At 24.9% G+C, this 57,671-nt stretch carries 48 protein-coding genes (1 of these 48 running past the window's edge); 38 read left to right on the top strand and 10 right to left on the bottom strand.

Going from position 1 to position 57,671, the window contains the following annotated elements:
• The 6 genes from lon to EV215_RS05020 form a co-directional block, all read left to right on the top strand.
• Positions 1-465, top strand: partial view of an endopeptidase La gene (gene lon / locus EV215_RS05045; RefSeq protein WP_134112914.1) — the 3' end only. 1,845 nt of this gene lie to the left of the window's left edge; the window shows 465 of its 2,310 coding nt (coding positions 1,846-2,310); its start codon lies off the left edge, out of view; it ends in the stop codon at positions 463-465.
• 42 nt (positions 466-507) lie between these two features.
• Positions 508-990: a flavin reductase gene (locus EV215_RS05040; protein WP_134112913.1), complete on the top strand. Its 483-nt coding sequence runs from the start codon at positions 508-510 to the stop codon at positions 988-990.
• A gap of 25 nt (positions 991-1,015) precedes the next feature.
• On the top strand, positions 1,016-1,594 hold the full coding sequence (yihA, locus tag EV215_RS05035) for a ribosome biogenesis GTP-binding protein YihA/YsxC (protein ID WP_134112912.1): 579 nt from the start codon (positions 1,016-1,018) through the stop codon (positions 1,592-1,594).
• A 105-nt stretch (positions 1,595-1,699) separates the two neighbouring features.
• Entirely contained in the window at positions 1,700-4,726 is a 3,027-nt protein-coding gene (locus tag EV215_RS05030) for a DUF3427 domain-containing protein (protein ID WP_134112911.1), read from the top strand.
• 18 nt (positions 4,727-4,744) lie between these two features.
• On the top strand, positions 4,745-5,158 hold the full coding sequence (locus EV215_RS05025; RefSeq protein WP_134112910.1) for an NUDIX domain-containing protein: 414 nt from the start codon (positions 4,745-4,747) through the stop codon (positions 5,156-5,158).
• Entirely contained in the window at positions 5,151-6,203 is a 1,053-nt protein-coding gene (locus EV215_RS05020) for a metallophosphoesterase (RefSeq protein ID WP_134112909.1), read from the top strand. Before EV215_RS05025 ends, EV215_RS05020 begins: the two co-directional genes overlap by 8 nt.
• A 21-nt stretch (positions 6,204-6,224) precedes the next feature.
• Here EV215_RS05020 and EV215_RS05015 read toward each other — a convergent pair whose 3' ends face one another.
• From EV215_RS05015 to EV215_RS04975, 9 genes are all read right to left on the bottom strand, one after another.
• Positions 6,225-7,508, bottom strand: a complete 1,284-nt coding sequence (locus EV215_RS05015; protein WP_134112908.1) for a helix-turn-helix domain-containing protein — start codon at positions 7,506-7,508, stop codon at positions 6,225-6,227.
• 18 nt (positions 7,509-7,526) lie between these two features.
• Entirely contained in the window at positions 7,527-8,117 is a 591-nt protein-coding gene (recR, locus tag EV215_RS05010; RefSeq protein WP_134112907.1) for a recombination mediator RecR, read from the bottom strand.
• Between the two features lie 11 nt (positions 8,118-8,128).
• Positions 8,129-11,293 (bottom strand): ligand-binding sensor domain-containing diguanylate cyclase, encoded by a 3,165-nt coding sequence (locus tag EV215_RS05005; protein WP_166667355.1) that lies wholly within the window; start codon positions 11,291-11,293, stop codon positions 8,129-8,131.
• A gap of 172 nt (positions 11,294-11,465) precedes the next feature.
• The gene (pykF, locus tag EV215_RS05000; protein WP_134112905.1) at positions 11,466-12,881 is read right to left on the bottom strand and encodes a pyruvate kinase PykF; all 1,416 of its coding nucleotides are present in this window, start codon (positions 12,879-12,881) and stop codon (positions 11,466-11,468) included.
• Positions 12,882-12,929: 48 nt separating this feature from the next.
• Positions 12,930-13,892 (bottom strand): 6-phosphofructokinase, encoded by a 963-nt coding sequence (gene pfkA, locus EV215_RS04995; RefSeq protein ID WP_134112904.1) that lies wholly within the window; start codon positions 13,890-13,892, stop codon positions 12,930-12,932.
• 215 nt (positions 13,893-14,107) lie between these two features.
• A complete protein-coding gene (locus EV215_RS04990) occupies positions 14,108-15,052 on the bottom strand; it encodes an acetyl-CoA carboxylase carboxyltransferase subunit alpha (protein WP_134112903.1) in 945 nt (314 codons plus the stop codon).
• Between the two features lie 98 nt (positions 15,053-15,150).
• Positions 15,151-15,999, bottom strand: coding sequence for an acetyl-CoA carboxylase, carboxyltransferase subunit beta (gene accD / locus EV215_RS04985; RefSeq protein WP_134112902.1), 849 nt, complete (start codon positions 15,997-15,999; stop codon positions 15,151-15,153).
• Between the two features lie 346 nt (positions 16,000-16,345).
• On the bottom strand, positions 16,346-17,017 hold the full coding sequence (locus EV215_RS04980; RefSeq protein ID WP_134112901.1) for a response regulator transcription factor: 672 nt from the start codon (positions 17,015-17,017) through the stop codon (positions 16,346-16,348).
• A 12-nt stretch (positions 17,018-17,029) separates the two neighbouring features.
• On the bottom strand, positions 17,030-17,278 hold the full coding sequence (locus EV215_RS04975; RefSeq protein WP_134112900.1) for a hypothetical protein: 249 nt from the start codon (positions 17,276-17,278) through the stop codon (positions 17,030-17,032).
• Between the two features lie 229 nt (positions 17,279-17,507).
• Here EV215_RS04975 and EV215_RS04970 point away from each other — a divergent pair, with 229 nt between their 5' ends.
• The 16 genes from EV215_RS04970 to EV215_RS04895 all read left to right on the top strand — a co-directional run bounded on the left by EV215_RS04970 (position 17,508) and on the right by EV215_RS04895 (position 42,128).
• Positions 17,508-19,826 carry a carbohydrate binding domain-containing protein gene (locus EV215_RS04970; RefSeq protein WP_134112899.1) on the top strand — a complete coding sequence of 773 codons (2,319 nt, stop codon included), beginning with the start codon at positions 17,508-17,510 and terminating at the stop codon, positions 19,824-19,826.
• 83 nt (positions 19,827-19,909) lie between these two features.
• Entirely contained in the window at positions 19,910-21,823 is a 1,914-nt protein-coding gene (locus tag EV215_RS04965; RefSeq protein WP_134112898.1) for a hypothetical protein, read from the top strand.
• Positions 21,824-21,863: 40 nt separating this feature from the next.
• A complete protein-coding gene (locus EV215_RS04960) occupies positions 21,864-22,667 on the top strand; it encodes an Ig-like domain-containing protein (protein WP_134112897.1) in 804 nt (267 codons plus the stop codon).
• A gap of 128 nt (positions 22,668-22,795) precedes the next feature.
• Positions 22,796-23,605 carry a glycoside hydrolase family 16 protein gene (locus tag EV215_RS04955; RefSeq protein WP_134112896.1) on the top strand — a complete coding sequence of 270 codons (810 nt, stop codon included), beginning with the start codon at positions 22,796-22,798 and terminating at the stop codon, positions 23,603-23,605.
• Positions 23,606-23,742: 137 nt separating this feature from the next.
• The gene (locus EV215_RS04950) at positions 23,743-24,699 is read left to right on the top strand and encodes an ABC transporter permease (RefSeq protein ID WP_208320345.1); all 957 of its coding nucleotides are present in this window, start codon (positions 23,743-23,745) and stop codon (positions 24,697-24,699) included.
• Between the two features lie 15 nt (positions 24,700-24,714).
• Complete coding sequence (locus tag EV215_RS04945) at positions 24,715-25,599, top strand: carbohydrate ABC transporter permease (RefSeq protein ID WP_134112895.1); 885 nt, start codon at positions 24,715-24,717, stop codon at positions 25,597-25,599.
• 42 nt (positions 25,600-25,641) lie between these two features.
• Positions 25,642-27,270 (top strand): extracellular solute-binding protein, encoded by a 1,629-nt coding sequence (locus EV215_RS04940; protein WP_134112894.1) that lies wholly within the window; start codon positions 25,642-25,644, stop codon positions 27,268-27,270.
• Between the two features lie 89 nt (positions 27,271-27,359).
• Positions 27,360-28,973: a sensor histidine kinase gene (locus EV215_RS04935; RefSeq protein WP_134112893.1), complete on the top strand. Its 1,614-nt coding sequence runs from the start codon at positions 27,360-27,362 to the stop codon at positions 28,971-28,973.
• 5 nt (positions 28,974-28,978) lie between these two features.
• A complete protein-coding gene (locus EV215_RS04930; RefSeq protein ID WP_134112892.1) occupies positions 28,979-30,388 on the top strand; it encodes a response regulator transcription factor in 1,410 nt (469 codons plus the stop codon).
• Positions 30,369-33,497: a hypothetical protein gene (locus tag EV215_RS04925; RefSeq protein WP_208320344.1), complete on the top strand. Its 3,129-nt coding sequence runs from the start codon at positions 30,369-30,371 to the stop codon at positions 33,495-33,497. Before EV215_RS04930 ends, EV215_RS04925 begins: the two co-directional genes overlap by 20 nt.
• A 9-nt stretch (positions 33,498-33,506) precedes the next feature.
• Positions 33,507-34,859, top strand: a complete 1,353-nt coding sequence (locus EV215_RS04920; RefSeq protein WP_208320343.1) for a glycoside hydrolase family 30 protein — start codon at positions 33,507-33,509, stop codon at positions 34,857-34,859.
• Positions 34,860-34,871: 12 nt separating this feature from the next.
• On the top strand, positions 34,872-35,432 hold the full coding sequence (locus tag EV215_RS04915; protein WP_134112890.1) for a DUF624 domain-containing protein: 561 nt from the start codon (positions 34,872-34,874) through the stop codon (positions 35,430-35,432).
• Between the two features lie 102 nt (positions 35,433-35,534).
• Positions 35,535-38,909: a 1,3-beta-D-glucan phosphorylase, GH149 family gene (locus EV215_RS04910; protein WP_134112889.1), complete on the top strand. Its 3,375-nt coding sequence runs from the start codon at positions 35,535-35,537 to the stop codon at positions 38,907-38,909.
• A 133-nt stretch (positions 38,910-39,042) separates the two neighbouring features.
• Positions 39,043-39,975: an NAD(P)H-dependent flavin oxidoreductase gene (locus EV215_RS04905; RefSeq protein WP_134112888.1), complete on the top strand. Its 933-nt coding sequence runs from the start codon at positions 39,043-39,045 to the stop codon at positions 39,973-39,975.
• A 270-nt stretch (positions 39,976-40,245) separates the two neighbouring features.
• A complete protein-coding gene (locus tag EV215_RS04900; RefSeq protein WP_134112887.1) occupies positions 40,246-41,544 on the top strand; it encodes a 3-isopropylmalate dehydratase large subunit in 1,299 nt (432 codons plus the stop codon).
• A gap of 35 nt (positions 41,545-41,579) precedes the next feature.
• Positions 41,580-42,128: a LeuD/DmdB family oxidoreductase small subunit gene (locus tag EV215_RS04895; RefSeq protein WP_134112886.1), complete on the top strand. Its 549-nt coding sequence runs from the start codon at positions 41,580-41,582 to the stop codon at positions 42,126-42,128.
• A 40-nt stretch (positions 42,129-42,168) separates the two neighbouring features.
• On the opposite strand, the gene EV215_RS04890 is transcribed toward EV215_RS04895, so the two are convergent.
• Positions 42,169-42,762 (bottom strand): biotin transporter BioY, encoded by a 594-nt coding sequence (locus tag EV215_RS04890; RefSeq protein WP_134112885.1) that lies wholly within the window; start codon positions 42,760-42,762, stop codon positions 42,169-42,171.
• Positions 42,763-43,308: 546 nt separating this feature from the next.
• Between EV215_RS04890 and EV215_RS04885 the strand changes: the two genes are divergently transcribed.
• The 16 genes from EV215_RS04885 to hflC all read left to right on the top strand — a co-directional run bounded on the left by EV215_RS04885 (position 43,309) and on the right by hflC (position 57,519).
• Positions 43,309-43,815 (top strand): YceD family protein, encoded by a 507-nt coding sequence (locus tag EV215_RS04885; protein WP_134112884.1) that lies wholly within the window; start codon positions 43,309-43,311, stop codon positions 43,813-43,815.
• Between the two features lie 22 nt (positions 43,816-43,837).
• A complete protein-coding gene (gene rpmF / locus EV215_RS04880) occupies positions 43,838-44,017 on the top strand; it encodes a 50S ribosomal protein L32 (RefSeq protein ID WP_134112883.1) in 180 nt (59 codons plus the stop codon).
• Between the two features lie 62 nt (positions 44,018-44,079).
• Complete coding sequence (plsX, locus tag EV215_RS04875; RefSeq protein ID WP_134113115.1) at positions 44,080-45,105, top strand: phosphate acyltransferase PlsX; 1,026 nt, start codon at positions 44,080-44,082, stop codon at positions 45,103-45,105.
• The gene (locus EV215_RS04870) at positions 45,102-46,097 is read left to right on the top strand and encodes a beta-ketoacyl-ACP synthase III (RefSeq protein ID WP_134112882.1); all 996 of its coding nucleotides are present in this window, start codon (positions 45,102-45,104) and stop codon (positions 46,095-46,097) included. Before plsX ends, EV215_RS04870 begins: the two co-directional genes overlap by 4 nt.
• Positions 46,098-46,162: 65 nt before the next feature.
• The gene (gene fabD, locus EV215_RS04865; RefSeq protein WP_134112881.1) at positions 46,163-47,068 is read left to right on the top strand and encodes an ACP S-malonyltransferase; all 906 of its coding nucleotides are present in this window, start codon (positions 46,163-46,165) and stop codon (positions 47,066-47,068) included.
• Between the two features lie 15 nt (positions 47,069-47,083).
• Positions 47,084-47,839 carry a 3-oxoacyl-[acyl-carrier-protein] reductase gene (gene fabG, locus EV215_RS04860; RefSeq protein WP_134112880.1) on the top strand — a complete coding sequence of 252 codons (756 nt, stop codon included), beginning with the start codon at positions 47,084-47,086 and terminating at the stop codon, positions 47,837-47,839.
• Positions 47,840-47,961: 122 nt separating this feature from the next.
• A complete protein-coding gene (locus tag EV215_RS04855; RefSeq protein ID WP_134112879.1) occupies positions 47,962-48,186 on the top strand; it encodes an acyl carrier protein in 225 nt (74 codons plus the stop codon).
• 91 nt (positions 48,187-48,277) lie between these two features.
• The gene (fabF, locus tag EV215_RS04850; protein ID WP_134112878.1) at positions 48,278-49,519 is read left to right on the top strand and encodes a beta-ketoacyl-ACP synthase II; all 1,242 of its coding nucleotides are present in this window, start codon (positions 48,278-48,280) and stop codon (positions 49,517-49,519) included.
• A 13-nt stretch (positions 49,520-49,532) separates the two neighbouring features.
• Positions 49,533-50,252 carry a ribonuclease III gene (rnc, locus tag EV215_RS04845; protein ID WP_134112877.1) on the top strand — a complete coding sequence of 240 codons (720 nt, stop codon included), beginning with the start codon at positions 49,533-49,535 and terminating at the stop codon, positions 50,250-50,252.
• A complete protein-coding gene (locus EV215_RS04840) occupies positions 50,239-51,282 on the top strand; it encodes an elongator complex protein 3 (RefSeq protein ID WP_134112876.1) in 1,044 nt (347 codons plus the stop codon). The genes rnc and EV215_RS04840 overlap by 14 nt, the downstream gene beginning before the upstream one ends.
• Positions 51,279-52,745, top strand: a complete 1,467-nt coding sequence (locus EV215_RS04835) for an Rne/Rng family ribonuclease (RefSeq protein ID WP_134112875.1) — start codon at positions 51,279-51,281, stop codon at positions 52,743-52,745. The genes EV215_RS04840 and EV215_RS04835 overlap by 4 nt, the downstream gene beginning before the upstream one ends.
• 12 nt (positions 52,746-52,757) lie before the next feature.
• Complete coding sequence (gene coaD, locus EV215_RS04830) at positions 52,758-53,258, top strand: pantetheine-phosphate adenylyltransferase (RefSeq protein WP_134112874.1); 501 nt, start codon at positions 52,758-52,760, stop codon at positions 53,256-53,258.
• A gap of 11 nt (positions 53,259-53,269) precedes the next feature.
• Positions 53,270-54,622: a DNA repair protein RadA gene (gene radA, locus EV215_RS04825; RefSeq protein WP_134112873.1), complete on the top strand. Its 1,353-nt coding sequence runs from the start codon at positions 53,270-53,272 to the stop codon at positions 54,620-54,622.
• A gap of 2 nt (positions 54,623-54,624) precedes the next feature.
• Positions 54,625-55,689: a DNA integrity scanning diadenylate cyclase DisA gene (gene disA, locus EV215_RS04820; RefSeq protein WP_134112872.1), complete on the top strand. Its 1,065-nt coding sequence runs from the start codon at positions 54,625-54,627 to the stop codon at positions 55,687-55,689.
• A gap of 11 nt (positions 55,690-55,700) precedes the next feature.
• The gene (hflK, locus tag EV215_RS04815; RefSeq protein WP_134112871.1) at positions 55,701-56,669 is read left to right on the top strand and encodes an FtsH protease activity modulator HflK; all 969 of its coding nucleotides are present in this window, start codon (positions 55,701-55,703) and stop codon (positions 56,667-56,669) included.
• The gene (gene hflC / locus EV215_RS04810; protein WP_134112870.1) at positions 56,659-57,519 is read left to right on the top strand and encodes a protease modulator HflC; all 861 of its coding nucleotides are present in this window, start codon (positions 56,659-56,661) and stop codon (positions 57,517-57,519) included. Before hflK ends, hflC begins: the two co-directional genes overlap by 11 nt.
• The last annotated feature ends 152 nt before the right edge of the window (positions 57,520-57,671 follow it).

Here is a 57,671-nt window from a genome sequence, read left to right as displayed (position 1 = left end):
AAAGGTAAATTAACTTTAACGGGTAAACTTGGAGACGTAATGAAAGAGTCTGCTCAAGTAGCATATTCATATGTAAGAGCAAAACGACAAGATTATAAAATAGAAGAAAAATTTTATGAAAAATATGATTTACATTTACATTTTCCAGAAGGTGCAGTACCCAAAGATGGACCATCAGCAGGTATTACTATAACTACTGCAATTATTTCAGCACTATCAAATAGACCTGTAAGACAAGATGTAGCTATGACAGGAGAAGTAACTATTACAGGTGATATATTACCAGTGGGTGGAATAAAAGAAAAAATCATAGGAGCTCATAGAATAGGAGTAACAGATGTAATACTTCCTATTGATAATGAGCCAGATACAGAAGAATTACCTAAAGAAATAAAAAAAGATATAACAATTCATTTTGTAAAACATTATGATGAAGTAGAAAAAATAATTTTTGACAATAAATAAGGGTGGCAGTAGTCGCCCTATTTAGGTTAAAAGGGGGATGAAATGAAAAAATTTAATGTATTTGAAAAAATTGGAAAAGATTGGATGTTAATTAGTGCACAAAAAGAAGATAAAATTAATACTATGACTGCATCATGGGGCGGTATGGGAGTTTTATGGAATAAAGAAGTGGTTTATATATTTGTTAGACCTCAAAGATATACAAGAGAGTTTATAGATGCGAGCGAATATTTCACATTGTCATTTTTTGATAAAGAGTATAAAAAAGAGTTGGATTACTTAGGAAAAGTAAGTGGAAGAGAATTAGATAAAATAAAAGAAACATCTCTTATACCAGCAATAGAAGATGGAAAAGTGTATTTTGAACAAGCAAATATGGTAATATATTGTAAAAAAATATATAGACAACATTTAACTCCAGAATCATTTATAGACAAAAAAATAGAAGAATTTTATGAAAATGATTATCATATAATGTATATTGGTGAAATTGTAGAAATTATGGAAAATTATACAGAAGAATAAAAAATAGAAAAATAGGAGAGTAAAAATGGAGATTAAGCACGCTGACTTTGTTATATCGGCTGTAGAAAAAAATGGCTATCCAGAACAGTTAGAATATACAGAGTTTGCATTTGTAGGGAAATCAAATGTAGGAAAGTCATCATTAATAAATAGTGTAACAAATAGAAAAAAATTAGCTAAAACAAGCAAAACACCGGGAAGAACACAGTTAATAAATTATTTTTTAATTAATAAAAAATTTTATTTTGTAGATTTACCTGGATATGGATTTGCAAAAGTACCAAAAGCTGTAAAAGATAATTGGGGAAAAATTATAGGTGATTATTTACAATCAGATAGAAAAAAATTAGTATTTGTTTTATTAGATATAAGAAGAGTTCCTTCAGGAGAAGACTTAGAAATGCTTAGATGGCTAGAACATAATGAAGTAGATTATAAAATAATATTTACAAAAGTTGATAAATTGTCTAATAATGAAAAATTTAAACAATTAAAAGAAATAAAAAAGAAATTAGTATTTGATAATAATGATGTATTATTTTATTCATCATTAAACAATACTGGAAAACAAGAATTATTAGATTTTATTAAAGAAAATTTATAATTTTATAGAGGAATATAAATAAATTCCTCTTTTTTTATATGGGATTTCCTAAAATAAAAAATAATAATATGTGTATATATACAAAAATAAAAAAATGGTGATTTTATGAAAAATATTTATGAAGAATTAAAAATTAGAGATAAAGATTATAAAAATATAAAAAATAAGAAATATTATAAGATAGAAGAGTACAAAGAAAAAATATTAGAGGACATAATAGGAAAGATATATCTAGAAAATGAAAATAATAGTTATGAAGAAGTGATAAAAAAATATAGTAAATATTTAAATGAAAAAATTGAATTCCCATTAAACAAAATTATGTATACGGACAATAATACAAATATTGATGTGACGAATGATTTTGAAATAAAAAATAATTCTCTTATTATAAATAAAAAAACAAAAAATAATAATTTATTAAAAGAATTAAAAAATCAATTAAAAACATGTAATGAATTTTATTTTATAGTTAGTTTTATAAAAATGTCTGGACTTCAATTATTAATTAGTGAATTAAAAGAATTAGAGGTATTAGGGATAAAAGGTAAAATTATTACATCAACATATTTAAATATTACTGAACCAAAGGCATTAAAAAAATTATTAGAATTTAAAAATATAGAAGTAAAACTTTATGATGCAAATTTAGAAAGTTTTCATACAAAAGCATATATTTTTAATAGAAAGAAAAATATGAATAGTGTAATAATAGGATCAGCAAATATATCTCAAATAGCTTTTTTTACTTCAAATGAATGGAATGTAAAGCTTTATGATGCACCATATTTAGATATTTATAATGATGCAATAGAAGAATTTTATAGAATATGGAATAGTGATAAAGTGTATTTGTTAAATAATAACATAATAAAAAAATATGAAGAATTTTATAAAAATAAGTATAAAATAAATAGTTTTAGTATAAAAGAAAAAATAGAAGAAAATAAAATAAAACCAAATATTATGCAAACAAATATTTTAAAAAATTTAAAAGAAACAAGAAAAAAAGGGAATAAAAAAGCAGTAGTTATAGCAGCTACAGGAACAGGAAAAACTTATTTATCTGCATTTGATGTAAAGAATTTTAATCCTAAAAAACTACTTTTTTTGGCACATAGAGAAGAGCTTTTAGATAACGGGATAGATAGTTTTAAAAAAATAATAAAAAATAAAAATTATGGAAAATTAACAATGAATTATAAAGAGTTTGAGAATGAATATTTATTTGCTACAGTACAAACACTATCAAAAGAAATAAATTTAAAAAAATATAAAAAAGAAGAATTTGATTATATAATAATAGATGAATTTCATCATGCGAGTAGTAATTCATATAAAAAAATAATTAAATATTTTAAACCAAAATTTTTGTTAGGTCTCACAGCAACTCCAGAAAGAATGGATGGGAAAGATGTATTAGAAATATGTGATTATAATCTTGTTGGAGAGATAAGATTAAAAGAGGCACTTGAAAAAGAATTACTTGTACCTTTTCATTATTTTGGAATAACAGATAATAGTATAAATTATGAAAAAATAAAAAATAAAAATAATATGTATGATGAAATAGATTTAGTAAAACATTTAAATATAAATAAAAGAGTAGATTTTATTGTTGAAAAATTAAAATTATATTCTTTTGATGGTGATAAATTAAAAGCATTAGGATTTTGTGTAAATAAAGAACATGTAAAATATATGAGTATAGAGTTTAATAAAAAAGGATATAAAACAGAATATTTAATAGCAGATAATAGTATAAAAGAAAGAAAAAATATAATAAAAAAATTGAAAAATGGTGAAATAGAGATAATATTTTGTGTAGATATATTTAATGAAGGGATTGATATACCAGAAATAAATACACTTTTATTTTTGCGTCCAACAGAATCTATGACTATTTTTATACAACAATTAGGAAGAGGTTTAAGGAAGTCGAAAGATAAACATTTTGTTACTATTTTAGATTTTATTGGAAATTATAGAAAAAATTATATATTACCTTATGCAATAGAAAAAAATTTAGTTGGAAATGATACAAATATAATAAAAGATTTGAAAAGAAATTATCTTGATTATACAGAAAATTTTTATATTGAATTAGATAAAATTGCAAGGCAAAATATTTTAGAAAAAATAGAAAAATTAAAAATAAAAGATGAAATTATAAAAACACTTTATTTTGAAATGAAAAATATTATTAAAAATACTGATGAATTAAGAGAAATAGAATTTATAGATTTTTTATTTTATCAGCAATTAAAATTAGAAGATATTATTACAAAATATAAAAGTTATTTAAAATTTAAAAAAATAATAGGTGATATATCTGAAGTCGAAAGAAAAATATTAAATAATAAAGAATTGTTTTATTTGTTTAATTATTTTGAAAAAAGAGTGCCTATAAAGTATCCACAAGTAGTATATATAGTAAAAGAATTACTAAATAAAAAAGAATTGAGTATAAAAAAATTAGAAAATGATATCTCAAAACAATTTAAAAAAAATAAAATAGAATATATAGAAAGAGCGATTGAAGAGCTTTTAGAGGATGATATTATAGAGCCATTTCATAATTTTTATAGATTAAAAAATGTGTATATAATAGATAATAATATTAGAGATTATTTCATAAAATTTTTAGAATTTTTAGTTGTATATTATCAAAAATATTTTGATAATAAAGATCTTATATTATATAAAGAATATAGTAGATTAGAGTTACAGTATCTATTTTTATCAAATGTACCTAGAGGAAGTTGGAGAGCAGGTTATGCTATAAGTAATAAAGAAATTTGTTTATTTATTACTATAAATAAATCACAAGACATTCCTGTACATTTAAAATATGATAATTATTTTCAAAATCAAGATATTATACAATGGATAAGTCAAAATAAAACATCACATGACTCAAAAATCGGAAATATTTTTGTAAACCATAAAAAATTAGGATACAATGTACATATATTTATTAGAAAATATGAAAAGATTAATGGAATAATAAAAAAATTTGTTTATTTAGGAAAAGCAGAGTACTATAATAGTAATGGTAATAAACCTATGTATATTAGATGGAAACTAAATAATAAAATACCTAATAATAAATATTTAGAATTAATTTTATAATTTTTAAAGAGGTGAAAAATGAAAAGAAAAACAGCAAGAGCTATAATATTTATAGATGATAAATTATGCCTTATAAAAAGAATAAAAAATGAAAATGAATATTATGTATTTCCTGGTGGTGGAATAAAGAAAAAAGAAAAAGGAAAACAAGCAGTAATAAGAGAAGTAAAAGAAGAATTAGGTATAGATGTAAGAGTAATTAAGAAGATGTATAAATATAAATTTGGTGAAACTAAGGAAAAATATTATTTATGTGAGTATATTGATGGAGAGTATGGAAGTGGTAATGCAAAAGAATTTAATAACTATTTTAAAGGTAAATATATTGTAACGATGATTGATAAAAAGTATATTCCAAGTTATTTAATATATCCAAAAGAAATAAAAGAGAAAATAATTAAAGATTTTTTAGGAGAAAATAAAATTGGATAATAAAAATATAAGAAAAACTTGGATTATTAGAAAAATGGTAGAATTTACTTTGTATTATATACTTGTATTTTTTATTTATTTTGAATTAAATTATCTAAATATTAAATTTAAGGAAATATTTCTGATATTATCGCCATTTTTTATAATAGGAAATATAATAGATAAAACTCATAATAGAGAATTAAGAAAAATATTACTTACTATAGCAGGACATTATACATTTATATTTATTTATTTTGTATGGACACTACCAATAGTTATTATATTTAAGATGAATTTAAAGTATTATTTAATATTTTTTATAATTTATAGTTTATTTTCGTACATTAATAATAAAATAATTAAATTAAAAAAATATAGAGTATTTAGTAAAAAAATAAAAAAAGAATATAAAATACTATTTTTTTCCGATTTACATTTAAGTGAGCTAACAAATAAAAATAAAATAAAAAGAATTATAAAAAAAATAAAAGAAATAGATTTTGATTTTATTTTAATTGGAGGCGATATATTAGATTATGATTATAAACTTATTGATAAAAATATAATTTTTTTATTAAAAGAAACAATTAAAGAGATATCTAAAAAAGTATATACAGTAATAGGAAATCATGATGTTTATGATGAATTAGAAAAATATATAGAATTTTGTAAGTTAATAGATGTAGAGATATTAGCAGATGATAGTTTTGAATATGATGAATTAAGTATTTTAGGAAGAAAAGAAAGACATCTTGGGAGAAAACAATTAAAAGAATTTTATTTAAAAAAAGATAAATATAATATTTGTATAGAGCATAGTCCACTAACAAGAAAAGAAATACTAAATTATAATATAGATTTATATTTAGCTGGGCATACACATGCAGGACAAATATTCCCAATAAATATATTATATAAAATTATTTATAAAAAAATATATGGTTATTTTAAAGAAAGAGAAAAAGAGTTTATAATTTCAAGTGGAATAGGAAATGGGTTTATGAAATATAGAAATATGAATTCGCCAGAAGTTATATTGTTAGAAATAAAAAAATCCAAATAGAAAATATCTATTTGGATTTTTTTATTTAAAGATTTTTAAAAATCTTTCCACTTCGTAAAAATGATTATTTCTATAATAAAAATCTATAAAATCAGCATTTAATACAGCGTGGTTTGCATAATGGATTAGAGAGTCAAAATAAATTTTTTCTAACTCTTTAACCTTTTTAAAATCTTGTCCACCATATAATGAAAGTAAAGATTTAATAACTTTAGCTTTTATAGCAATAGATTCATTACTTAATGATTCGTTACATAGTTTTAATACAAATTCATAGTGACTTATTGCGTCTTTTGCACTATTAACAACTCTATAAATTTCTGCAAAATTCATAATAGAATCTAATACATGAGGATCAGTCAAAGTGTTTTCTTCTTCTATTGTTTTTAATAAAATTTTAGCCTTTCTTAGATAATATTTTAATTTGATATTATCACCAGAATCAATGGCAAGAAGAGCTAATTTACTATTACATATAAGTTTTTGGTTTGTATTACTAAATTTAATTAATAAACCTCTATAAATAGAATTAGCCTCTTTCTTTTTATTAAGATTTATTAAACATTCAGCTCTTAAAATTTCTAATTCAAATTCATCTTCAGGAGCATATATATCTTTTTTTAGTGTTAAGATAAACTCTAAAGCTTTTTCATAGTTTTCTGTTTTCATATACAATAAAATGAAATTAAATAAAACTTTTAGTTTTTCATCAAAATTTAAATAATTTATATGATTAGTAAGTAAAACTTGCAAATCTAAAAATTCAGAATATTCTTCAATAATATTATAAATTCTAGTTAAATTACTAAGGATTTCTGAAAGACTATCATAATCTTTAGTTTGAATAGTGTCATTTATAGTTCTTAAATAATAATTTTTAGCTAAATTATATTCAAAATTATTATAAAAAATTTCTGCTATTTTTTTAAACATCCTAGTTTTATTTCGAGGTGAATATTCATTAAAAAATACCTCTTCAATATCTTTTCTGTAGTTTTCAAACTCTTTTTCAGTTAAATCGTTATTTAGTAATTCTAAATACTTATTACAAAATTCAGTAATTTGTTCTTCTTTTGTTTTTAATAATTCTTCTTTTGTAATTCTTTTATCAATACCTCTTTCTTCAAAAATTAGATTAAAATTTTCAACTATAATATTTAATAAATTTTTACCTAAAGGTTTTGTACCAGTTTCAACCATAGCTAAATAACTTCTAGCAACTTTACCACGTACTAATTCTTCTTGGCTAATTTTATATTTTTTTCTTAAATAAATAACTTTTTCAATAGTTGTCATTATTTTCAATTTTATCACCCTTTTTATTTAAATTTTGATTCGTCCTTCTAAAGCTTTTGAAAGTGTAGCAATATCGGAATATTCAATATTTCCTCCCATAGGAATACCACTAGCTATTTTAGATATGGTTATATCAAAATTTTTAAGTAATTTATTTATATACATAGCAGTAGTTTCACCTTCAAGGTCTGGATTTAGTGCTAAAATAACTTCTTTAATGTCATTTTTAGCAACTCTTTCAATCAATTTTTTTATATTTAAATTATCAATATTTATACCATTTAGAGGAGAAATTTTACCATGTAATACATGATATACGCCATTATAATTTTTAGCTCTTTCCATAGCAATAATATCTTTACTATCTTCTACGACACATATAATACTATGATCTCTTTTTTGATTTTGACAAATATCACATATATCATCTTCACTAAAATTACCGCAAGTACTACATTTTTTTATATTTTTTTTAGCTAAAATAAGTGAATTTGAAAAAATTTCAACTTCTTTTATCTCCATATCAAGTATTGCAAAAGCAAGTCGAGTAGCAGTTTTTTTACCTATCCCAGGAAGTTTATTAAACTGGTCTATTAAGTTTTCTAAAGAATGTATCATTGTTCACCTCGTCAAAATAAATTACATATTTCATTGTATGATTTTACATTATTTCGTCCACTATTTTTAGCTTTGTATAATGCAACATCAGCTTTTTTAATTATATCATCTAACTTTTCTTCATTAACATACATTGCTAACCCAAAACTAGCAGTAAATGATATTTTAGTAGTAGAATTAACTTCTATTTTTAATTGTTCGATTTTATTTTTTAGACGCTCTGCTAAGTTAAAAGCTTCTTTAAAATTTGTTTCGGGAAGAGCTAAAATAAATTCTTCTCCGCCATATCTAGCAAATATGTCAGATTTCCTTATATTATTTTGTATTTCTTTTGAAAATTCTACTAAAACTTTATCACCAATATCGTGACCATAAGTATCGTTTATTTTTTTAAAATAATCTATATCAATTAAAACAATTGCTAGTTTATGAGAATAACGTTTAGTTTGTTCTAATATATGAGACAATATATCAATAAAATATCTTCTATTATAAATATTAGTTAAAGTATCATAGTTTGCAAATTTAGATATATTTCTATATAAAGTAGCATTGTTTATACTAATAATTGCTTGCTTTAGTATTTTTTCAAGTTTTTTTAATATTTTTTGCCCATTTTTATTTTTATATGGAACAATTAAAGCACCACGAAATTTATCAGGTATAAAAAAATCTATATGAAGTCCTTTATATTCTATATAAGATTTATAAAATATTTTATCTCCATTTGTTAATTTCTCAAGAGATAAATTTTTATCAAAAATATCAAGAATAACTTTTTCATCAGATAAAGTGTTATAAAGTTTATCAATAGAATATTTATATACAAATTTAGTACATTTATCATCAAGATTTAACATTAAAGTACTTTCATTCATCTTAAATGTTTCACATAATTTTTTTAAAAAATCGTGTATAACAGTATCTAAATCAAGGGAAGTACTGAGAAGTAATGATAAATTAGATAATTTGTTTTCAATTTTTAATTCTCTAATTTTAATAAAATAATTAATAAAATATATTATTATAAATATTGTAAGTAAAATTATAAATAAAATAAAGTATTTATTATAATAAAATGGATATTTTATAGTTAAATTAATAAATGAACTATTTTTAGATAAAATACCATTATTATCAATATAAGTAATATTTAATTTATATTTACCAGCAGGAAGGTTAGTATATTTTACTTTATTATAATTACCTAAAGATTTCCATGATTTATCATAACCTTCTAACTTTATCATATAATTATAATTTTTGTTTTGTTTATACTCAAGTAAAGCAAAACAAATTTCAAAATTATTATTAGCTTTAGTTATAGTAATATCTTTAGTATAAGTTATGTCAATAGTTTGATTACTATTTAATAAATTTAATTCTCTAAAAATTATTTTTGATTTATTATTTTTGATTATTATATTGATAGGATTAAATTTTATATAGCCATTTTCCCCAGACAAGAATAAAGTATTTTTATAATAAAATAAATGATTATACCTAGTATTTAATAATCCATCTTCAGATGTAAAAGTAAAAAGCTCATCATTAAAGAGACTATATTTTAATAAATTTGTATTATTAATAAGCCATATATTATTATTAAGAAATAAAATATCATTTATTTTTTCACCAATAATTTTTTTAGAAATCAAAAATAACTTATCATCACTTAAATTTAATTTTAATAAACCTGCACTTAATGAAGTGAAGTATATACAATTATTTTTTATATTATATGAAGTAATATCTTTAATAAAATAAGTTTTATTACCAACTTTTAACTTATTGTGTATTTTAAATTTATTTTTTAAAATATCATACTCAACAAATCCGACATTTTTAACTATCATAAATAAAGAATGATTTGATATATTTAAGTTTAAATAGACTCTTTTTCCTGTAAATATAGAATCAATAGGAAAATATTTATCTAAAGGTTTAAATTCGTTAGTAATTAAATTTATTTGGTATAAATTATTTTCAGTAGATAAAAAAAGAGTATTTTTATAAATTTCTAAAGAGAATATTTCTTCATTTAATATTTCTGTTTGAGTAACTAAAAAAGTATTTGGATCAATAAAATATATTTTATTTTTATTATATGCAATAATTTTATTATGAGTAACTTTAAAATCAATAATTTTATCAAATATTATTTCTTCATCGTTTATAAATAAGCCATTATTAGTAGCTATAAAAAGATTATTTTGTTTTAAATAAACTTTATTAACATTTTGATAATTTTGATTAATATCAAAATTATCATTTGAAATATTTTTATAATAAATCCCTTCATTTTTAACAGAAAACCAAAGAATATTATTTTGGGTTTCATAAATATCTTTAATTATTTTATTTGAAAAGAAATAAAGATGATTATTTTTTACATAATAGAGTTTTTTATTACCAGCAAGCCAAGTAACATTATTAGAATCAATATATATTTTATTAAAAGTATCTTCTAAGTATATTTTATTTTTTATATTACCATTAATGTCAGTATAATATAGCTTATTATTAGTATAAAAAACAATATTATTTTTTATAGAATAAATATTTTCAATATTACTAAAATTTTTAATTTTCTTTAATGAATAGTTAGAAGTATTAAAATTATATAATCCTTTATTGGTAGCTAATAATAAAGTTTCATCATTATAAAAAATAAAATCATTAATAGATAAATCATTAAATTTTGAAAAAACAAAATTATTTTTTGTAAAATCAAGTAATATTTTTAACCCCTTATTAGTTGCAACATAAATATTATTATTTTTTATTAGTATTTTTTTTGAATTAAATTCTTCTCTTTGTTTAGGACTAAGAGGGATAGAAAAAAAAATATTTTTAACTATATTGTAAAATACAAGAGTTTTTTTATGGAGCATAATCATAAATTCATTATAATTTACAATACTAGTGATATCATTAATAGGAATTGAATTTTTTTCGAAAATATTCACTTGAAAATTTTTAAAGTTATAGCCATCATAGCTAGATAAACCATTATCAGTTGCAAACCAAATAATAGAATTTGAATCACTAGTTATAGAATTTACATTATTAGAAATTAAACCAGATTTAAAATTAAGTTTTTCAAAATCTTGAATATTTCCATAACTAAAAATTATATTATATATTAATAAAAAAATAAAAAATATTTTTTTCATAGAGGTCTCCATTTATATGTTAAATGATGATAAAAAACTTCAAAATGTTAAAATTAAAATTATATATTATAAATATTTTGATATATTATATTATAATACATTTTTCTTTAAATTTGAATAAAAAAAAGGTGGAATTTCCACCTTTTTAGTTAAAATATATAAAAATTATTAATTATTTTTCTAAAGTTTCTATTTTAATACTATTTGTGGTTCCTTCTTGAGTATTAGCACCAGAAGTAAATACGATAATATCACCATTTGCTAATAAATCACATTTTTTAGCTACTTCTAATCCTTTTTTATAGAAATCTTCAGCTGATGAAATTGAGTCTACAACAAATGGATAAACTCCTCTAGTTAGCATTAATTGTCTAGCTGTTTGTTCGTTTGTAGTTATTGCAAAGATCATTGCAGTTGGGAATGATTTTCTTAAGTTTCTAGCTGTATTTCCTGTTTCAGTTAAAGCAAATATAGCTTTAGCGCCTAGATTTTCAGCAACTTCTACAGCACCTTTAGCAACAGCTTCAGTTAATGTAGTATCAGCTTCGTAGTATAAAGGTCCAAATTTCTCTAATTCTTTATCAGTTCTTTCACAGATTTTAGCCATAGTTTGTACAGCTAATTCAGGGTATTTACCTTTTGCAGATTCTCCAGAAAGCATTACAGCATCTGTACCATCTAATATAGCATTGGCAACGTCTCCAGCTTCTGCTCTTGTAGGTCTAGGATTTCTTATCATAGAATCTAACATTTGAGTAGCTGTAATTACTATTTTACCAGCTTCATTACATTTTTCTATCATCATTTTTTGAGCAAAAGGAACTTCTTCTACAGGAATTTCTACTCCTAAATCTCCTCTAGCTACCATAATTCCATCTGATAATTCTAGGATTTCATCAAAGTTATCTAATCCTTCTTGATTTTCTATTTTAGAAATTATTTTTATATTTTTTCCACCATTTGCATCTAATATTTCTCTTACTTCTTTTACGTCAGAAGCTTTTCTGATAAATGAAGCTGCAACAAAATCTACACCTTGTTCACAACCAAATTTTAAATCAGCTTTATCTTTTTCAGCAAGAGCTGGTAAATTAACTGATACACCTGGTAAGTTAACTCCTTTATTTTCTCCTAATTCTCCAGTATTATTTACAACACATTTTACTTCTGTATCAGTAGTTTCTTTTACAGTTAATCCTATTAAACCATCATCTAATAATATAGTATCTCCAGCTTTTAAATCTTTTGCAAAATCAGCATAAGTAACAGCAACTATATTTTTGTTTCCTACTACAGTTTTATCAGTAGTTATTGTAAATTCTTGACCAGCTTCTAATATAACATCTTCACTATTTTCTAATTTAATAGTTCTGATTTCTGGACCTTTAGTATCTAGTAATACAGCAACGTATTTACCAGTTTCTTTCATTATTTCTCTAATTGTAGTAATTCTAGCACCATGCTCTTCGTAATCACCATGTGAGAAATTTAATCTCATTACGTTCATTCCTGCATTAACTAATTTAGTTAACATTTCTTTTGATTCTGATTTTGGTCCAATAGTACAAACCATTTTTGTTTTTTTCATTAACAAAACCTCCCTAATTAATTCAATCTATTTGTTTCTTTTATAAAATTAATGACCTAAAGTTAAAGCTAACTCATAGTCTTTTATATCAATTTCTTTTTTAGATTCCCATGCATGAGATATAGGATAAGTAACTAATTTATTTGATTCAATTCCTATCATTAAACCACTTTTACCTTCTTCTAATAATTCTACTGAATGAGCGCCCATTTTTGTAGCAATAATTCTATCTAATCCACTAGGAGTTCCACCTCTTTGGATATGACCAAGAACAGTTACTCTCATTTCACTTTTTACTTTTCCTTTTAATTTTTCAGCTATTTCAAAAGCAGAACCTACACCTTCAGCTACTAAAATAACGTCATGTAGTTTACCTTGTTCTCTTCTTTTATTTATTTGCATAGCTAAGTCATCAATAGAAAATTCTTTTTCAGGTATTAATAATCCATCTCCACCACCAGCAAGACATGAATAAAGAGCTAAATCTCCTGCATTTCTTCCCATTACTTCAATTAAATAAGTTCTTTCATGAGAAGTAGCAGTATCTCTAATTTTTGATATAGCATCTAAAATTATATTTAAAGTAGTATCAAACCCTATTGTATAATCAGTACCTGCAATATCATTATCGATAGTACCAGGAATACCAATTACTTTTATTCCATGTTCTTTGTATAATAAATCAGCTCCATGGAAAGAACCATCTCCACCAATAACTACTAATCCTTCAATTTCTCTTTTTTTAAGATTTTTTACAGCTTCAGCTCTTACTTCTGGATTTTTAAATTCAGGCAATCTAGCAGTTAAAAGAAAAGTTCCTCCACGGTCAATAATTCCACCTAAATCTTTTGGAGTAAGTTCAAAAATTTCATCATTTAACATTCCAGCATATCCTCTTTTAATGCCATATACTGTAATTCCTTTTGACATTGCATATTTAGCAACTGCTCTAATAGCAGTATTCATACCAGGGGCATCTCCACCACTAGTTAATATAGCTATATTTTTCAATTAAACCATTCTCCTTTCTCAAGACTATAAATATTGATAGACTTTTAATTTAAAATATACATATTCCGTTTCATTATATACCAAAAAACAACATTTTACAATGTTTTTTTTAAACATAACTAACAAAAGTGTGCTATTTAAGGATAGATTTACAAATCAAAAAAAAATAAAATTATACTTAACAAAAAAGTTGCGTAAAACGCAACCTTAGAGAGTTATATTAGATTATATTTACCAATATTTTTTAATTTTTTATATCTAATTTCTTTTAAAAGTGATATTTCAAAAGATTTTAATTCTTCTAAAGTAGAAAGAATTTTTTCTTTTATATTATTTGCAGTATATTCAGGATTTCTATGAGCTCCCCCAAGAGGTTCAGAAATTATATCATCAATTATACCAAATTCTAGTAAATGTTTTGCATCTAATTTTAAATATTCAGCAGCATCACATGCTTTTGAGGCATCTCTAAATAGTATAGAAGCACATCCTTCAGGAGAAATAACAGAATAATAACTATTTTCTAACATAAAAATTTTATCGGTAACACCTATACCTAAAGCTCCACCACTTCCACCTTCTCCTATAACTATAGAAATTGTAGGAATACTAAGTCCAGCCATTTCCATAAGATTTCTAGCTATTGCTTCTCCTTGGCCTCTTTCTTCTGCTTCAAGTCCTGGATATGCACCAGCAGTATCAATAAAACTAATAACAGGTAAATTAAATCTTTCGGCTAATTTCATAAGTCTAAGAGCTTTTCTATATCCTTCAGGATTTGGGGAACCGAAATTTCTAAAGATTTTATCATCTAAAGTTCTACCTTTTTCATGACCGATTATAACAACTTTCTCATTACCGATTTTTCCTAATCCTCCAATAATAGATTTATCATCTTTAAATAATCTATCACCATGTAATTCAACAAAATCTTCTATAATTAAATCAATATAATCTAAAGTATAGGGTCTATTTTGATGTCTTGCAATTTGAGTTTTTTGCCATGGAGTTATTTCTTCATATAGAGATTTCATTTTATCAGCTTTAAGTTCTTCTAATTTATCAATTTGTTCTTTTAAATCTATTCCTTTTTCTTCGGAAAATTTTTTAAGTTCTTCTATTTTTAATTCTAAATCTTTAATATCTTTTTCAAAATCCATTTTTATCCTCCGATAATTTTATATTAATCAAACTTTTATTAAGTTTTTATTTATGTTATATTTTAGTACGAGGCTTTATCAATTTTTTTTATAAAGTACTAAATAAGGATATTTAATACTTTATAAATTGTATCTTTTAATTCTTCACGTTTAGCTATTATATCAATCATCCCATGTTCTAATAAAAATTCACTAGTCTGAAATCCTTCTGGTAATTTTTGTTTTATAGTTTGTTCTATAACACGTGGACCTGCAAATCCAATTAAAGCTTTTGGTTCAGAGATTATAATATCACCAAGCATAGCAAATGAAGCAGTAACACCACCAGTAGTAGGATTTACGGGTATTGATATAAATGGAAGTTTATTTTCTCTTAGTTTTTCAAGTGCTGCCGAAGTTTTAGCCATTTGCATAAGTGAAAAAATTCCCTCTTGCATTCTAGCGCCTCCAGAGGTAGCGACTATAATAACAGGTATTTTTAATTCGATTCCTCTTTCAATAGCACGAGTAATTTTTTCTCCTACAACACTCCCCATACTACCGCCCATAAAATTAAAATCCATAGCAGCGATACTTACATCAATATTATTTAATTTTCCAACGCCAGAAATAACAGCATCATTAAGGGAGCTTTTGTTTTTAGCTCTTTCTTTTTTTTCTTCATAACCAGGAAAATTAAGAGGGTTTTCTGATATTATATTAGCGTCATATTCTTTAAAAGTATTTTTATCAATTAATAAAGAAATCCTTTCTGTTGCACTCATATTAAAATAAAAATCACATTTTGGACATTTTTTATAATTATTTTCGATATCTTTTCTATATAAAATTTCACCACATGAATCACATTTTACCCATAAATTATTTGTAGAAAGCGGTTTTATAGTTTTTCCATCAGTTTCACTTTTTACAGTTGCATATTTTTTTTTACTTGAAAAAATTCCCAAGGCGAATCCTCTCCTTTATAAAATATTTTAAAATATTATATAACATATGTAATTTTATTTCAAGAGTAATAATAATATAAAAAAAACAATTGAAATAAAATGTGTAATAAGTTAAAGATATATCTAAGATGGACAAAGGGGTTAGTCTATTAATACATATGCTTCTGAAGATAAAAATTTTTAAAAGCATATGTATTTTTTGAAAAAAATAAAAAAACAATTAAAACAAACTGTGTAACAAGTTAGTAATAAGTTAAAGATATAATTAAGATGGACAAAGGGGTTAGTCTATTAATATATAGTGCTCCTGAAGATAGAAATCTTCAGGAGCATATGTATTTTTTGGCTAAATTTTTATAAGTTTATATCCAAAACCATAAATAGTCTCTATCTTATCTTTTATATATGGGACTTTATCTTTTAATCTTTTTATTGTAACATCAACTCTTCTATAATTATCAACTATTTCTTCAGGCCATATATTTTCAAAAATTTTTTTTCTAGACAGATTTATATTTTTGTTTAATATTAAAAATTCTAAAAGTGAAAAGTACGGATCATTTAAAAAAAAGTTATTATCTTCAATCAATATTTCGTTAGTATCAGATTTTAATATTAAATTACCATACTGTAAATTTGAAGTAGATTTTTTTATTCGTTTTGCTAAAATTTTAACTTTTTCATTTAATATTTTTAAACGAAAAGGTTTTTTTAAATAATCATCAACACCTAAATTATATCCCATTTCTTCATAAAAATCTTGTTTTTTAGCTGTTAATGCAAAAATATAAGGAATACCATAATTATCAGCATCATTTCGTATTTCTCTAATTAAATCAAAACCATTTTTTGAATGACCTAAATCTATATCCATTATAATAAGATCTATTTCATTTGAACTAACAATGTCTAATACTTTATTAGGAGTATGTTCAATATAAACTGTATAAGATTTATCAAAAGTTTCTTTTATTTTGTTTGCTAATTCAATACAATCATCAACAATTAAAATATTCATTGGTTACTCCTTTTAATAATTTTTATAATTAATTTGAATATAATTATTTAAATTATCCAACTTTTCTTTAACTAACTTTTTATTTTCTTTGTTTTCAGCAATTTCAATAGATAAATCAATAACAATATCATCATCAAAACACATAGCAATAGAACATAATTTATGTATAGCCTGTCTATAATTATCATTATTCTTATCTAAATTGTTTAATATTTTATTATTATTTTCTAAAAAAATTTTTTTTAACTCTTCGTTTGTCATAATTATCACCATTTTTTATTAATAACTTCATAGTACAAAAAAAATAAAAAAAAGTCAAAATCTATTTTTATTTTTTGCTTTGATTTATTTTTTTAGGTTTTATTTTTTGGAATCAAAAAAATGGAAACCAAATCCAAAAATATCTATCTTATTTTTTGTATTATAAAGTGGTTTAATTGTATTGTAAGTAAAAAAAAAGTATCAAAACAAAACAAAGGAGAGTGAAGAAATGAGAAGAAAAAGCACTTGGCTAGTGTTTTTGTTATTATTATCAATGCAATTATTTGCAAATGCAAATGAAAAATGGAATTTAACTTGGAAAGATGAATTTAGCGGAAATAAATTAGATAGTTCAAAATGGGATTATATTATTGGTAATGGATTTTGGGCTAATGGTACATGGGTTGCTGGTTGGGGGAACAATGAAAAAGAATATTATACAGATAGACAAGATAATATAAAAGTAGCTGATGGTAAATTAATAATCACTGCAAAAAAAGAATCTTTTGAAGGCGAAGCAGCAGGCGGGAAACAAAAATTTAGTTATACATCAGGAAAAATAGTAACAAAGGGAAAATTTGCTCAAAAATATGGGAAAGTAGAATTTAGAGCTAAATTACCAAAAGGAAAAGGACTTTGGCCAGCAATATGGATGTTACCTCAAGATGATGTTTATGGAGGTTGGGCAGCTTCTGGAGAAATAGATATGATAGAAGGCTGGGGAAGTGACACTAGTAAAATAGCAGGGACACTTCATTACGGTGGAACTTGGCCAGCAAATGTACATACTGGAAAAGAGTACCATTTTAAAAATGGTGATGCAACAGAGTTTCATGATTATATAGTAGAGTGGTTACCTGGAGAAATTAGATGGTACGTAGATGGGGAATTATATCAAGTACAAAATAACTGGTATTCAAAAAATAAAAATGAAGCAGTGGATTATACATATCCTGCGCCATTTGACCAACCTTTTTATTTAATTATGAATTTAGCAGTTGGTGGATGGTTTGATGGAGATCCAGACGGGAGCACAAAATTTCCTGAAACTTTAGAAGTAGATTATATTAGAGTATATGAATTAGAAGGTGGATACAATGAAAATATATCAAAACCTAAAATTGATTTAGAAAAATTACCAGCAGATATAAAACAACCAATAAATGGAAACTTTATATATAATGGAGATTTTGCTAATAATGGAGAAAATTGGCAATTACTTACTCATTTTGGAGGAGCGGGAAGTTATACGTATGAAACTATAAATGGAGAGAAATTTTTAAAAGCGAATATTGATAATCAAGGAAATCAATCGTACTCAATACAAGTAATTCAAGAAGCTCCAATAATGAAAGGTAGATACTATAAATTAAGTTTTGATGCAAAAGCTGAAAATAATAGAGAAATAGGTATAAAAATTGGTGGCGGTGAAAATAGAGGATGGGCAGCTTACCATACTAATACTTTTAATTTAACAAAAGATATAAATAGATACACTACAATGTTTCAGATGATACAAGATAGTGATCCAAATGGAAAAGTAGAATTTCATTTAGGTCTTTCAAAATTAGGAGTATGGCTTGGGAATATAAAGCTTGAAATGATAGAAGATCCAGTAAAAGAGTTGTTATCAATGAGTAAAGCACCTTTAGTAAATGGAAATTTAGTTTATAATGGTACATTTGATCAAGGTGATCAAAAAAGAATGTTATTTTGGGATTTTAAATCAACTAATAGTGAAGCAAAAGTTATAGAAAGAGTATTAAATATAATAAATAATGGTGATAATCCAAAATTAATTCAAGAAAATATTCAATTAAAACAAGATGCAATATATAACCTTAAATTTAAGGCAAAATCAGAAAAAGGAAATAGTATAAGAATAATTTTACAAGATAAAAATGGAAACAAAAAATATTTTGAACAAAAAATAAAACTTTCGAGTGAAGAAAAAGAGTATAAAATTAATTTTACTAATAAAAATATAACAGACTTGAGAACAAGCTTAATATTTGAATTTTTAGGCTCTAAAGATGAGTTAACATTAGACAATATTAAAATGACAGAACAAGTGGATTATTCAAAAATTCAAACTATATTAATTGATGATAATTTTTCAAAAGGTTCTACAAAGAAAAATTGGACATTATTCTTTGGTAAAGATTATGGATTTGGTGGAGAATCTACATTTGTAATAAGAAGCGGTACTGCTCAAATAAAAGTAAAAGATATAGGAGCTGAAGAATGGAGTAATATTTTATCACAAAATGTAAATATAATAAAAGGAATAAAATATAGAGTAAGTTTTGATATTTCAAGTAGTAGAGCAAGAGAGATAAGAGTAAGCATTGAAAACTCTACATATCAAAGAAAAGGACAAGCACTAGTAAAAGCAGAGAAAAAACCAAAAACTTATACTATAGAATTTGTAGCGGATAAATCAGAAGAAGTAGGATTAAAGTTTTTATTAGGGAAAGTAGGAAAAACTAAAAATAGACCACATACAGTAAAACTAGATAATATTAAATTTGAAGTTGTAAAAGAGTAAAATGAAAAAATAATTTTTTATATAAAATAATTTTTTTAAAAATATAATTATTAACTAAAAATAAAACAAAATAAGGAGGAATTATGAAAAAACATGTAGCTTTAGCTTTAGCATTATTTTCAATAACTGCAGCAGCAGCACAAATTGATATGAGTGGGTCACTACAGTTTTTCTTTGATGAATTTAGAGAAATAAACGGAAATAAATGGTACTCGATGAATGGTAATGGGAATATTTTTGGTACTGGAGACTGGAAACAATCAACAAATGATAACTGGAATGATAATAGAGATAAATTTCAGGCTATTTTAAATTTAAATAGTAATGTTAAATTAAATGAAAATACAAATATAAACTTAGGATTTGAAACTATAATTGATGAATTAATAGGTCAAGCAAATGGTTCAGGAATAACTTATGGACAAGAATTTGCTACAGTAAGAGATAATTCTCCACTAATAATTAAAGATATAACATTGACAACAAATACTGATATAGGGAAATTTACATTAACAAATAATTTTAATTTTGATTTTAATAAAAGAGTATTAGCTATGCAATTAGAAGATAATTGGGGAGAACCATTACCTTATGGTGAAGGAGTATTATTAGAAAATGATGACGTGTATGGATTTACTACAAAAACATTTATGTTTCAAGCAAGTGAAGCACCTTCAAGTATAGATGGTAAAGATGTAACAACAAATACAGCTTCAAATTTAACACAAAATGATCTTAAGTCAACAAAATTGGTATATGGATTTGATGTTAAAAAAGATTTTGGATTAGGAAATATAGGAGTATTAGCGGTAAATGTACATGATAAGTCTAGTGAAATATCAGGAAGTAATTTTGGTAAAGATTTAGATACTTTAAGATTGGCAGTAAATGGTGAATTTGCACCAATTGATTTAGTAAGTATAAAAGGAGAATATATAATAGCAAACTATGGAAAGGATGTAACATCTGTAATGAATACTACAGGACAAGTTATTCCTTGGATTACAGATAGCTATGATTTAAGTGGAGTAGATGCTAAAAAAGATAATACAATAGTAGATGCCACAGTAGTTGTTACTCCGTTTGATGATTTAGAAGTATCTGTTGGATATAAAAATGTAGGAGAAGATTATACTGCGGTACTTGGAAATTCTCAGAGACATGATTCATGGCTTGGGAATGCTAGTTTTGCATATGAAGATGGAACAGGATATGAAAAAGGATATAATGGAAAAATTGTTTATACATTACCATTTGATTTAATAGTAAAAACAACAGTTGATTACACAAATTATGATAAAACTAGATCAGCTTTAAATGATAATGAAGATACTAACGAAACACAATTATTAGGAAAAGTAGAAATAAATGAAGATAAATGGGGAGTAGCTGGGAGCTATCGAAGACTTGTGAAAACAAATAGTGGAAAAGATGTATCTAATGGTGGGGTAGAAGAAACAGATATTCTTTATAATGATTATAATGTAAATGCTAGATATGCATTAGTTCAAGGCGCAAAATTAAATACTAATATAAATGTAGATGTAAATTACTATACTGGTGACGATAATACAATTTCACAAAACTTTTCAAATGAACAAAGAATAAAAGTAGGAACTTCTTCAGATTATAAAATGAATGATAAAACTACTTTATATGGAAGTTATAATTTTGGATATGCTACTGAAAACAATGATGTTATAAAAGATGCTTATGGAAGACAATATTTGATAAAAACAGGAATTAAATATGTAGTAAATGATGTAACATTTGATTTAATGTATAAATATGATAATTATAAATTAAACAGAGAAGCTAGTAAAACAGAATTAGAAAATTCAGTATATAAAAAAGAAGTTAGCCATGTTTGGTATGATGGATTAGAAAGTTGGTCGCACTCTGGAAGTGACTGGGAAAATTGGATGTGGGACGTAGCTGATGATTATTCGGGCTATATAACACATGAATTAAAAGCTAGTATTACAGTAGCATTTTAATAATTAAATAAAAAATATAATTAAATAAGGAGGGTTTTTAGTGAAAAAAGTAAGAGCATTATTATTAATACTAGTATTATCTATGTTTACAGCTTGTTTAAAACCTGAAACAACAAAAGTTGAAGGTGTATCAATAAGTGGTGATTCTAGCTTAAACATAGGAGAAACTATTCAACTTTCAGCAGTTATAGAACCTATAGGAGTTGAATATGATAGAGTAGTGTGGAAAAGTTTAGATACATCTATAGCAACAGTATCAGACAAAGGGGTAGTTACAGGAATAAAAGAAGGAACTACTATAATAACTTTAGCAATAGATGGAAATGTAGCAACAAAAGAAATTACTGTTACAGCAGCAAATGTAGTAGATACAACAAAAGTAACAGCAGATTTTTTAGGGGAAAGTGATGCATACATAATAGGAAAATATGAGGGTGATGGTGGAAGTGTAACAGCAACAGGAAATGGAGATGAATTAATAGCAAAAATAAATGCAATAGGAAGTAATAGTTATTCAACAAAAGTATACTTCACATTACCATCTGCATTAGAAAATAGTACTAATTATACAATAACATTTGATATAGAAGCAGATGAAGCAAGGGATATAAATGTAAAAGTAGGAGAAGGTTTATCAAGTGATCCATGGTGGAACGAACAACATTCTGAAAAAATAAGTGTAATAACAACAAAAGAAACAAAAACAATAGCATTTACATCTACAGAGACTGCAGCAGATGCAAGTAATTGTCAATTAGTGTTTGAATTAGGAAATGTATCAGGCACAGGCTCAGATGCAGCAACAACAGTAAGAATTTCTAATATTAGTTTATTAAAAAAATAAAGTAGTAAGAAAATGTATAAAGGGAATACTTTTATATAGAAGTAGTAACAGTTTTAAACATCTCCTCTAAAATAGCCTGTTAAAATATTTTAGCAGGCTATTGTTAAAATTATAATAAGGAGTTCTTAATGAAAAAATATTTAGTTTTTATAATCTTAATCTTATTTATTGGGTGTAATAGGGGATTTAATAAAACAAATGGTGGGATAAAAATAATTGATAATAGTGATAAAAAAGAAGTAGTGTGGGAAGAAAACTTTAATGGGGATAAAATAGATGAAAATATCTGGACATTTGAAGTAGGAAATGGGAACAATGGATGGGGGAATGCTGAATTAGAATATTATACTAAAGAAAACAGTGAATTAAGAGATGGTAAATTAATAATAACTGCTAAAAAAGAAAATAAAAATGGATATCAATATACATCAAGTAGATTAAAAACACAAGGGAAATTTAGTTTTACATATGGGACTGTAGAGGTAAAAGCTAAATTACCAAAAGGTAAAGGAATTTGGCCTGCTATATGGATGCTTGGAGAAAATATATCTACAAAAGGATGGCCAGATTGTGGTGAAATAGATATAATGGAACTTTTAGGTGATAATCCTTCTAAAATATATGGTACTATTCATGGACCAGGATATTCTGGAGCTAATGGAAAAAGCTCTAATTATACTTTATCTAGTGGAGACTTTTCAGATGATTTTCATATATTTAAAGTGGAGTGGGATATTACTTCAATAAAATGGTATGTAGATAATGAAATGTACCACGAGGAAAAGCGAAGTAATATTTCAAATTGGGTATTTGATGATGATTTTTTTATAATATTAAATGTAGCAGTTGGTGGAAATTGGCCAGAATCTCCTGATATTAATACTACTTTTCCGCAAATAATGGAAATAGATTATATAAAAGTAATAACATATGAATAAATTTATAAAAAAATATAAATCCAAAAAATAGATACCAAATCTCAAAATACTTATCTTTTTATTTTTATGAATAAATAGTACTATTATTGTATAGTTAATAATTAAATAGAACAAAAAAAGAAAAAGAGGTGAGAGGTTTGGAACAACCAGGGTCATTAAAGAGAAAAGAAAATTTTAATGAGAAATTAAAAAAAACTTGGAAATTAATTAAAAGACAGAAGTATTTACATTTAATGGTTATACCTGGAATTATTTGGATGATTATATTTAATTATATTCCAATGTATGGAATCATTATAGCATTTAAAAATTATACTATAATTGATACTTTTAATAGTGCACCATGGGTAGGATTAGAAAATTTTAAAGAATTTTTTATGGATGATAATTTTTTTCTTGTTATGAAAAACACGTTGGGAATTAGCGTGTTAAAATTAATTATTGGGTTTCCATTACCAATAGCGTTTGCTATTATGCTTAATGAATTATATAATAGTAAACTAAAAAAATATGTACAAACAATATCATATCTTCCACACTTTTTTTCATGGGTTGTGCTTGGTGGGATAATGATAAATTGGTTATCTCAAACAGGACTTATGAATAAAGTATTAATGGGAGTAGGTATTATTCAAGAACCGATAGTTTTTTTAGCACATCCAAAATATTTTTGGGGAATATCAATTATATCAGATATTTGGAAAGAATTAGGATGGAATGCAATTATTTATTTAGCAGCAATAGCGGGGATAAACCCAACACTTTATGAGGCTGCAAAAATTGATGGTGCCGGGAAAATGGCTCAAATTTGGCATATTACACTTCCTTCTATAAAAGGAACAATAACAATATTATTTATTCTTGCAGTAAGTGGAATCTTAAATACAAACTTTGAACAAATGTTAGTATTACAAAATCCATTAAACTTATCAGCAAGTGAAGTTATTGATACTTTTGTGTATAAAATGGGGCTTCAATCACTTAGATTTTCATATGCAACAGCAGTTGGATTATTTAAGTCTGTAATAGCATTTATATTACTAGTATCTGCAAATTATACAAGTAAAAAAATAAATGGTAAAGCGCTATTTTAGATAAGGAGGAAGAATATGAGTATGAGATCAAAAGGTGAAAAAACATTTGATATAATAAATACAGTAATAATGGTATTATTTTGTTTTATAATAATTTATCCAGTATGGTACACACTTGTTTTATCATTTAACGATGCTAGTGATACTATGCTTGGAGGAATATATTGGTGGCCAAGAAAATTTAGTATAGAAAGTTATATTACAGTAATTAAAACACCAGGTATATTTAAAGCATTTGGAATAACTATTTCAAGAACTGTTATAGGGGTTATTACACACGTTTTTTTTACAGCTATGGTTGCTTATGGACTTTCTAAAAGAGAATTAGCAGGAAGAAAAATTTATTTAACAATTGGAATAATTACAATGTTTTTTAATGGTGGGTTAATTCCTACTTTCTTATTAATAAAAAAAATAGGTCTTTTAGACAATTTTTTAGTATATATTATTCCAACATTATTTAGTTTCTTTGATTTGATTATATTTCAATCATTTTTTAGAGAATTGCCGCAAAGTTTGGAAGAATCAGCGTATATAGATGGCGCAAATGATTTTCAGATATTTATAAAGATAGTCTTACCGTTATCTATGCCGGTAATTGCTACAATAGCTTTATTTAATGGAGTATTTCATTGGAATGATTTTTTTACAGGGGTAATTTATATTAATAATCCAGACTTACAACCAATACAAACATTTTTATATAAAGTAATAGCACAAAGTTCATCAAATCAAATGATGGATGCAATGCCAGCAACACTTACAAATGTTGCAAAAACTACATCGGAATCTATAAAATTAGCAACAATGGTTCTAACAACATTCCCAATAGTAACAGTATATCCATTCTTACAAAAATATTTTGTTAAAGGAATGTTATTAGGAGCTGTAAAAGAATAAATTATTAAATTTTCTATAAAAAATAAAAAACAGGAGGTAAAAATGAAAAAGAGAAAATTATTTTTAACATTAGCACTTATGTTCTCAATTATGGTAGTAAATGTAAATGCAGGGCTTTTCTTTAATAAGAAAAAAGATGTAAAAGAAGAGAAAGTGAAAGTTAATCCTAATAAACCAGGATGGCAACAAGATGATTCTAAAGTAACATTTGATTGGTATATTAACTATTCTTGGTTTGGAGGAAAATGGGGAGAAGATTATGTAACAAAAGAAATTACAGAAAAAACTGGAGTGTCTGTAAATTATATAGTACCAGCTGGAAATGGTACAGAAAAATTAAATACAATGATAGCTTCTGGTACTTTACCAGATCTGATTACTTTAGATGCAAGAGATTCTATTATTGATTTAATGATAAAAGGTGGTCAAGTATATTCACTTGATGAATTAGCAGAAAAATATGATCCGTATTTCTTTAAAATAGCTAGCAAAGATAAATTAAATTGGTTTAAACAAGAAGATGGACATACTTATGGATATCCAAATGCATCTTATACATTAGAAGATTATAAAACAGCTACAAAAATTAGTTCGAATCAAACTTTCTTAGTAAGAAAAGATATGTATGAAGCTATAGGAAGTCCTGATATGACTACACCTGAAGGATTTTTAAAAGCTTTAAGAGCGGTAAAAGAAAAATTTCCTACAGTAAATGGACAACCTATTATTCCTATTGGATTTCAAGAAGGAGTTGAAAATAGTTTAGGTGATTATTTACAAAATTTCTTAGCAGTACCATTAGAAAAAGATGGAAAAGTATATGATAGATATACAGATCCTGACTATATAAAATGGTTAAAAACATTTAGACAAGCTTATGAAGAAGGACTTATTGCTACAGATGTATTTGTTGATAAAAGATCACAAATCGAAGAAAAAATGTCTCAAGGAAGATATTTTTCAATGCTATATCCTCATATAGATGCGTTAAGACCTTTAACAGTAAGATATAAAGAAGATCCAAATTCAGTATACATAGCTGTAGATGGGCCTAAAAATTCTAAAGGTGATGAACATCAATTAGCTGGACCAGGAATAAGTGGATGGACAGTTACATTAATATCTAAAAACTGTAAAGATCCAGCAAAAGCGATTAGATTTTTTACATATATGATAAGTGAAGAAGGACAAAGAACAGTTTATTTAGGAAAACAAGGGAAAACTTGGGATATGATTGACGGTAAACCTCAATTATTACCAGAAGTAAAAAAATTAAGAGAAGAAAACAGAAAAGCATTTGATCAAATTCATGGTGCTGATGATATGCATTGGATGTTTATGGATGTTGCTATGCAACAAGAAAAATGGGGATTACCACCTGCAGGACCTAGTAAACAACCAATTGAATGGACATATGGAAAAGTATATCCTAGATTCCAAATGGAAATGATAGAACCTAAGAAAAATACTCCAGAAGGAATAATTGCTGATAAAATTGCATTAAAAAGATCTACAGTTATTGGTAAATTAATAACTGCAGAATCAGAAAAAGAATTTGATGATATACTACAAGATTTTATTGATTATAGAAATAAAGTTGGATTTGAAAAATTAGAAGCATATAGAAGTAAAAAAATGCAAGAAAATAAAGCTAAATTAGGATTAAAATAATAAAAAAATCTAAAAAATAAAATTTTTAGTACCTCTTCTTAGTAAATTGAGGTATAATAATATAAAAGACTAAGAAGAGGTGCTTTTTTATGAAAAAAATTAAAAGCGAAATATTTAAGAAACTATCTTTTGCATATATAGCAATAATTTTTATTCCTGTAATAATTATTGCTATATATATTTTTTATACATTAAATGAAACGCAAGAGATAAAAATAAAAAAAGACAGATTTTATAGAACTGAACAGATAGCTAATAATTTAAATGAAAATTTTTTTAAATTAGAGAGAATAAAAACAATACTTAGAGGTGATTTTGAATTATTAGAATTTTTAACTTCTGAAAAAGAAAAAAAACCATTAGAGTATTTAGAAATAAAAAAAACAATTAATAATTATGAAAAAATACTATCTATTTCGAAAGAAATATCAGAATTTAAAATATATGTTGATAATAAAAACTTGTTAGAGATACAACCAATTATAAAAAATCATTTACCAGATAAAAGTTTGTTAAAAGATAATACTACGATAATTAGAGAAAATAATAAAAATTACATTTATTCAATAAAAAAAATATATTTTTATCCTAAAAGTGTATATTTAGAACTTAAAATAGATTTGGACAAAATAATAGGTAAAGATAATGGGGAATATTATTTTGTAAAAAATGACTATACAATAGATTTAAAAAATGGTATATTTAATTTTGAAAAGTTTTATAAACACGAGTTCATGAATAAGAAAAAAATTTCTTTAATAGAAGATAATAGATCTATTATTTATTATAAATACATACCTTTTTTAGATATGTATTTTATAAACTATATAGAGAAAAACAATATAAATAAAGATATGATAACATATGGAATTTATCTTATGTTTATAGCAATAATTAGTCTTATTATTATATATTATATATCTTATTTTGTATCAATTAGAATATTTGAACAATTAGAATATATAATAGAAGGAATAAAAGAGATAAAAAATGGAAATTTAGATGTCGAAATTCCATTAAATAATAAAGTTGATGATTTTTATGTTTTAACAATGCAAATAAACTCTATGACAAAGAGAATAAAAAAATTAATTGAGGATAATATAATGAGAGAAAGAAAATCTAGAGAGTTTGAAATAAAAGCATTACAATCTCAGATTAATAGTCATTTTTTACAAAATACTCTTGAAAGTATAAAAATGATAGCTTATATAAATAAAGATTACAAAGTATCTAAAGCAATTACTAACCTTGGTAGAATACTTCGTTATAGTATGAATATAAATAAAACAGAAGTAAAAATATATGAAGAGATAGATTATATTAAACGATATATAGAACTTTTTTCTATAAGAACTGATGAATATATAGAATTTAGATATTTTATAGGAGAAGAATTAAAAGAACAAGAAATTCCTAAGATGATACTACAACCTCTTGTAGAAAATTCTATTTTACATGGAATTATACCGTCAAATAAAAAAGGAATTATTCAAATAAAAATATCAAGAGAAAATAAAAATTTAATATTTGATATTTTAGATAATGGTATAGGGATAAGAGAGACAACAAAAGGGAGTGGTATAGGTCTTGAAAATATAAAAGAAAGATTAAACTTATATTTTAAGTCGGAGGTCATATTTAAAATAAAAAGTGAAAAAGATAAATTTACTAGGATATTAATAAAAATAAAAGAGATGTGATATGAATGAAAAAAATTTTAGTTGTAGATGATGAAAAATTTATTAGATTAGGAATTGCTACAATATTAGAAAATAATTTTATTGATTTAGATATTAAGTTAGCGAAAAATGGAAAAGAAGCATTAGAAATAATAGAGAAAGAAGAATTTGAAATTATCATAACAGATATTAATATGCCTACAATGAATGGGATGGAACTACTTAAAGAGGTAAATAAACTTGATAAAAAGATAAAAACTATTATATTAAGTGGATTTAATGAGTTTGAATACGCAAGACAAAGTATACAATATGGAGTGAAAAATTATTTACTAAAACCTATTGATGAAAAAGAGCTTAGAGATAATATTTATGAAATATTTAATGAAATAGAAAAAGAAAATCAAAATAAAAAAAAGGATTTTATAAAAGATTTTTTAATCTTTTTAGAAAGAAAGAAATATAATAAAATAGAAAAATTGTTAATTAAATTAAAGAAAAATATAAAAAATTTAACTTGTTATTATATTGAAACTACTTATAATATAAATAGCTTATCAGATATAGTTGTAAATATAAATGAAAATCAATATATTATTTTATCTGAAAAAGAAATAGATTTTTCTGATATAGAGTACAATTTTTTATGCCGAAGTAAAAAAGAAAGTATAAAAGATAGTTTTAATGAAATAGAAAAATTAAAAAAATATAAAATATTTTTTGAAAAAGAGAATATAACTTATGAAAATATAAAAAATAGAAAAAAAATTGAAATAGATAATGAAAAAATAGATACTATATATAATTATTTAAAATATGGTAAAATTAAAGAAATAGAGAAAGAAATAAATAGTCTATTTAATGATAAATTTATAAACAATGGAGATATTGAAAGTTTTGAAAAATTGCATAACTTATTTTATTTAAGAATTTTTCTGAAAAATCAGGATAAAATAGAAAAAGATATTTTAAATGAAAATTTTTTAAAAATTAAAAGTAAAAATATGAAAGAATATATTAATAAAATTTTGGAATCATTCAAAAAAATATGCTCTATAAAAGAGAATAGTAAAAATATAGAAGAAGTATATATAGAAAAAGCATTAGAATATATAAAACAAAATTATAATAAAGATATAAATATGGCAGTTGTATCAAATTATGTCTCATTAAATTATTCATATTTTTCAACAATTTTTAAAAAACATCTTGAAATGAATTTTTTAGATTATTTAAACAAAATAAGAATAGAAAAAGCAAAAGAATATTTAAAAAGAGTAGATTATAAGATATATGAAATAGCAGAAGAAGTAGGATATAAGAATCCAAAACATTTTTCAAAAATATTTAAAAAAATAGAAAAAATCACACCAATAGAATATAGATTAAGATATAAAGAAGAAGGAGAGATAGGAGATGATGATGAAAAAGACTGATTTTTTAATTAACAACTATGATAAACAAAAATGTTTTTCTAGTTTTTTACCAGGGATTGCAGGTAAAGAAGGTATACCGATGTGGGTATTTTATGTAAACAGAGGTCAGGGAATTGCTAGTTTTGGGATTACAAATAAAGACAATTCTATAATGGAATTTAAACCAGCTGATCAAAGTTATACATCGACACCTTTAAAAGGGTTTAGAACATTTTTAAAAATTGAAAATGAATATTATGAAGCATTTTCAGAAACAACTCATAGCGATAACATTAGTAGAGATATGTATATATACAAAAATAAATTAGAAATAGTAGAAATAAATAAAGAATTAGAATTAAAAGTAAAAGTGGTTTATTTTACTATTTCAAATGAAGAATTTCCTGGATTAATAAGAAGAGTAGAAATAGAAAATTTATCTGATAAAGATAAAAATATAGAAATAGTAGATGGATTACCAGAAGTATTGCCATATGGTGTTTCAAGCACATTATTTAAGGAGATGGGATTTACAGCTAGAGCTTGGATGCAAATATCAAATACAGATAAAAAAGTTCCATTTTATGGTGTAAGAACAGAAATTGGAGATATAGAAGTAGTTGAAGAGATAAAAAGTGGATACTTTTATTTTGCAACAAATGAAGATAATCTTTTAGATGTTATATATGATAAAAATATTTTATTTGAAATGAACACGAGTTTACAAGTTCCGTATAATTTTAAAAATGAGAAATTAAAAGAGATTTTATTAAAAAAACAATATTGTGAAAATACCCTTCCAAGTGCATTTTCTTGTATTGAAAAAATAGTAAAATCAAATGAAAAAATGATAATAAATAGTATGTTTGGCTTTGCTGAAGATAGAGATGATATAAATGCAAAAATTAATATCTTGAAAACAAATGAGTTTGTTGAAAGAAAATTAAAAGAAGCTGATGAAGTAATTGAAGAAGTAGTTGACAATATTTATACTAAAACCTCAAATGAATTGTTTAATAAATATTGTGAGCAAAATTATATGGATAATATTTTAAGAGGAGGTTATCCATTAGTATTTGATAGTAAAAATGGTAAAAATGTATATCATATATTTTCTAGAAAACATGGAGATTTAGAAAGAGATTATAATTTTTTCTCATTACAAGCAAATAAATATTCTCAAGGTAATGGAAATTTTAGAGACGTATTACAAAACAGAAGAAATGATATATTATTTAATCCAGAAATAGAAGATTTCAATTTAAATATGTTTATTAATTTTATTCAAGCTGATGGAAATAATCCGTTAGTTGTAAAAGGAACTGTATTTAGATTAGATTCTAATTCAAAGATATTTGAATTAGTTGAAAATAAAATGGATGAATTAAGAGAATATTTATTAAATAATTATTTTACTCCTGGAGAAGTTTTAACATTTATTAATAATAATAAAATTAATTTAAAAGTAAATGAAACAGAGTTTATAAATAAACTAATGTACGACTGTGAACAGTTTGAGCAAGCAGAATTTGGAGAAGGATACTGGATTGATCATTTTACATATTTAATGGATTTAATTGATTCATATAAAGAAATATATCCAGAAAAAATAGAAGAGATTTTATTTAATAAAAATAAATATAGAGTATTTGATAGTCCTGCGTTTGTACAAGCAAGAAAGGATAAATACAAAATTTACAAAGGGAATGTAATGCAAATAGGAGCAGTACTTGAAAATCATAAAAAAGAAGAAATTTTAAAAGAAAGAGGTCATAATTATTTAGTTGACAAAACTAGAGAAATATATTCAACAAATATGTTTGAAAAACTTCTTCTTTTAGGAATAAATAAATTTGCAACACTTGATCCATTAGGAATGGGGCTTGAAATGGAAGCTAATAAACCAGGATGGAATGATGCATTAAATGGACTTCCTGGAATAATTGGTTCTGGAATGAGTGAAACTTTTGAATTAAAAAGAATATTAGAATTTTTATTAGAAAATTTAAAATCTACAAATAATAATCAATTTGAAATATTAGTTGAATTAAAAGACTTTATTATAGGAATTTCTAATGAATTAGATAATTATTTTGAAAATAATAATCAATTTGAGTATTGGGATAAAGTAGCAACTTTAAAAGAGGCTTATAGAGAAAAAGTATTTTTTTATATTGATGGAGCAAAAGAAATAGTAGAAAAAGAGTTTTTAATAAAAACTATAGAAAAAATGTTAAATAAAATGGAAAAAGGAATAAAATTAGCAAAAGAGTATGGGAAAGGAATTTATCCTACATATTTCACATATACTTTAACAGAATACGAAGAAAAAGATGGAATAATAACTCCTAAAAAATTTGATGTAAGAGCATTACCACATTTTTTAGAGGGAGTAGCAAGAGCATTTAAAATAATAGATAATGAAGAGCAAAAACAGTTATATAAATTTGTAAAAGAATCAAATATATATGATAAAAAATTAAAAATGTATAAAACATCAGAAAGCATAGAAAATGAACCATATAGTATAGGAAGACTTAGAGCATTCACGCCAGGATGGCTAGAAAATGAATCTATATTTATGCATATGGAATTCAAATACTTATTAGAGATATTAAAAGCTAATTTAGTAGATGAATTTTATAAAGATATAAAAACTATGTTACCACCATTTTTAGATTATAAAACATACGGAAGAAGTGTACTTGAAAATTCATCATTTATAGTAAGTAGTGCAAATGGAAATGAAAATCTACACGGACAAGGATTTAGTGCAAGACTTAGTGGATCTACAGCAGAATTTTTAAGTATGTGGAAGTACATTTTTATAGGTGATAAATTATTTGAGTATAGAAATAATGATTTAACATTTACATTTAATCCAAAAATAAATACAGAATTTTTTAATGAAAATGGAGAAATTGAATTTAAGTTATTTTCAAAAATTAATATAAAATATATAAATCCATCTAAAAAATCTACTTATGGAGAAAATGGAGTAAAAATAAGTAAGATAGAGTTATTTATTGAGGGAGAAAAAATAGAAGTTTCCGGAAATATGATTTCTGGAGAAGTTGCTTATAAGCTTAGAGAGAAAAGAGTGGATAAAGTAATTTGTCACTTTGAATAGGAGATGATTATGAAGATAAGATTAATTGAAACAGCTAAAAATACTAATGATAGATTAACAGAAAAAGAATTTCAAAGAATAGATTCAGGAGAAATAAAAATAAAAATTAATTCTGAAAAAAAATATCAAACAATGCTTGGAATAGGGGGAGCTTTTACAGAAGCTGCCTCTACAACTATAGATAAACTTAGTAAAGATAAGCAAGAGGAAATATTAAAAGCTTATTTTGATAAAGAAGAGGGAATAGGTTATTCTTTTTGTCGTACACATATAAATAGTTGTGATTTTTCTTTAGAAAATTATGCTTATTGTGAAACACCAGATGATATAGAATTAAAAACTTTTTCAATTGAAAGAGATAAAAAATCTTTGATACCTCTTATTAAAAAGGCGTTTTCTTTAAATCCAGAGATAAAATTATTTGCTTCTCCATGGTCTCCTCCTGCTTGGATGAAAACAAATGGTAGAATGAATAATGGTGGGAAATTAAAATTAGAATATAGAGAAGTATGGGCAAAATATTTTGCTAAATATATAAAAGAATATAAAAAAGAAGGAGTAGACATATGGGGATTAACTATTCAAAATGAACCTATGGCTGAAACACCTTGGGATAATTGTATTTATGAAAGTGATGAAGAAAGAGATTTTGTAAAAATATTAGGGCCTACTTTAAAAAAAGAAGGATTAGAAAATATAAAAATAATAGTATGGGATCATAATAAAGATATAATGAAAGAAAGAGTTGATACTATATTATCTGATAAAGAAGCAGCAAGATGGGTTTGGGGAGTTGGATTCCATTGGTATGGTCAAAATGGTGATAATAGTACAAATATGGATGACAGTGTACTTGATTATACGCATAAAACATATGGAAAGAATTTACTTTTTACAGAAGGATGCAATCCACATTATAATACGGGGAAAACATCACTTGTAGGTGAATGGTGGACTGGAGAAAAATATGGAAAACATATTATAAATGATCTTAATCATTATACAATTGCTTGGTGTGATTGGAATATAGTACTTAATGAATTTGGTGGTCCAAATCATGTAAATAATTTTTGCGATGCTCCAATAATTGCAGATACTAAAGAAAATAAAATATATTATAATTCTTCTTATTTTTATATTGGACATTTTAGTAAATATATAAAGAGAGGATACAAAAGATTAGAACATAAATTATCTTCTAATGATTTATGGGTGACAACTTGGGCTGGAGAAGCTAAGTATATAGTTGTCATAATGAATGAAAAAAATGAAGAAAAAACTTATGAAATAGAATTAGATGAAGAAAAAGTTAAAGGAATGATAAAACCACATTCTATTCAAACTATAATATTAGAAAAATAAAGGAGAAATAATATGAGAGTAACAATAGAAAGTAAATTTTATAACTTTTTAGATATAATATATAAAATAATGAAATTAAGTATATTTTTTATATTGAGCTCACTTGGGATTGTTACTCTTTTTTCTTCATTAACAAGTGTGGCATATATTACACGAAAATGGATTGATAATGGAAAAATTGAAATTTTTAAAAATTATAAAAAATTATTTAGAGAAAATATAAGAGAATCAGTAGTTTTAACTCTTATATTTTTTCTGCTTTTTATAATTCTTGAAATAGGGAAAAAGTTGTCTTTTATTTATGGAATATTAGAAATATATTTTTTAATGTATTTTTTTATTATAGCCTATATCAAAGCGAATTATGAAATGAAAATAAAAAACATTTTTAGTTTTGCATTTAAATTTTTAAATTTAAATATTTGGATAATAGTTCCGTTTTTAGGTGTATTGTACTTAATATATGTTATATTTGTATTTAATATATTTTTATTTATTGTATTTGGGATAGGATTGGGATTAATTTTTTTAAATATATTAATTTACTATACTTTAAAAAAATATAATAAATAATAAGAGGTTAGAATATAAATAAGAAAAATAAATAAAATTTTCATAATTTCGTATACTTAATTTAGAATTGTGAAAAATAAATAATCTTTTGGAGGAAAGAAAATGGAAATATTTTTAGGAGAAAATAAAATAAAACATTCAGAAAAAAAAATTTTACCAGAAATAGTAAAAATAAATAATAAAGAATATTATAAAATAAATAATGTTGATAAAATGAATCCATTTTTTATGACTATCACAAGTAATAGTGATCATTTTATGTTTATTTCAAGTACAGGAGGACTTACAGCAGGTAGAAAAAATCCTGATAATACTATATTTCCTTATTATACAGATGATAAAATTCATGATACATATGAAATAACAGGAAATAAAACAATAATGATAGTTGAAATAAAAAATAAAAAATATTTATGGGAGCCATTTTCTTTAAATTTAATTTATGATATTCAAAGAAATATATATAAAAATGATTTAGGAAATAAAATAATATTTGAAGAGATAAATAATGATTTAAATATTACATTTCAATATTCTTATGAGAATAGTGAAAAATATGGTTTTATAAAAAAAAGTAAAATTATTAATAAAAATAGTGAAAAAATAAAAATAGATATAATTGATGGATTACAAAATATACTTCCATATGGAGTAGAAAAATTAGTACAAGATACTAAAAGTACTCTTATAGATGGATATAAAAAAGTAGAATTAATAAAAGATGTAAATTTAGGTATATATCGACTTAGTTCGGTACCTGTAGATAGAGCAGAACCAAGTGAAGCACTTTCAGCAAATGTTGTATGGGGAATATTTAATGAAATAAAAAATAAAAAAATACTATTAAGTAGTAAGCAATTAAATGATTTTAGAGAAGGTAAATTAGTTAAAGAGGAAAAAGAAGTAAAAGGAGAAAAAGGATCATATTTAGTTAACTTACAATTTGAATTAGAAAATGAAAAAGAATGGATTATAACTTTTGACTTAAATTATGATTATTCAAAATTAGTAAAATTAATAAAAAATATAAAAAAAGATAATATAATTGAGAAACTTGAAAATGATATAAAAATAGGATATGAAGAATTAAAAAGATTTATAGCATTATCTGATGGAATTCAATTTACAAATGATAAATTAAACGATAAAAGACATCTTTCAAATGTAATGTTCAATATTATGAGAGGCGGAATATTTTATAAGGATTATTTAATAGATAAAAAAGATTATTTGAAATATTTAAATAGCTGTAATAAAGAAATTTATAATGAATTTGAAAATAGTTTTAATGAAATAGAATATGAAATTAATTATTTTGAATTGATAAATCATGTTGAAAAATTAAATAATCCACATTTAATAAGAATAACATTAGAATATTTGCCACTTATTTTTTCAAGAAGACATGGAGATCCAAGTAGACCTTGGAATATTTTTAATATCGATATAAAAAATGAAAAAGGTGAATATCAATTTTATTATCAAGGGAATTGGAGAGATATTTTTCAAAATTGGGAATCATTAGCTATATCATATCCAGGATTTATTTTTTCGATGATTACAAAATTTTTAAATGCTTCTACTATTGATGGATACAATCCATATAGAATAACTAAAAATGGTATTGATTGGGAATTACATGATCCAGAAGATCCTTGGTCATTTATTGGATATTGGGGAGATCATCAAATAATTTATTTGTTAAAACTTCTCGAATTAGCAAATGAATATTATCCAGAAAAATTAAAAGAGTTTTTAAATAAAAATATTTTTACATTTGCAAATGTACCATATAGAATAAAAAAATATGAAGACATAAAGAAAGATCCTCAAAATACAATAGATTTTGATACTAAACTAAATAATTTAATAGAGAAAATAGAAAAAGAAATTGGTTACGATGCAAAATTTGTATTAAATGGTAAAACTCCAAGATTGGTTAATTTTACAGAAAAATTATTAGTATCTTTACATGCTAAAATATACAATTTTATTTTAGATGCAGGAATATGGATGAATACTCAAAGACCTGAATGGAATGATGCTAATAATGCACTTGTAGGGTATGGAGTATCTGTTGTTACATTATGTTATATAAGTAGATTTTTAAAATTTATAAAAGAATTATATAAAAATAGTAATGAAAATAGTTATAAATTATCAAAAGAATTAGCTCAGTTAACTGATAGTATTTATTCTATATTTGTAAAAAATAAAGAGTATTTAAATAATGATTTTGATGATAAAAAAAGATTAATAATAACAGATGAGTTAGGATTAGCTGGTGAAAAATATAGAGAAATAGTTTATAAGTTAGAAGAAACTGAAAAAATAGAATATAGTAAAGAAAAATTATTAGACTTATTTGATATTTTATTAAAATTTGTAGATAAATCAATAGTTCATAATAAAAAAGAAAATGGTCTATATAGTGCATATAATATAACAAATTATAATGATAAAGAAATGAAAGTAGAATTTTTATATGATATGCTTGAAGGACAAGTTGCTGCATTAAGTAGTTTTAAGCTTGATATTGATGAAGTTATCCAATTAATTGAAAAAATGTATAGTAGTGAATTATACAGAAAAGATCAAGAGAGTTTTATGCTTTATCCAGATAAAAGACTTCCAAATTTCTTAGAGAAAAATATTTTGCCTAAAGAAAAAGTAGAAAGTTTAAAAATTGTACAAGAACTTTTAAAAGAAAATAATGAAACTTTTATTAAAAAAGATATAGAGGGAAATTATCATTTTGATAGTTCTTTTAGAAATAAAAATGTTTTATTAGAAAAGCTAGAGTTCTTATCACTTAATGAAAAATATAATTCGTTAATAAAAGAAGAAAAATCAAAACTTTTAGATATCTATGAAGAAGTATTTCAACATAGATTATTTACAGGAAGATCAGGAACATTCTATAAATATGAAGGACTTGGAAGTATTTATTGGCATATGGTATCAAAATTAGTTCTTGCAGTAGCTGAAAATATATATATATTTGATAAGAATAATGTAGAAAAATCAAAATTAGAAAAACTTATAAATTATTATTATAAAATAAAAGAAGGGTTAGGAATTCATAAAAATCCAAAAGATTATGGGGCCTTTACAACAGATCCATATTCTCATACACCAAAACAAAGTGGAGTACAACAACCAGGAATGACTGGTCAAGTAAAAGAAGATATTTTAAGTAGATTCTTAGAATTAGGAATCTATGTAAAAAATAAAGAAATAATATTTAATCCAATAATGTTAAAAAAAGAAGAATTTATAAATAATGAGTATTTAGAATTTTCTTTTGCAAATACAAAAATAAAATATGTTATTTCAGAAAACCCTAGTTTAGTAGTTAAATATAAATGTGGAGATATACAAGAATTTAAAGAATTAAAATTTAATAAAAAAGTAAGTAATGATATATTTAATAGAAGTAATAATATTGAAATAATAGAAGTTTATTTAAAATTATAATAAAAAAACTGTGTAGATAGCTAGAAATAGTTTTTTACACAGTTTTTTTATTATTTTTATTTATTTGAATATTATAAAATTTTTTACTATAACAAGTTGAAATTAAAAATAAAAATATATAGGGGGCGTTAAGATGAGATTTCCAAAATTAAAAATAGCAGATTTAGATGTAAAAATACCAATTGTACAAGGTGGAATGGCAGTAAAAGCTTCGCTATCAAATTTGGCAGCAGCAGTAGCAAATGAAGGTGGAATAGGTTTAATAGCTGGGTCAGCACTTCCATTAGATGAAGTAAAGTCTGAAATAAGAAAAGCAAGAGAAATGACTAATGGAATAATAGGAATAAATGTAATGTTTGCTGTGACAGAGTTTAAAGATGTTGTTATTACAGCAATGAAAGAAGGAATAGATTTAGTTGTATGTGGTGCAGGTTTTTCAAGAGATGTATTTCAATGGGGAAAAGAGTATAATGTTCCAGTGGTACCTATTGTATCATCTGTAAAATTAGCAAAACTATCTCAAAGATTAGGAGCTAGTGCAATAGTTGTTGAAGGTGGTAATGCAGGAGGGCATCTTGGAACTGATGATGATTCATGGGATATAGTAAAAGAGATAAAAGAAGCTGTAAAAATACCAGTAATTGGAGCAGGAGGAGTAGTAACGCCAGAAGATGCTAAAAGAATGTTTGATTTAGGAGTAGACGGTATCCAAATGGGAACAAGATTTGTAGCTACATACGAATGTAATGTATCAGAAAAATTTAAACAGATATATGTAAATGCAAAAGAAGGCGATGTAGTAAGAATAGATAGTCCAGCAGGACTTCCAGCAAATGCAATAAAAACAAGATTTGTGGAAAGATTATTTAATGGTGAGATAGAAAAACCAAGAAATTGTGATAATTGTTTAAAACATTGTAACCATGAGTTTTGTGTAAAAGAAAAATTATTAAATGCTCATGCAGGAAATCTTGAAGATGGATTATATTTTTCTGGGAAAGATGTATATAAAGTAAATGAGATTGTTTCAGTAAAAGAAGTTTTTGATAAATTAAAAGCTTATTAATAAAAAAACAGGCTAAAATGAGTTGATTTTATTTTAGCCTGTTTTTTATTTGTTGTTATTTTCATTATTAAAAAAGTAAAATATAATTACTGTATTTTAAAAAACTTGAAAAATATGAAAAATATAAGTTAAACTAAAATAGTCGTAATATAAAAAAGACAATTAAAGCAAAAAAAAGAAATAAAATATATAAAAGAGAGTATTGACAAAACTAAGGTTTTTATATATAATTATGTATGAATTAAATAATACAATTTAGGAGGAGTTTTTATGGGAATGACAATAGTTGAAAAAATCCTTGCAAAACATGCTGGTAAAAAGAAAGTAACTCCTGGTGAAAATATATGGATAGAAGTAGATACTTTGCTTACTCATGATGTTACAGGACCAGGGACAATGGCTATATTTAAAGAAAAATTTGGAAAAGATGCAAAAGTATGGGATAAAGATAAAGTAGTGCTTATTCCAGATCATTATATTTTTACAAAAGACAAACATGCGATGAGAAATTTAGAGTATGTAAAAGAATTTGCAAATGAACAAGAACTTACATATTATTATGAACCATTTACAGATAAGTATAAAGGGGTATGTCATGTAGCTTTAGCTGAAGAAGGACATACTAGACCTGGGGAAGTTTTATTTGGAACAGATTCTCATACATGTACAGCTGGAGCCTTTGGACAATTTGCCTCTGGGATAGGAAATACAGATGCTGCATATATAATGGGAACAGGTAAATTATGGGTAAAAGTCCCAGAAACAATTAGATTTACTTTTGAAGGAGCACTTCCGCCATATATAATGGGGAAAGATATCGCTTTAATTTCAATAGGAGAAGTAGGATTCTCAGGAGCTACATATAAATGTATGCAATACGATGGTAGTGGAATAAGAGGAATAAGTGTAGAAGAAAGAATGACTATATGTAATATGGCAATAGAAGCAGGTGGAAAATGTGGAATAATTGAACCAGACGATAAAACCATAGAATATGTAAATGCAAGAACAGATAAAGCCTATGATTTATTTTATTCTGATACAGATGCAGTATATGCAAAAGAATATATATATGATTCTGCAAAATTAGAACCAGTTGTAGCAAAGCCGTATTCTCCTGGAAATGTAGATTTAGCAAAAAATTGTGAGGATGTAAAACTTGACAGAGCTTATATAGGTTCTTGTACAGGTGGAAAAGTAGAGGATTTTTTTGCTGCAGCAAAAATATTAAAAGGAAGAAAAGTAGCGATAGATACATTTATAGTACCGGCTACTACAACAGTTAGAAAAAAATTAGAACAAATAACTATAGGTGGAGAAAACTTAATAGAAATATTTAAAAAAGCAGGGTGTAAGGTAGGTAAACCATCTTGTGCTGCTTGTCTTGGAGGACCTGAAGATACATTTGGAAGAACGCATGCAGATGAAGTAGTAATTTCTACGACAAATAGAAACTTCCCTGGAAGAATGGGATCGTTAAAATCACAAATTTATTTAGCATCTCCATATACAGCTGCAGCTTCTGCAGTTACTGGATATATAACAGATCCAAGAAAATTTTTGAAATAATTAAAAAATAAAAATTAGAAATGGAGTGACTAAGAATGGAAAAAATAATAAAAGGAAAAGTATATGTTTTAGGAGATAATATAGATACAGATCAAATAATACCAGCTATGCACTTGGTTTATAAAACAGATGATCCTGAAGAATCAAAGCTTTATGGTAAATATGCAATGTCAGGATTACCTTTAGATATTGCAGAAAAACAGCCTTTTATAAAAGGAGACGCTTATATTTCAGAATATCAAATAATGGTAGTAGGAAACAACTTTGGATGTGGTTCATCTAGAGAACATGCACCACTTGCATTACAAAAAGCAGGAATCAAAGCAGTAGTAGCAAAAGATTATGCTAGAATTTTTTATAGAAACTCTGTAGATGGAGGATTTTTAGTTCCATTTGAGTCAAAAGAAAAAATAGATAGTTTTTTTGATACTGGTGATGAAGCAGAAATAGATTTAGAAAATGCTATAATAAAAAATATTACAAAAAATAAAGAGTATAAATTAAATTCTTTAGGAGATGTAGCAAATATAATAGAAGCAGGTGGATTGTTTAATTATGCTCAAAAAAAAGGATTTATAAAATAAATAAAAAAGAACCAATTTCATAATTGAAATTGGTTCTTTTTTATTTATTATTAAAATTTGTAGTGATTAATACAGCTAAAAATATTTTAAAAAATTCACCAATTATAAAAGGAGTAAATCCCATATTTAAAAGAGTTGAAAAAGGTAAAAAGTTTCCATTAGATAATTTAAACCATATAGCAAATTGTAATAATCCTAATCCAAATACAATAAAAATATCCGCAGTAAACATTAGAATAAGATTTATTAAAATATTTGTATTATTATCATATTTTTTTCTAATATGCCCGATAAAATATACTGCAAATACAAAACCAATTAGATATCCTCCAGTGGGACCTGCTAATACACTTAAACCACTTTTTCCACCAGAAAACCATTTAACACCAAAAATACCTAAAATTATGTATAAAACTTGAGAAAATACAGCATAATTTTTCTTTAAAATTACACCAGCTATTAATACAATAAAAGTTTGAAGAGTAATTGGTACAGGTGTAAAAATAAGTGGTATTTTTATTTGTGCAGAGATTCCTGTAAGAATTGTAAAAACAAAGGTTAACAAAAGAGAGTGGGTTAAATTAAGATTGTCTCGCCATAAGAAAAATTTTTTTCTTTTTAAAATAATATTCATAGTAAACCTCCTAGTGTATAATATATTCAGACATAGTAGTCTAAGTTGATTTAGAAAAATTTTTTTTATTTTACTGTGTGATAAGATATTTTATAGTAATTAATACAATTATTATAGTTTAATGCAATTTTTAAAATTCCATTTATAAGAATTATTAATTTAAGTTTCTCTAGATTTTTTTATGTAAACAAGTCGAATTATATCTTATAATTTATTAAAATTATATATTTTTTACAAAAAAAGTCAAGATTTTTTATTGTTTATATTTTAGAGATAAAATATATTTTAATTTTTATTACTAAAAAATGTAGATTTAAATTTAATTTAAAGATTAAAAATATTTATTTATTAGACTATTGAAATCTATATACAGATATGATATATTAAATTATTGTTTTTTAGAATAATTTGTTAAGAAAAATTACTTGACAAAATTTATGAAATTTCATATAATAATTAAGGTATTTCTAAAAGGATAAAATGTTATTTTATCTTAAAAAAAGTATTAATTATTTTTTTAAATAATTAAAAAAATGGTGATAGCACATGAAAATTGATTTGAAAAAATTAAAAGAAGAAAACAAAAGCCATGTGGTAATTAATGATAGTTTACCAATATTGGATTCTGAAGAATTTAAAATTTCAAAACCAATAGATTTTAATGTAAACTTAACATTAATTGATGATGAGGTTTTTATAAAAGGAAATTTTAACACAGAAGTTAAACTAGAGTGTGGAAAATGTTTAAATAAATTTCATTACTATTTAGAAGGTGAATTAGAAGGACATTTTATTGATAAGGCAAAAATAAAAAAAATTATAAATGAATTAGAGGATGAATACGAGAATAGTGGAGAAATTTTTGAAGAGCTAAAGGATGATGAAATAGACTTAGCTAATTTAATAAGGGAACATATAATATTAGAATTACCAAGTTATCCAATATGTAGTAATAATTGCCAAGGGGTTGAAAATTTTGACAATTATTTAGATGATGGAGTAGATCCTAGATGGCAACAACTTATAGATATAACAAATAAAAAAAATAAATAAGTATATAGGAGGAATGAGATAAATGGCAGTACCTAAGAAAAAAACTTCTAAAGCTAAAAAAAATATGAGAAGATCTCATCATGCAATTAAAGCTTCTAGCTTATCAACATGTGATCATTGTGGAGCACCAAAAAGACCTCATAGAGTTTGTTTAGAATGTGGAAGCTACAATGGGAAACAAGTAATAGCACAAGCTGAATAATTTTTTTAAAAGCAAGATTAAATCTTGCTTTTTTTGTATAAATTAAGGAGGTGTTTTAAGTGATAAAAATAGCTTTAGATGCTATGGGAGGCGATTTTGCTCCTAGCTCAACAGTACAAGGTGCAGTAGAAGCTATAAAAGAAAATAGTGATATTAAAATAATCCTTGTAGGAAATGAAGAAAAAATTAATGAAGAATTAAGAAAATATAGTTACGATAAAGAAAAAATAGAAATTATACATACAGATGAAGAAATATTAATGAAAGAATCTATGCCACCAGCACTGGCGGTAAGAAAAAAGAAAAAAGCTTCTATGAATATAGCTGTCCAACTTGTAAAAGATGGAAAAGCTAATGCAGTAGTATCTGCTGGAAATACAGGAGCACTTATGACAGCTAGCCAGCTTACATTAAAAAGAATAAAAGGTGTATTAAGACCAGCTATAACAACTATTTTTCCTAAAAAAAATGGGAAAATGGTAATGATGGATGTAGGTGCTAATGCAGATTGTAAACCTGAATATTTAGAGCAGTTTTGTATAATGGGAATGGAATATGCTAAAATTTTGTTAGAAATAAAAAATCCTAAAGTAGCTCTTTTGAATATTGGAGAAGAAGAAGGAAAAGGAAATGAATTAGTAAAACAATCATATGAATTGATAAAATCTAATTCAAACATTAATTTTATTGGGAATATAGAATCAAGAGAAATGCTAACAGAAGGAAAAGCAGATGTAGTAGTTGCAGATGGATTTACAGGAAACATAGTACTAAAAACAGCTGAAGGAGTTGCAAAAACTATATTTGATATATTAAAAGAAGAAATAGAAACAAATTTTTTATATAAATTAGCTGCGCTAATTTTAAAACCTGTATTTAAAACAGTAAAAAATAGTTTGGATTCATCTGAATATGGAGGAGCATTATTTTTAGGATTGAATGGTATTTCCATAAAAGCTCATGGTAATTCAAACGGAAAAGCTATAAAGAATGCTCTTAATGTTGCAAAAAAATTTGCTGAAAGTAATTTTATAGAAAATATAAAAGAAAGTATTGATAAAAAGGAGCGAGTAGGAGGACTTAAATGAAACAATTAAAAAGTGTAGGAATAGTAGGAGTAGGTGCTTATGTTCCAGAAAAAATAATGACTAATTTTGATTTAGAAAAAATAGTTGAAACGAGTGATGAATGGATAACATCTAGAACTGGAATAAAAGAAAGACATATAGCAGAAGAAAATGAAGCTACAAGTGATTTAGGCTATGAGGCCGCTAAAAAAGCTTTGAAAGATGCTAATTTAAAACCTGAAGATATAGATTTAATTATAGTAGCAACTATTACACCAGATTATCCTTTTCCAGCGACGGCAGCTATTATTCAAGATAAATTAGGAGCAAAAAATGCAGCAGTGTTTGATTTAGAAGCTGCTTGTAGTGGATTAGTATATGGGATAGTTACAGGTGCAAATTTTATATCAACAGGAGCCTATAAAAATGTTCTTGTTATTGGAGCAGAAGCTTTATCTAAAATAATGGATTGGACAGATAGAAATACTTGTGTACTTTTTGGTGATGGAGCAGGAGCAGTTGTTTTAAGTGAAGTAGAAGAAGGATATGGTGTTTTATCATTTGATCTTGGAGCAGATGGAAGTGGAGGACATACTCTAGATCAACCAGGAGGCGGATCTAGAAATCCAGCAACAGTAGAAACTGTAAATAATAGAATGCATTATTTAAAAATGAAAGGTAAAGAGGTATTTAAATTTGCAGTAAATGTATTACCAAAAACAACATTAAAAACGCTAGAAAAAGCTGAATTAACAATAGATGATGTAAAATTATATATACCACATCAAGCCAATTTTAGAATAATAGATTCAGCAGCTAAAAAACTTAATGAATCTATAGACAAATTTTATATGAACATGGATAGATTTGGAAACACTTCAGCAGCATCAATAGGAATAGCACTTTCAGAAATATATGAGAATAAAAAATTAAAAAAAGGTGATAATATATTATTAGTAGGATTTGGAGCAGGACTTACATATGCTTCTTGTGTTATTAAGTGGGCTAAATAATCTAGTTGACACTTATAATCTCTTATGATAAAATAAATTACACCTGTTATTTATAAGGAGGAAAGATGTCAAAAATAGCATTTTTATACCCAGGGCAAGGTGCTCAATATGTTGGGATGGGTAAAGATTTATATGAAAATAATGAGCTTGCTAAAAAATATTTTAATGAAATATTTGATAGCTTAGATATAGATTTAAAAGAGATAATGTTTAATGGACCAGAAGAAAAATTAAAAGAAACAAAATATACGCAACCAGCAATAGTTGCTATGAGTTTAGTACTTACAAAGTTATTAGAAGAAAAAGGAATAAAAGCTGATTATGTAGCAGGACATTCATTAGGAGAATATTCAGCACTTGGAGCAGCAAACTTTTTATCATTACAAGATACAATAAAACTTACTGCAAAACGTGGAGAGATAATGAATAAAGTTGCTCAAAAAGTAAATGGAACAATGGCTGCTATAATTGGTTTAGAAAAAGAAAAAATTCAAGAAATATTAAAAGATATATCTGGAGTTGTAGAAGCAGTTAACTTTAATGAGCCTAATCAAACGGTTATAGCTGGAGAAGTAGAGGCTATAAATGAAGCTTGTGAGAAGTTAAAAGAAGCAGGAGCAAAGAGAGCTCTTGTATTAGCTGTATCAGGACCATTTCATTCATCGCTTATGAAAGAAGCTGGAGAACAATTAAAAGAATATCTAAATAATTTTGAAATTCAAGAAGGAGTAGCAAGTTTAATTGCAAATACTTCAGTTGAAATAGTAGCAAAAAATAATTTAATAGATGAATTATATAGACAAACTTTTGGACCAGTAAGATGGGTTGAAACTATAGATAAATTAAAAGAATTAGGAGTAGATACATTTTATGAAATTGGACCAGGAAAAGTTTTAAAAGGTTTATTAAGAAAAATAGATAGAAATTTAAAAGTAATAAATATAGAAAAAGTTAATGATTTAGATTTTTAAGTTTAGGAGGATGTTATGATTACTATTGATTTAAAAGGAAAAACAGCAGTTATTACTGGTTCGGCTAGAGGGATAGGAAGAGCTATAGCTGAAAAATTAGCAGAAGCAGGGGCAAATATAGTAATAAGTGATATTTTAGAAGATATGGGAATTGCAACTGCAAATGAAATAAAAGAAAAATATGGCGTAGAGACTATTTTTGTAAAAACTAATGTTACTTTAATGGAAGATGCAATAGATTTAGTAAATAAAACAAAAGATACCTTTGGTAGCGTAGATATTTTTGTTAATAATGCAGGAATAACAAAAGATGGTTTATTTATGAGAATGAGTAAAGAAGATTTTGAGAGAGTAATAAATATAAATTTAACAGGAGCCTTTAATTGTGCACAAGCTGCTTATAAAATTATGATGAAACAAAGAAGCGGAAGTATAATAAATATGGCTTCAGTTATAGGATTAGTAGGTAATCTTGGACAAGCAAATTATGCTGCGTCAAAAGCAGGACTTATAGGATTTACAAAATCAATAGCATATGAAGCAGCAAAAAGAGGAGTAAGAGTAAATGCTATTGCTCCGGGATATATTAAAAGTGATATGACAGATTTACTAAAAGATGATGTAAAAGAAGCAATTATGGGGAAAATTCCTATGAATAAAATGGGATCTGTAGAAGATGTTGCTAATGCAGCATTATTCTTAGCATCAAATTTATCATCATATATTACTGGAAAAACAATAACAGTAGATGGTGGAATGGTAATGGTATAAACTTTTATATTTAATTATGCATTATAAAGTTTATTTTATGTTGTTTTTTTAACAAAATTTCTTGAAAAAATAAAGAAAATTTGTTATTATCATATATGAAGAAAAAATTAGGAGGTAATAGAATGTTAAAAAGAGTAAAAGCTGTAATAGTTGATCAATTAGGAGTAGATGAGTCACAAGTGACTTTAGAAGCATCATTTGTTGATGATTTAGGAGCAGATTCTTTAGATACTGTTGAATTAATCATGGCTTTCGAAGAAGAATTTGGAATTGAAATTCCTGATGAAGATGCAGAAAAAATTAAAACTGTAAAAGATGTTATTGATTACGTAGAAAAAAATCAATAATCAAAAGATATAAATGTTTGTGATCAAGGGGTATTAAGCTAATACCCCTTTATTAATATTATAAAGAAATATTAAAGAGGTGAAATAGATAATGAATAGGGTAGTAATTACAGGAGTAGGATTAATTACAGCATTAGGAACAGGAGTAGAAAAATCTTGGAATGCTATAAAAGAAGGGAAAATAGGAGTTAGACATATTCAAGGGTTTGACACAGAAGGCTTTCCAGTAAAAATAGCAGGGGAAGTAATAGATTTCAATCCTGAAGAATATGGTATGCCTAAAAAAGAATTAAAAAAATTAGCTAGATTTACACAATTTGGAATAGCAGCGTCTAAAATGGCGTTAGAGGACTCTGGGTATAAAATAACAGATGAAAATGCATATAAAGTAGGAGTTTTAGTTAGTTCTGGTATAGGTGGACTTGAAATATTAGAGGCACAACATAGTGTTATGTTAGAAAAAGGACCTAAAAGAATGTCACCATTTACAATACCAGCTCTTATAGAAAATATGGGTGCAGGAAATATTTCTATCTATTTAGGAGCAAAAGGACCTTCAAAAACAATAGTTACTGCTTGTGCAGCTGGAACACATTCAATAGGTGATGCATATAGAATGATAAAATATGGAGAAGCAGATGCAATGTTAGCTGGAGGAACGGAAGCTTGTATAACGCCATTTGGAGTAGCAGGTTTTGCTGCATTAAAAGCACTTTCTACAAGAAATGATGAACCTGAAAAAGCTTCAAGACCATTTACAAAAGATAGAGATGGATTTGTTATGGGAGAAGGAGCAGGGGTTTTATTTTTAGAAAGTTTAGAATCTGCTAAAAAAAGAGGAGCTAAAATTTATGCTGAAGTAATAGGATATGGAGCAACTTCTGATGCATATCATATAACGGCTCCAGCAGCTGGTGGTGAAGGAGCAGCAAGAGCATTTAAACTAGCTTTAGAAGAAGCGGGAGTAGAATTAACAGATGTTGATTATATAAACGCACATGGGACGTCAACACCAGCAAATGATAAAAATGAAACGGCAGCTATAAAAAGTGTATTTGGAGAGCATGCATTTGATTTAGCAGTTAGTTCAACAAAAGGTGCGACTGGACATGCATTAGGAGGAGCTGGCGGAATAGAAGGAGCAATATTAGCTTTAGCTATTGATGAAGAAGTATTACCTCCTACAGTAAATTATGATAATCCAGATGAAGAATGTGACTTAGATTATGTACCAAATCAAGCAAGAAAAAGAAAAATAAATGTAGGGTTATCAAGTTCATTAGGATTTGGTGGGCATAATGCAGTAATTGCATTTAAAAAATATACAGATTAAAGGAGTGTTATTTATGTATGAAAATAAAAACCTAAATGAATTAGAAAAACGTTTAGGATATTATTTTAAAAGTCAGACACTTCTAAAAAAAGCTTTAATACATAGATCTTATGGTAATGAAAATTGGGATTATAAAAACACAAATAATGAAAGACTAGAACTGCTAGGTGATGCAGTTCTAGATCTTATCGTTACGGAGTATTTATATTTAAATTTTTCTGATTCAAATGAAGGCGAATTAGCAAAATTAAAATCAATGATAGTAAGCGAACCAGTATTAGCAGAGATTTCTTTAGAAATTGGATTAGGAGATTTTTTACTATTAAGTAAAGGAGAGGAATTAACTGGGGGAAGAGAAAGAGAATCTATATTAGGTGATGCTTTTGAAGCTCTTTTAGGTGCGATTTATTTAGATTCTGATTTTAATAGTGCAAAAGAATTTGCTTTAAAATATCTTGAATACAGAATACTTCATATAAATGAAAATGAAGAATTAATTGATTATAAAACAATATTACAAGAGTATGCACAAAGAGTTTATAAGGTTATCCCAATATACGAAGTAATAAAAGAAATAGGACCAGATCATAAGAAAAGCTTTGAAATAGGAGTGAAAATTTCAGAAGAGATATTTATAGGTGTAGGAAAAGGTAAAAACAAAAAAACAGCTGAACAACATGCAGCAAAAAATGCATGTAAAAAAATGGGAGTAAATATAAATGAAGCATTATAATATACCAATATTTATAGCACATTATGGATGCCCAAATACATGTACTTTTTGTAATCAGAATAAAATAACAGGAGTTATAACTAATATTACGCCTAATGAAGTTAAAAAAATTATTGACGAATATTTAGAAACTTTACCAGAAAATTCAAATAAAGAAGTAGCTTTTTTTGGGGGGACTTTTACAGCGTTACCACTAAATATACAAGAAGAATTTCTAAAAATAGTAAAATCGTATATAGATTTGGGTGTAGTAAATGGGATAAGATTATCAACTAGACCTGACTGTATAGATGATAAGATATTATCATTATTAAAAAAATATAATGTTACGACAATTGAACTTGGAGTACAATCACTTGACAATGAAGTTTTATCATTATCTGAAAGAGGATATAAAGAAGAAATAGTATATTATGCATCAGAACTTATTAAAAAATATAACATTATTTTAGGAATACAGATAATGCCAGGATTAAATGGAAGTAACTTTAATAGTGATTTAGAAACAATAAAAAAAGTAGTTAAAATAAAACCAGATATAGTTAGAATTTATCCGACGTTAGTGATTAATAAAACTAAATTAGAAATATTATATAAAAGAGGAGAATTTACTCCTCTTTCATTAAATGAAGCTATAAAAATCTCAGCTTTAGCTATAGCTTATTTTGAGCTTAATAATATAAAAATTATTCGAGTAGGATTACAACCTTCGGATGATTTAAGAGAGGATGGGGTAATTATAGCAGGGCCATTTCATCCAGCTTTTAAAGAATTAGTAGAAGGTAAAATTATTTCTTTATTTTTTGATAAAATTTTATCAAAAAATAAAATAAATATAATTGAAACAAATCCTAGAAATATGTCTAGAGTTGTAGGGATAAATAAAGTAAATAAAATTAAATATTTTAATATTTTAAAAATAATACAAAATAAAGATATAAATATTTTTGAGTACAAAATAAATAATACTATCTATAAAAGAGAAGAAATCTTAAAAAATATTATTAAAACATGGGATGATGGAAGATGAAGCAAATTATTGTATCAGTAAAAGAATTTGAATCAAATGCAGCTCTTATAGAAGATAATAAATTAATTGAATTTCTAGTAGAAAGAGATGATTTAACTAGAATAGTAGGTAATATCTATAAAGGAAAAGTAGAAAATGTATTACCAGGTATGGAGTCAGCTTTTATTAATATAGGACTTGAAAAAAATGCATTTTTGTATGTTAATGATCTTAGAGAATTTGAAGAAAGATATTTAGATGGAGTAGAAAATAGTGATAGACCTATAGAAGATATATTAAAAAAAGATGATGAAGTTGTAGTACAGATTTTAAAAGAGCCTCGAGGAAATAAAGGAGCTAGAGTTACAACACATTATACAATACCAGGTAAATATTTAGTACTTATGCCAAATAACAATTATATAGGAATTTCTAAAAAAATTAAGGATGAGACTGAAAGAAAAAGACTTTATGATTTGATAGAAAGAATAAAGCCAGAAAATGTAGGACTTATAATTAGAACAGAAGCAGAAGGGAAAGAAGATATATATTTTGAAAGAGAAATAGAGTATTTAGTAAAAAAATGGCAAGAAATAGAATATAATATAAGTAGAGCTAAAATTGGAGAAATATTATACAGTGATAATGATTTAGTAAATAGAGTAGTAAGAGATATATTTTCTCATGAAATAAATGAACTTATTATTGATGACGAAAAAAAATATTGGGAAATAATAGATTATATTAACGCATTTTCTGAAAGAGAAATGTCAACTAAAATAAAACTTTTTACAGAAGAACAAGAGATTTTAGACTATTATAAAATAAAGTCAGAAGTAGAAAAAGCATTAAAAAAAGAAGTATGGTTAGATTGTGGCGGATATTTAGTGATAGAAAAAACAGAGGCGCTCATTAGTATAGATGTAAATACTGGAAAGAATGTAGGATTGCATAATTTAGAAGAGACAGTACTTCAAACAAATTTAGAAGCGGCAAGAGAGATTCCTAGACAACTTAGACTTAGGAATTTAAGTGGAATAATAATAATAGATTTTATTGATATGAGAATTGAAGAAGATAAAGAAAAAGTACTATTAGAACTTGAAAAGAATTTGTCAAAAGATAGAGTAAAAAATAATATAATACATTTTACAGATTTAGGACTTATTGAGATGACTAGAAAAAGAGAAGGAAAACCTCTTTCTAATTATTTTTTAGAAGAATGCTATTTATGTAAAGGAAATGGTTATGTGAGATCTGTAGAAGCTATAGTCCATGAAATAATAGAGCAGGTAAAACAAGATGCAAAAGAAGATGATATTAATAAAATAAAAATTTTAGCAAGTGAAAGAGTGTATGAAATATTAAATTCAACATATAAAGAATTTATTAATACATATTTAAAGAGTAAAAATAAAAGTTTTGAGTTAGAAAAATTAAATAAACAAAATTTTAATGATTATGAATTAATATATGAAAAATAGAAAAGAGGATTTATGGAGAAAAAAAAAGCAATATATGCTGGAAGCTTTGATCCAATAACAAAAGGACATCTTGATATAATAAAAAGAAGTAGTAAAATCTTTGATGAAGTAATAGTAGGGGTTCTTAATAATTCTAATAAAAAATACTGGTTTTCTTTAGAACAAAGAGAAAACATGATAAAAAAAAGTCTAGAAAATGAAAAAATAGAAAATATTAAAATAGATAGTTTTGAAGGATTATTAGTAGATTTTATGAATAGAAAACAATGTAATATATTAGTTAGAGGTCTTAGAGCAGTATCGGATTATGAATATGAACTTCAATTAGCTCTTACAAATTCTGTACTTTCTAAAAATAGTATAGAAACTATTTTTTTACCAGCTTCTAGAGAAAACCTATATTTAAGTGCAAGTATAGTAAAAGACATAGCATTAAATAAAGGAGAATTAACAGAATTTTTACCAAAAGTTATAATAGATGATGTAATAAAAAAAGCTAATGAAAAAAGATAATAGGGGAAAAAATGGCAAAAAATAAAATAAGATATATATGTGAAGAATGTGGATATGAAAGTTCTAAATGGTTAGGTAAATGTCCAAATTGTGAAAATTGGAATACTTTTAAAGAGGAAAATGAACTTTCATTCAGTAAAAGTAATAATAAGACAAAAAATATAAGTGCTGTTAAATTAGATGAAATAGAAACTATGTCTAATTATAGATATACAACTACACTAAAAGAATTTGATAGAGTTCTTGGTGGTGGATTGGTAAAAGGGGAAGTAGTTTTACTTACTGGAAGTCCTGGAATAGGAAAATCTACATTACTTTTACAAAGCTCAAAAGAGTATTGTAAATATGGAAAAATATTATATTTATCAGGAGAAGAATCAGTAAATCAAATTAAATTTAGAGCAAATAGACTTCATGTTAATGAAAATAATTTATACTTATTAAATGAGACAGAAATAGAGTCTATATTAGAATTTATAAAAAAGGAAAAACCAAATGTAGTGATAATAGATTCTATTCAAACTATTTATAGTAATACTATAGATTCAATTCCAGGAACAATTACTCAAATAAGAGAGTGTACTTTGAAAATAGTTGAAATAGCAAAAAAAATGGAAATATCTTTTTTTATAGTAGGACATGTAACCAAAGATGGAAAAGTAGCAGGGCCAAAATTATTAGAGCATATGGTTGATGCAGTTCTTAACTTTGAAGGTGAAGAAGGAAATTATTATAGAATTCTAAGAGGAATAAAAAATCGTTTTGGTTCTACTAATGAAATAGGGATATTTAACATGGAAGAAGATGGCATAAGTGAAATAAAAAATCCTTCAGAATTTTTTTTGAGTGAACGAGACGAAAAAAATATAGGAAGTATAGTGGTGCCAATATTAGAAGGAAGTAAAATATTTTTATTAGAAGTACAAAGTTTACTAATTAATTCAGAATTTGGAATACCAAGAAGAATTGTACAAGGTTTTGATAAAAATAGAGTACAGATATTATCAGCAGTAATAGAAAAAAAATTATCTCTGAATCTAGCAAATAAAGATATTTTTATAAATATACCTGGAGGAATAAGTATAAAAGATACTTCAGCGGATTTGGCAGTAGTTATGTCTATTTTTTCAGCCTTTAAAGATATAGAAATTAGTCAAAAAATAGCAGCTATAGGTGAACTAGGTCTTAGAGGTGAAATAAGAAAAGTAGCTTTTATAGAAAAAAGACTTATTGAACTTTATAAACTTGGATTTAAAGGAGTATATGTTCCAGAGAGTAATAGAAAAGATTTGGAAAATAAAAATATTAATTTAAAAATAATATACTTAAAAAATTTAAATGATTTATTAGAAAGGATGAGGTAAACATGTATAAAAATAAAGAAATAAAAGATATCCTTTCTTTTGTAGCACCAGGAACAGAAATAAGAAAAGGTTTAAATAATATTCTTGATGCAGGGACAGGAGGACTTTTAGTAATAGGTGATGATAAAGGAATATTAGAAATAATAGATGGAGGATTTTTTATTGATTGTGATTATAATCCTCAAAGGATTTATGAATTGGCTAAAATGGATGGTGCAATAATTCTTAGTAAAGACATAAATAAAATATTATATGCAAATGTTCAACTTCAACCAAATCCTAAAATAGAAACAACAGAAAGTGGAACAAGACATAGAACTGCTGAAAGAGTAGCTAAACAAACAGGAGAATTAGTTATATCAATTTCTCAAAAAAGAAAAAGAATATCAATATATAAAAATAATATAAAGTATCTTTTACGAGATATAAGTGTTATAATGACTGAAGCCTCACAAGCAATGAAAACGTTAGAAAGATATAAAGAAGTTTTAGTAAAATCACTTACAAATCTTACAATGATGGAATTTGATGATTTAGTTACATTATATGAAGTATGTATGATTATACAAAAATTTGAGCTTATGGTTAGAATATCAAAAGCGTTAAAATTAAATATTATAGAATTAGGAACAGAAGGAACTTTGTTATCACTTCAACTTGATGAAATAATGAATGAGATTAATATAGAAATACAGGATTTAATAAGAGATTATTATAAAATAGAAGAAGAAACAGAAAACGAAGACATTTTTGAAAAATTAGAAGAGTTAACAGAAGAAGAACTATTGGACTTAAAAAATATCTCTTATATACTCGGATATAAAAGAAGTTATGCTAGTTTAGATACAAAAGTAGTCCCAAAAGGATTTAGAATATTAGGGAAAATAATAAGACTTACAACTAAAGATATAAAAATTTTAGTATCTCATTTTGATGGATTAAATAATATTTTAAGTGCATCAGAAGAAGAGTTAGCAGAGATAGATAATATAAGTAAATTTAAAGCTAAAATTATAAAAAATGGAATAAGGAGGTTAAGATTTACAATAGAGCTTGAAAAAAAATAAGGAGGAAAAAAATGGCAGATTTTAATAACCCTAATTTTAAAAAATTTATTAATTTTGTAAAAAAATTGGGCTTTTTAAGCATAGTAATTGTATTAGCGCTTTATTTGTTAACAGGAATATATACAGTAGGACCAGATGAAAAAGCAGTTGTACTTACTTTTGGTAAATACACAAAAGAAAGTAATCCAGGATTAAATTGGTATTTTCCAGCTCCTATTGGGAAAGTAATCAAAGTTAAAACAACAAAAGTATATAGAGAAGAAATAGGCTTTAGAACTATTGATCCAGGACCACCAGCAAAATATCAAGATAAAAGGACAGAATCTCTTATGTTAACAGGAGATGAAAATATTGTAGAAATAGATTTTACAGTACAATACAAAATAAATAATGTTAAAAAATTTCTTTTTAATGTAAAAAATCAAAGAAAGCTTGTATATGATGCAGCACAAGCATCACTTAGAACTGTAGTGGGAAACTCGACATTAGAAAATATTTTAACTATAGGAAAAGGTGAGATACAATCTCAAACACAAAAAAAATTACAAAAATTATTAGATGTTTATGATAGTGGGATAAGTATTGTAAATATACAATTACAAGATGTTCAACCTCCTAAAGAAGTATTAAATGCATTTAAAGATGTAGCTAGTGCAAGAGAAGATAAAGTAAGATATATAAATGAAGCAAATGGGTATAGAAATGATATTTTACCAAAAGCAAGAGGAGAAGCTGAAAAACTAATAAATGAAGCTTTAGCATATAAAGAAAAAAGAATTAAAGAAGCAGAAGGAGATGTAGCTAGATTTTTACAACTTTATGAAAAATATCAATTAGGTAAAGAAGTAACAAAAACTAGACTATATTTAGAAACATTAGAAAAAGTAATGCCAAATGTAGATAAAACTATTATTGATAAAAATCTTGATAGTGGTCTACTTAATATTATTGACAAAGGAGGCATTACAAATGAAAAGTAGAATATTTTTAGGAGTAATTATAATTGCTATTGTAGTTGTATTTTCTAGTATGTTTCAAGTAAATGAAATGGAACAAGCAATATTAATTAGGTTAGGGAAACCAGTTGGTAAACCTATTGAAACTTCTGGATTAAAATTTAAAATGCCAATAATAGACCAAGTTGTAAAATTTGATAAAAGAATATTAGAATATGATTCAGAGCCAAAAGAAATAATAACGAAAGATAAGAAAAATTTAGTAGTAGACAGTTATGCGAAATGGAAAATAAAAGATCCATTAAAATTTTTACAAACTGTTAATAGTTATGTTGGGGCACAAACTAGAATAGATGATATAGTGTATTCGGAGCTTAGACAAGTAATAGGAAAATATACATTGATTGAAATTATTTCTACTGAAAGAGAAAATATAATGGAAATAATAACAAAAGATAGTTCTGTAAAATTAGCTGAATTTGGAATAGAGCTTATAGATGCTCGTATGAAAAGAGCAGAACTTCCTAAACAAAATGAAGAAAATATTTATAGAAGAATGGAAGCTGAAAGAAATGAACAAGCAAAAAAATATAGAGCAGAAGGGCAAGAAATTTCATTACAAGTAAAATCAAATGCAGATAAAGAAAAAACAATTATTTTAGCAGAAGCATATAAAACATCTCAAAATATTAAAGGAGAAGGAGATTCAAAAGCATTGCAAATATATGCAGAAGCTTATAATAAAGATAAAGAATTTTATAGATTTGTAAGAACTCTTGAAGCATATGAAAAAATATTTGGAGAAAAAAATAATAATAGAATGATATTATCAACAGAAACAGAATTATTTAGAGTTTTATCAGAAACTAAATAAAATTTAAAAAAAGGACATTTTGTCCTTTTTTTTATTAACTATAATTAATAACTAAAAGGAACATTGTATAATTAATTGCACAAATAAATAAAAAAAAAGACACATCTAATAAGAATCTATGCTAAAATGTTGAATCACTAAAAACAATATTT

It is taken from the genome of Hypnocyclicus thermotrophus (genome assembly GCF_004365575.1).
In the GTDB taxonomy this organism is placed as follows: Bacteria; Fusobacteriota; Fusobacteriia; order Fusobacteriales; family Fusobacteriaceae; genus Hypnocyclicus; species Hypnocyclicus thermotrophus.
Note: the sequence above shows the minus strand (reverse complement) of the source record. Positions and strands in the feature narration are given on the sequence as shown.

Bases quoted from the DNA above. Each gene is read 5' to 3' on its own strand.
- EV215_RS04900 (WP_134112887.1), top strand. From the start codon at position 40,246: ATGGGAATGACAATAGTTGAAAAAATCCTTGCAAAACATGCTGGTAAA.
- coaD (WP_134112874.1), top strand. From the start codon at position 52,758: ATGGAGAAAAAAAAAGCAATATATGCTGGAAGCTTTGATCCAATAACA.
- fabD (WP_134112881.1), top strand. From the start codon at position 46,163: ATGTCAAAAATAGCATTTTTATACCCAGGGCAAGGTGCTCAATATGTT.
- radA (WP_134112873.1), top strand. From the start codon at position 53,270: ATGGCAAAAAATAAAATAAGATATATATGTGAAGAATGTGGATATGAA.
- EV215_RS04940 (WP_134112894.1), top strand. From the start codon at position 25,642: ATGAAAAAGAGAAAATTATTTTTAACATTAGCACTTATGTTCTCAATT.
- EV215_RS05030 (WP_134112911.1), top strand. From the start codon at position 1,700: ATGAAAAATATTTATGAAGAATTAAAAATTAGAGATAAAGATTATAAA.
- recR (WP_134112907.1), bottom strand. From the start codon at position 8,117: ATGATACATTCTTTAGAAAACTTAATAGACCAGTTTAATAAACTTCCT.
- EV215_RS04975 (WP_134112900.1), bottom strand. From the start codon at position 17,278: ATGACAAACGAAGAGTTAAAAAAAATTTTTTTAGAAAATAATAATAAA.
- rnc (WP_134112877.1), top strand. From the start codon at position 49,533: ATGTATGAAAATAAAAACCTAAATGAATTAGAAAAACGTTTAGGATAT.
- EV215_RS04835 (WP_134112875.1), top strand. From the start codon at position 51,279: ATGAAGCAAATTATTGTATCAGTAAAAGAATTTGAATCAAATGCAGCT.
- EV215_RS04920 (WP_208320343.1), top strand. From the start codon at position 33,507: ATGAAGATAAGATTAATTGAAACAGCTAAAAATACTAATGATAGATTA.
- EV215_RS04915 (WP_134112890.1), top strand. From the start codon at position 34,872: ATGAGAGTAACAATAGAAAGTAAATTTTATAACTTTTTAGATATAATA.
- yihA (WP_134112912.1), top strand. From the start codon at position 1,016: ATGGAGATTAAGCACGCTGACTTTGTTATATCGGCTGTAGAAAAAAAT.
- disA (WP_134112872.1), top strand. From the start codon at position 54,625: ATGTATAAAAATAAAGAAATAAAAGATATCCTTTCTTTTGTAGCACCA.
- EV215_RS04945 (WP_134112895.1), top strand. From the start codon at position 24,715: ATGAGTATGAGATCAAAAGGTGAAAAAACATTTGATATAATAAATACA.
- EV215_RS04935 (WP_134112893.1), top strand. From the start codon at position 27,360: ATGAAAAAAATTAAAAGCGAAATATTTAAGAAACTATCTTTTGCATAT.
- EV215_RS05040 (WP_134112913.1), top strand. From the start codon at position 508: ATGAAAAAATTTAATGTATTTGAAAAAATTGGAAAAGATTGGATGTTA.
- EV215_RS04925 (WP_208320344.1), top strand. From the start codon at position 30,369: ATGATGATGAAAAAGACTGATTTTTTAATTAACAACTATGATAAACAA.
- EV215_RS04840 (WP_134112876.1), top strand. From the start codon at position 50,239: ATGAAGCATTATAATATACCAATATTTATAGCACATTATGGATGCCCA.
- EV215_RS04955 (WP_134112896.1), top strand. From the start codon at position 22,796: ATGAAAAAATATTTAGTTTTTATAATCTTAATCTTATTTATTGGGTGT.
- EV215_RS04870 (WP_134112882.1), top strand. From the start codon at position 45,102: ATGAAACAATTAAAAAGTGTAGGAATAGTAGGAGTAGGTGCTTATGTT.
- EV215_RS04885 (WP_134112884.1), top strand. From the start codon at position 43,309: ATGAAAATTGATTTGAAAAAATTAAAAGAAGAAAACAAAAGCCATGTG.
- hflK (WP_134112871.1), top strand. From the start codon at position 55,701: ATGGCAGATTTTAATAACCCTAATTTTAAAAAATTTATTAATTTTGTA.
- EV215_RS05025 (WP_134112910.1), top strand. From the start codon at position 4,745: ATGAAAAGAAAAACAGCAAGAGCTATAATATTTATAGATGATAAATTA.
- EV215_RS04965 (WP_134112898.1), top strand. From the start codon at position 19,910: ATGAAAAAACATGTAGCTTTAGCTTTAGCATTATTTTCAATAACTGCA.
- EV215_RS04970 (WP_134112899.1), top strand. From the start codon at position 17,508: ATGAGAAGAAAAAGCACTTGGCTAGTGTTTTTGTTATTATTATCAATG.
- EV215_RS04895 (WP_134112886.1), top strand. From the start codon at position 41,580: ATGGAAAAAATAATAAAAGGAAAAGTATATGTTTTAGGAGATAATATA.
- EV215_RS04930 (WP_134112892.1), top strand. From the start codon at position 28,979: ATGAAAAAAATTTTAGTTGTAGATGATGAAAAATTTATTAGATTAGGA.
- EV215_RS04910 (WP_134112889.1), top strand. From the start codon at position 35,535: ATGGAAATATTTTTAGGAGAAAATAAAATAAAACATTCAGAAAAAAAA.
- EV215_RS04980 (WP_134112901.1), bottom strand. From the start codon at position 17,017: ATGAATATTTTAATTGTTGATGATTGTATTGAATTAGCAAACAAAATA.
- fabF (WP_134112878.1), top strand. From the start codon at position 48,278: ATGAATAGGGTAGTAATTACAGGAGTAGGATTAATTACAGCATTAGGA.
- rpmF (WP_134112883.1), top strand. From the start codon at position 43,838: ATGGCAGTACCTAAGAAAAAAACTTCTAAAGCTAAAAAAAATATGAGA.
- fabG (WP_134112880.1), top strand. From the start codon at position 47,084: ATGATTACTATTGATTTAAAAGGAAAAACAGCAGTTATTACTGGTTCG.
- EV215_RS04855 (WP_134112879.1), top strand. From the start codon at position 47,962: ATGTTAAAAAGAGTAAAAGCTGTAATAGTTGATCAATTAGGAGTAGAT.
- hflC (WP_134112870.1), top strand. From the start codon at position 56,659: ATGAAAAGTAGAATATTTTTAGGAGTAATTATAATTGCTATTGTAGTT.
- EV215_RS05005 (WP_166667355.1), bottom strand. From the start codon at position 11,293: ATGAAAAAAATATTTTTTATTTTTTTATTAATATATAATATAATTTTT.
- EV215_RS04905 (WP_134112888.1), top strand. From the start codon at position 39,043: ATGAGATTTCCAAAATTAAAAATAGCAGATTTAGATGTAAAAATACCA.
- EV215_RS04890 (WP_134112885.1), bottom strand. From the start codon at position 42,762: ATGAATATTATTTTAAAAAGAAAAAAATTTTTCTTATGGCGAGACAAT.
- pykF (WP_134112905.1), bottom strand. From the start codon at position 12,881: ATGAAAAAAACAAAAATGGTTTGTACTATTGGACCAAAATCAGAATCA.
- EV215_RS04990 (WP_134112903.1), bottom strand. From the start codon at position 15,052: ATGGATTTTGAAAAAGATATTAAAGATTTAGAATTAAAAATAGAAGAA.